The following is a 57,671-nucleotide window of genomic DNA, read 5'->3' as shown; positions in this document are numbered from 1 at the left end:
GAGGCGCGCGACCCCGAGCTGGCCGCGCTGCGCCAGCGCCTCCTGGTCTCCGTGGCGCTCTCGCTGCCCGTCGTCCTGCTCGCGATGGTCCCGGCCCTCCAGTTCGACAACTGGCAGTGGCTCTCGCTGACCCTCGCCTCCCCCGTCGTCGTCTGGGGCGCCCTCCCCTTCCACAGGGCCGCCTGGACCAACGCCCGGCACGGCGCCGCGACCATGGACACCCTGGTCTCGGTGGGTACCGGGGCCGCCTTCGCCTGGTCGCTGTGGGCCCTGTTCTTCGGCCACGCCGGAATGCCCGGCATGCGGCACGGCTTCGACTTCTCGGTCTCCCGTACGGACGGCTCCTCGGCGATCTACCTGGAGGTGGCGGCCGGAGTCGTCAGCTTCATCCTGCTCGGCCGCTACCTGGAGGCCCGCTCGAAGCGGAAGGCCGGCGCGGCCCTCAAGGCCCTCATGCGGCTCGGCGCCAAGGACGTGGCGGTCCTGCGCGGGGGGACCGAGGTACGGATCCCCGTGAGCGCGCTCGCGGTGGGCGACCGCTTCCTCGTCCGGCCCGGCGAGAAGATCGCCACCGACGGCACGGTCGTCGAGGGCAGCTCCGCCGTGGACGCCGCGATGCTGACCGGCGAATCGGTCCCGGTCGAGGTCACCGTGGGCGACACCGTCACCGGAGCCACGGTCAACACCTCGGGCCGCCTCGTCGTCGAGGCCACCCGCGTCGGCTCGGACACCCAGCTCGCCCGGATGGCCAAGCTGGTCGAGGAGGCGCAGAACGGCAAGGCCGAGGTCCAGCGCCTCGCCGACCGGATCTCCGGGGTCTTCGTACCGATCGTGCTCGTCCTGGCCCTGGGCACCTGGGCCACCTGGCTGCTGATCACCGACGACCCGACGGCCGCCTTCACCGCCGCCGTGGCCGTCCTGATCATCGCCTGCCCGTGCGCCCTGGGCCTGGCCACCCCGACCGCGCTGATGGTCGGCACCGGCCGGGGCGCGCAGCTCGGCATCCTGATCAAGGGCCCGGAGGTGCTGGAGTCCACCCGCCGCGTGGACACCGTCGTCCTGGACAAGACCGGCACCGTCACCACCGGCCGGATGACCCTGATCGCCGCCCACCCCGCCGAGGGCGTGGACCCTGCCCGACTGCTGCGCCTGGCCGGGTCCCTGGAGCACGCCTCCGAGCACCCGATCGCCCGGGCCATCGCGGCGGGCGCCGCGGAAGTCCCCGGCGGCCTGTCCGTCCCGGAGGGCTTCGAGAACCACGGCGGACTCGGCGTCCAGGGCGTGGTCGACGGACACGCCGTCCTGGTGGGCCGCGAGAAGCTGCTCGCCGACTGGTCGATCGCGCTGCCCGCCGCCCTCGCGGAGGTCAAGGCCGCCGCCGAGGCCGAGGGTTCCACCGCCGTCCTGGTCGCCTGGGACGGGGAGGCCCGCGGGGTGCTGACCGTGGCCGACGCGGTCAAGGAGACCAGCGCCGAGGCCGTGTCCCGGCTGCGGGCGCTGGGCCTGACCCCGGTGCTGCTGACCGGAGACAACCAGGCCGTCGCGGAAACGGTGGCCCGCGCGGTGGGCATCGACGAGGTCATCGCCGAAGTCCTCCCGCAGGACAAGGTGGACGTCGTACGCCGGCTCCAGGCCGAGGGCCGTACGGTCGCCATGGTCGGCGACGGGGTCAACGACGCGGCCGCGCTGGCCCAGGCCGACCTGGGCCTGGCCATGGGAACCGGCACCGACGCGGCGATCGAGGCGAGCGATCTGACCCTCGTACGGGGCGACTTGCGGGTCGCGGCGGACGCGATCCGGCTCTCGCGCCGGACCCTGGCCACCATCAAGGGCAACCTCTTCTGGGCCTTCGGCTACAACGTCGCGGCGCTGCCGCTGGCCGCCGCCGGACTGCTCAACCCGATGATCGCGGGGGCCGCGATGGCCTTCTCCTCGGTCTTCGTGGTCACCAACAGCCTGCGGCTGCGCTCCTTCCGCTAGTGATCACCCTTCACGTCTCACGCACACCCTCTTCACACGAGACGCAGATCACAGCGACCCCAACGTAACCATCGGGCGGCCCCGCGGGTCTAATGGGGCGATGCCGGAAACGTGTTGGGATGACTACACGTTGCCTCGGCACGCAGACACCCGGTCCGGGTCCCGTGGGGGGAATCCGTTCCGGGGTAAGGAAAGCGCCCCGACCTTCGACCCGTGGGGGGATCGATGGCGGGGCGCTTTTCCTGCATTGAGCGTTCTACGAGTCCTGCGGGTACTGCTGCGGCTCGACCCTCGGGTCAGCGGGACTCGACCGGAACGAAGTCGCGCAGGACCTCGCCGGTGTAGATCTGGCGCGGGCGGCCGATGCGGGAGCCGGGCTCCTTGATCATCTCGTGCCACTGGGCGATCCAGCCGGGCAGCCGGCCGATCGCGAAGAGCACGGTGAACATCTCGGTCGGGAAGCCCATGGCCCGGTAGATCAGGCCGGTGTAGAAGTCGACGTTCGGGTAGAGGTTGCGCTCGACGAAGTACTCGTCGGCCAGCGCGTGCTCTTCCAGCTTCAGGGCGATGTCGAGGAGCTCGTCGTCCTTGCCGAGCGCCGAGAGGACATCGTGCGCCGCCGCCTTGATGATCTTCGCCCGGGGGTCGAAGCTCTTGTAGACGCGGTGCCCGAAGCCCATCAGGCGGACGCCGTCTTCCTTGTTCTTCACCTTGCGGATGAAGGCGTCGACGTCGCCGCCGTCGTTCTTGATGCCTTCGAGCATCTCCAGAACCGACTGGTTGGCGCCACCGTGCAGCGGACCCCACAGGGCCGAGATGCCGGCGGAGATCGAGGCGAACATGTTCGCCTGCGAGGAGCCGACCAGGCGCACGGTGGAGGTCGAACAGTTCTGCTCGTGGTCCGCGTGCAGGATCAGCAGCTTGTCGAGCGCGGCGACCACGACCGGGTCCAGGTCGTACTCCTGGGCCGGCACCGAGAAGGTCATGCGCAGGAAGTTCTCGACGTAGCCGAGGTCGTTGCGCGGGTAGACCACCGGGTGGCCGACCGACTTCTTGTACGCGTACGCCGCGATCGTCGGGAGCTTGGCCAGCAGCCGGATCGTCGAGAGGTTGCGCTGCTTCTCGTCGAACGGGTTGTGGCTGTCCTGGTAGAACGTCGACAGCGCGCTGACCACGGAGGACAGCATCGCCATCGGGTGCGCGTCGCGCGGGAAGCCGTCGTAGAAGCGCTTGACGTCCTCGTGCAGCAGCGTGTGCTGGGTGATCTCGTTGCGGAACGACGCGAGCTGGTCGACGGTCGGCAGCTCCCCGTTGATCAGCAGGTAGGCGACCTCGATGAAGGTCGAGCGCTCCGCCAGCTGCTCGATCGGGTAACCGCGGTAGCGCAGGATTCCCTGCTCACCGTCGAGATAAGTAATGGCGGACTTATAGGCGGCGGTGTTTCCGTAGCCGCTGTCCAGGGTGACCAGCCCGGTCTGAGCCCTGAGCTTCGAGATGTCGAAGCCCTGGTCACCGACGGTGCTCTCGACCACCGGGTAGGTGTATTCACCGTCCGCGTACCGCAGTACTACAGAGTTGTCGCTCACGTCATCCCTCACCGACGTAGTGCCTCTTCTTCGAGGTGCCCTGACTGCCTCTACCTTCCCCCATTTGGCGCAGGTGAGTGCACTCGGGGTCGAGCTTTGGTGTTTTTGACGGCACTCAGTGCCGCCCAGCCTGCACATCCTGCCCCCTCCGCCACCTTGTAGGAACCCCAAATGATCGATCATCTAGGTGATGTTTCCCACCGGTATGCGGCCGGACAGCCTGGCCGCGACGGCCGTGTACCTCCTGCCTGCGGAAACCGTACGCACCGCCTGCCCCAGGGCTTTGCGTGACCCGACCAGGACGACCAGTTTCTTCGCCCGGGTGACGGCGGTGTACAGAAGGTTCCGTTGGAGCATCATCCAAGCGCCGGTCGTGACCGGGATCACCACGGCCGGATATTCACTCCCCTGGGAGCGGTGGATGGTGACGGCGTACGCGTGGGCCAGCTCGTCGAGCTCCGCGAACTCGTAGGCCACTTCCTCGTCTTCGTCCGTGCGCACCGTCAGCCGCTGTTCTTCCAGGTCAAGGCCGGTGACCACGCCGACCGTGCCGTTGAAGACCCCGTTGGCGCCCTTGTCGTAGTTGTTCCGGATCTGGGTGACCTTGTCGCCGACCCGGAAGACGCGGCCGCCGAACCGCTTCTCGGGCAGGCCCGGCCGGGCCGGGGTGATGGCCTGCTGGAGCAGCGCGTTGAGGTTTCCGGCGCCGGCCGGGCCGCGGTGCATGGGGGCGAGGACCTGGATGTCCCGCCTCGGGTCCAGGCCGAATCTGGCCGGAATACGACGTGCGGCGACGTCGACGGCCAGCTTTCCGGCCTCCTCGGTGTCCTCTTCGGGGAAGAGGAAGAAGTCGGGCAGGCCGTCGGTGATCGGCGGCAGGCCGGTGTTGATCCGGTGGGCGTTGGTGACCACGCCGGACTGCTGGGCCTGCCGGAAGATGGTGGTCAGCCGGACGGCCGGAACCGGCCCGCCCTCGGCGAGCAGATCGCGCAGCACCTCCCCCGCGCCGACCGAGGGCAACTGGTCCACGTCCCCGACCAGCAGCAGGTGTGCACCCGGTGCCACCGCCTTGACGAGCTTGTTCGCCAGGAGCAGGTCGAGCATCGAAGCCTCGTCCACGACGACCAGGTCCGCGTCGAGCGGCCGCTCCCGGTCGTACGCCGCGTCCCCGCCCGGTTTGAGCTCCAGGAGTCGGTGCACGGTGGAGGCTTCCGCCCCGGTGAGCTCGGCCAGCCGCTTCGCCGCCCGGCCGGTGGGGGCGGCGAGCACCACCTTGGCCTTCTTGGCCCGGGCCAGCTCCACGATCGAGCGGACGGTGAAGGACTTCCCGCAGCCCGGCCCGCCGGTGAGGACGGCGACCCGGCGGGTGAGGGCGAGGCGGACCGCGTCCCGCTGCGCGGGGGCCAGCGTGGCCCCGGTCCGCCCGGCGAGCCAGCCCAGGGCCTTGTCCCAGTCCACGTCCCGGAAGGCGGGCAGCCGGTCCTCCTCCGCCTGCAGGAGGCGGCGCACCTGCCCGGCCAGGGACAGCTCGGCGCGGTGGAACGGCACCAGGTACACGGCGGTGAGGGGGTCCGGGCCGCCCTGCGGGTCGGGCACGGATTCCCGTACGACCCCTTCCGGGTCGGCGGCGAGCTCGGCCAGGCAGTCGATGACCAGCCCGGTGTCCACCTGGAGCAGCTTGACCCCGTCGGCGATGAGCCGGTCCTCGGGCAGGAAGCAGTGCCCCTGGTCGGCGGACTGGGACAGGGCGTACTGGAGTCCGGCCTTGACCCGATCCGGACTGTCGTGCGGGATCCCGACGGCCTGGGCGATGCGGTCGGCGGTGAGGAAGCCGATGCCCCAGACGTCGGCGGCGAGCCGGTACGGCTGGTTGCGCACCACGGAGATGGAGGCGTCGGCGTACTTCTTGTAGATGCGCACCGCGATGGAGGTGGAGACGCCGACCCCCTGGAGGAAGACCATGACCTCCTTGATGGCCTTCTGCTCCTCCCAGGCCGCGCCGATCATCCTGGTGCGCTTGGGGCCGAGGCCGGGCACTTCGATCAGCCGTTTCGGCTGCTCCTCGATGACGTCGAGGGTGTCGAGGCCGAAGTGCTCCACGATCCGGTCGGCGATCTTCGGGCCGATGCCCTTGATCAGGCCGGAACCGAGGTAGCGCCGGATCCCCTGGATGGTCGCGGGCAGCAGCGTCGTGTAGTTCTCCACGGTGAACTGCCTGCCGTACTGGGGGTGCGAGCCCCAACGGCCCTCCATGCGCAGCGATTCACCCGGCTGGGCCCCGAGGAGGGAGCCGACGACCGTGAGCAGGTCACCGGCACCGCGCCCGGTGTCCACGCGGGCGATCGTGTATCCGCTCTCCTCGTTGGCGTAGGTGATGCGCTCCAGCACCCCCTCGACCACCGCCGGCGCCACGGCCGCGTTCGTCGTCATGGCCCGAAGCTACAGCCCGGGTGCGACAGGCCCGCCGGGCCTGTGGAAAAAAGGCGACCCCCCGGAAGCGGCCAACCAAAAGGGGGTCCCGCCTTCCGGCCGGACCCCCTCACGGTTACCCCTCCCTCATCGGACTTCCCGATCCCCCCGGATCCCCCCCGGAAGTCCCGACGCACCATACGACCCGCGACCCCTGCCCGTGGTTGCACGGGAATCCGGAACTTTGCCTTTCCATTACCCAAGAGGGCTCGGGACGCCATCCGAGGTGCCGCCGAATCGCCACAGAAGTAGCGTTTCAGGCATGAGCGAACCTTCTTTCCAGGACGACGTGCTGACCGAGCTCGGCGACGACCGGCTGACCGAGATCGCCGGCCTCCTCGGCACCGACACGAACGGCGCCCGTGACACGGTCGCCACCACGGTCGGAGCGATGACCGGCGACCTCCAGCAGAAGGCCGGCGCCGACGACGACGACGGCAACGAGGTCCGCCAGGCCTTCGCCGAGGTCACCCAGGCCCCTCTGGAGGGCGTGGCCACCCTCGGCGGCGGTCTGGGCGGCATGCTCAGCGGCGGGATGATGGCCGGAGTGCTCGCCAAGGTGAGCAGGCCCGTGGCCAATGCCGTCTCGAAGAAGACCGGCATCCCGGCGCCCACCGTCGCCCGGGTCATCGAGCTGCTGATCCCGGTCCTGCTGGCGGTCTTCGCCAAGCGCGCGGCCTCCAAGAACGGCGGCGGCGCGGCCCCGACGGCGGCCGGCGGCGAATCCCCCATCCCGTCCCCCGGAGCGGTACCGGGAGCGGCGGGCGCCCCCGCGGGTCAGGCCGGCGCGGCCCCGGCGGCCGGAGGCGGCCTCGGCGACCTGCTCGGCCAGATCCTCGGCGGCGGCAAGAAGTAGCGAGGTTCACCCGTTCGGACGAAGCGGACCCGGGCCGGGTTCCGGACCGCACCAGCGGTCCCGAACCCGGCCCGCGCGTCAGATCGCCGGGCGGTAGAAGAAGGTCTTGCGGCGCTCGATCCTGCCGTCGCGCACGAGGTACGTGTCGGCGAAGGCCTCGTCCAGGACCTTGCCGTCCTTGTCGGCGCCCTGGAACCGCCCCCAGCAGGCGGCCGCGGCCAGGCCGCCGGTCACCTGGCTGACCTCGTGCGCGCCCGAGGTGATGATCCGCTCGTGCTCGTAGAACCGGCGGATCCGGTCGAGCCCCTCCAGTGCCGGGTAGCCCGGCCGTTCGTACACGGCGTCCGGCGCGAAGACCTCGCCGAGCCGGTCCCACGAGCGGGTGTCGATCACCTGGAACAGCCGGGCCACCAGGGATTCGGCGGTCACCGGTGCGGGCGACGTCGTTGTCACGGCCTTGCTCCTTAAGGGTGTGGACGAAAGACGGAAGACGAAAGACGAAAGACGGAAGACGGAACGGTCACGGCCCGTCGGCGAGGGCCTTCTCCCAGGCCGCGGCCAGCCGCGAAACCCCTTCCCGGCGCTGCGCGCCGTCCAGGGAGGCGAAGGACAGCCGCAGGACCCGCGAGCCGTCCTCCTCTATGCAGAACGGCGTACCGGGCACGATGGCCACTCCCTGCGCCAGCGCGTGCGCGTACAGCGCGTCCGACCCGACCCGGGGATCGGTCAGCCGGCACCAGAAGAAGAGCCCGCCGCGCGGCCGTTCGAAGTCCAGCCAGGGCAGCCGCTCGCGCAGCAGCGTCTCCATGGCCTCGGCCCGGCCGCCGTACAGCGTGCGCAGGCCCGCCAGGTGGGCCGGCAGGAATTCCGGGTCCCCCAGCAGATCGGCGAGGAGGTACTGGCCGAAGGTGTTGGTCTGCAGGTCCCCGCACTGCTTGGCGGCGACCAGCTCCCCGAGCAGCTCGGCCGGGGCGACCAGACCGGCCACCCGCAGACCCGGGCAGACCGTCTTGGAGAGGCTCATGAGCCGGATCACCCGCCCGCTGTGGACGTCGGTGGACGTCAGCCGGCTCCCCTCGAAGGCCAGGTCCCCGTACGGGTCGTCCTCGACGACGAGGAAGCCGAACCGCTCGGCCAGAGCGGCCAGGTGGCGGCGCCGCTCCTCGGAGAGCACGGCTCCGGTGGGGTTGTGGAAGTGCGGTACGACGTAGACGAGTTTGGGCCGGGCCCCGGCGAGGAGGCGCTGCTCCAGGACGTCGGTGCGCATCCCCGCCGCGTCGCCGGGCACCGGCAGCAGCCGTGCTCCGGCCCGCCGGAAGACCTGTACGGCACCCAGGTAGCTCGGGTCGTCCAGGGCCACCTCGTCGCCCTCGTCGACGATGGTCTGTGCCACGAGGTCCAGGCCCTGCTGGCTGCCCGCGGTGACCATCACCCGGTCGGGGCCGACCGGGGCCCCGGTCGCGCTCGCCCGGGCCGCGATCACCTCGCGCATCGGCGCGATGCCGTCCGTGGGGGCGTACTGGAGCGCCCGTACGGCTCCCCCGCCCGCTCCGGCGAACAGCCGGTCGGTCGCCTCGGCGAGCCGGGCCACCGGGAAGCTGTCGGGGGCCGGGATCCCGCCGGCCATCGAGAGCACCCCGGGGGCGGCGGCCGCCGCCAGGATCCGGCTCACCGCGTCGGAGCGGCCCCAGCCGGTCCGGCGGGCGAGCAGGCTGCCGATGGCGCCGGGGGCCGGCGCCTGCGGTGTGGGGCTCACCTTGCGTCCACCTTCCGCGGCTGCGCGACGATCTGGGGCGGGAAGTCCTTGAGTCGCCACACCGGCGATTTCACGACCACCAGGACCGCGGTCAGGAAGAGCGCGGCGGTGACGAAGAGCGTTTCCCGCAGCCCGATGAGGTCGCCGAGCCAGCCGCCCAGCAGGGCGCCGAGCGGGAGCGTGCCCCAGGAGACGAAGCGGTACCCGGCGTTCATCCGGCCCAGGAGGTGGTCCGGGGTCATGGACTGCCGCAGGCTGATGATGTGGATGTTGGCGATGGTGCCGCCCGCGCCGATCAGGGCGAACGCGGCGACGAACAGGACCAGCGAGAGCGCCCCGCCGTTCGCCGGTGCGGCCGGGATGGCCACCGGGGCCAGGCAGCACAGCAGCAGCGCCGTCAGGATGGCCGGGCCGAGCCCGGTCTTGCGCTTGAGCCACTGCGCGAGCATCGAGCCGACCAGGGAGCCCACCGCGCCCGTGCCCAGCAGCAGGCCGATGCCGCCGGGCGAGATGCCGAGCGTGCGGGCCGCGTAGAGCACGAACACCGTCTGGAGGGACATCCAGCACAGGTTGTACAGCCCCGACTGGAGGGCGCAGGCCCGCAGGTGGGCGCTGTCCCAGATGATCCGGATGCCCTCGGCGATGCTGGTCCGGATCCCGGTCCGCTCCTGCTGGGGCTCCGGCTCCGGCTCGACGCGCCGTACGGCGAGCAGCGTGATCACGGAGACGAGGTACGAGATCCCGTTGATCAGCAGCGCGTAGGGGGCGGTGACCCAGCCGATGAGCAGACCCGCCAGTCCGGGCCCGCCGATCTGGGCCAGCGAACTGGTGCCCTGGAGCTTGCTGTTGCCCTCCACCAGGTGCTGCTTGCCGACCAGGGTCGGCAGGTAGGACTGGTAGGAGACGTCGAAGACCACCGTGAGGGTGCCCACGAGCAGCGCCGCGACGTACACGTGCTCGATGCGGAGCAGGTCGAGGACGGCCAGCAGCGGCACCGCGCTGACCAGCAGCGCACGCCCCACGTTGGCCATGATCATCAGGGGCCTGCGCCGCACCCGGTCGACCCAGACGCCGACCAGGAGGGTGACCATCAGGAACGGGGCGTAGGAGGCCGCGTTGACGAAGCCCACCTGGGAGGAGCTGGCGTCGAGCGTCAGCACCGCGGTGAGCGGCAGCGCCAGGGTCGTGACCTGGGCCCCGACCTGCGAGATCGCCTCCCCGGACCAGAACTTGAGGAACTCCGGGTCCCGCCAGAGCGTGGCGGGCGCGGCGGCGGCCGGAGCTCCGGCCGCCTCCTCCTCCACCGGCTCGGCGGCCCCGTTCCCGATGTCGGTCATTTCGCTTCCACTCCCTCTGCCGCCGGGTCGACGTGGAACGCGCAGCCGATCTGGGCGCCGCGCAGCATGCTCACGATGCCCACGGCCGGGTCGGTGACGCCGCGGGCCAGGGTGCCGGCGTAGCGTCCGTCGACCATCAGCGTCCCGTAGGCGACGGCCATGTCCTCGCAGGTCTCGCCGTCCTCGGAGAGGAACCGCTCGGTGGTCGGCAGCAGGCGGTGCTGGAGGACGTACGGGCCGTCGACGGCCTGGCGGAGCTTGGCGACCCATTCCTTCTGGTCGGTGGTCCAGCCGGGGGTGACGCCTACGCCGCCGTAGAGCAGGGTGGGCTTGAGGACCAGGTGGTCCTTGTTGGCGATGGCGTAGGGCAGCAGGTCGATCTTCTCGCCGCCGAAGGTGACCTTCTCGTCGCGGACGAAGCGGGTCCAGGGCAGGATCCGGTCGATCAGCTCGCGCTCGGCCTCGGTGAAGACGGCGCGGTTGCGCTCGTCGCTGAGCATCGCGAGGCTGCCCTTGTTGCCGTACAGCTCGCAGTCGAGCGGGGCGAACAGTTCGACCGTGCCGGCCTCGACGGCGTCGAGCAGCGGGTTGACGAGATCGTAGGTGCGGGGCTCGTCGGGCATTTCGCCGGGCAGGAACATCCGGTAGACCACGTCGACCTTGCGGCCCTCGTGGAGGACGTTTCCGTTCTCGTAGGCGAAGTCGCCCAGGTGGCAGACGACGGTCTCGAAGCCGAGTCGCTCGAATGCCGGTACGACGAACTCCATCCAGCACTTGGACTTCTCGAAGCCCTCGGGCCAGTCGGTGATCGCCAGCAGCGGCCGCTCGATGCCTTCGAGGGAGGGCGCCTGGCGGCGCAGCACGTCGGTGATGCGGGCGAGCGGGTCGGGGTAGACCAGGCCCTCGGCGGCCGCGAACTCGGCGAAGTCGGCGTCCTGGATCAGGGCGCGGGCGAACTCGCCCATCTGCCAGCCGCCCAGCGAGGAGCCGGTGTTGAGCTCCATGACGCGGAAGCCGCCGGTCTCGCGGTACAGGTCGGCGCGGGAGAGCGGGGCGAGCTCGTCCACGGAGCCGCGCAGGACCAGGTCGGCCTGGGTGGGGGACATCCCGACGGCGGTGGCGAAGGCGCGCAGGTCGCCGCCGAAGAGCCGGGCGGGCACCGCCTTGAGCAGGTCGAAGAGGCCGTTCAGGTCGTTCTCCAGGCCCGCGACGTCGGCCTCGCTGAGGAAGACGGGGCGGTTGAGCCCCTCGCCGCCGCCGGCTCCGTAGCGGAACCACTCCACGCCGCGGACGCCGGAGACGGTCTGGCGGCGCGCGGTGCGCTCGTGGTCGAAGAAGCGGCGGGTCACCGCGTTCTCGACGCGGGCGCCGAGCCGGTGCGCGGCGACTCCGGAGACCTCGGTACGGGAGAGCGCCTCGGCGCGGTCCAGGGCGCGGCGGGTGCCGGCCGGGGTCTCGCTGACCGCGACGAGGGCGGCGGAGCGGGGGGTCAGGCCGCGGGGCGGGAGCAGCAGCTCGTCGCCGGGCTCCACCAGGGCGACGGCCTCGGCCAGGTCCTGGACGTCCCCGGGGCCGGGCAGGACGACGCGGTCGACGGCGCCGTCGTAGGCCGGGTAGAGGAAGCGGACCTCGGCGCTCAGGGCGCGGGTCGGGGTGATGTCCGGGGTCTCCTCGAAGGCGATCCGGGCGGCGGCCAGCGGCAGGTCCACGCCGGTGGCGAGCTCGTTCAGGTGCGGGATGAGGTCGCCGCCGAGGCGGCCGTTGAGCTCGATCAGGCGGGGGCCGTCCGCGGAGACGCGCAGTTCGGTGTGGGTGACGCCGTAGTCGACTCCGGCGGCGCGGTGGGAGTCCTGGACCAGCCGGGTGACGGCCTCCGCCCACGGCTCGTGGCGCCAGTCGGTGACGAGGTGGCCGACCTCTTCGAAGTACGGGTGGGCGCCGAGGCGCTTGCGGGCCACGCAGACCGGGGTGGCCACGCCGTCCACGACGACGCTGTCCACGCTCAGTTCGGGGCCTTCGACGAACTCCTCGATCAGGACCGAGGCGGTGGTGCCGGCGCCGCGCAGCCGGCTGGTGGAGGCGAGCCGGAAGGCCCGGCGCAGGCCGTCGACGTCCCGGGCCATCATCACGCCGAAGCTGCCGCCGAGGGTGCGGGGCTTGACGACGACGGGGAAGCCGATGGTTTCGGCGGCGGCGACGGCCTCGTCCTCGGTGGTGGCGGGGATGTAGCGGACGGCGGCCATGCCGGCCGCTTCGAGGGCCTGGCGGGTGGCGTACTTGTCGCGGCAGATCTTGGCGGCGGCCGGGTCCATGGCCCGCATGCCGAGCTTCTTGGCCACCGAGGACACGGCGACGAGCGACCACTCGTCCCAGGTGACGATCGCGGCGTCGGCGACCTCGCCGCGCAGGTCGGCGACCGGGGCGTACAGCTTGGCGGCGTCCGTGGTGTCGGCGATCCGGTGGGTCTCCACGTAGCGGGCCTGCCAGGTGGGCGCCTCCGGCGCGACGAGCGTCACCTCGTAGTGCCGGGCGAGGGAAGCCAGGGCGTATTCCCGGTACTGCTGTATGCGGCTGCCCACGAGGATGACGCGGCGGGGTTCAGAGGTCATGACGACCACGGTGGATTCCTTTCCGGTACGGGGCGTGGAGCTGGTTCGCCCCGAAGAACAGGGGGTGCGAGGGGTGGTACGAGGGGTGCGGTGGGGGTCAGCCCGCGTCGGCGGGCGGGGCCCCGACCGGTACGCAGGTCAGCCGGAAGGAGTTCGCGGACTCGGTGATGGCCGCCTCGACCTCCCGGGTGGTGGCGCCGCGGAAGCGGAAGCGGGTCCCGACGTGCTCGTAGCCGCTGATCGCCGGGGCCGTGGAGCCGACCGGGGCGTGTTTGACGGCGTACGGGAGCCGGCCCGGCCCGGGTTCCCGTACCCAGCCGGCCGCTTCGACCCGGCAGGGGGCGGGGACCGGGAGCGGGAGCAGCAGGTAGCCGCCGACCTCGCCGGTCTTGAGCGGCGGCAGGACCGGGGTCAGGCCGAGCTGGATGTCCACGGCTGCGGCCATCAGGTCGATGCCGTGGACGTCGCGCCAGGTGAAGGGGATCTCCCCGCCGCCCACCCGTGCCCCGCACTCCAGGAAGACCAGCGCGGGTCCGCCGCCGGGCGCCGGGGTGACGAAGGCCTCCAGGTGGAAGACCCAGGGCTGGGAGCCGCCGAGGGCGGGTCCGACCGCGGTGGCGAAGGCCTCGACCGCGTCCAGCAGCGCGGGGTCGTCCTCCTCCACGGAGCCGAGCCAGGTGCCCTGGGTGAAGTCGGCGCAGGTGCCGCCCACGTAGCGGGAGACGGTCCAGCTGCCGAGCGAACCGCCTTCCCACAGGCCGTCGATGTGCAGGATCGGCCCGTCCACGTAGCTCTGCACGAGGTGCGGCTCGGCGGCCAGAGCGGCGGCCAGCCCGCCCGCCCGGCCGGGTGCACCGGTCAGCGCGGCCAGGTCGGCGGCGGAGTCGATCTGGACCACGCCACGGCTGGCGGTGCCGCGGTGCGGTTTGACCACCAGCGGCCAGCCGTGTAACTCGCCGAAGGCGAGCACGGCGGCCGCGTCGGGTGCGGGGGCGAAGGCGGGCACCGGCAGGCCGGCGGCCTCGGCGGTGCGGCACATGGTCAGCTTGTCGCGGAACACGGCCAGTTCGGCGGTGTGCTGGCCGGGGATCGCGAACTCCTCGCGGATCAGCGCGGCCGTGTCCAGGTCCCCCTCGTTGAGGGCGATGAGCCGCGCCGGGGTGCCGAAGCGGGCCACGAGTCCGGCGACGGCCGCGCGGACGGCGGGCAGGTCGTCGGTCAGCCCGACGGTGGTCACCGCGGCGGCGGCCTCCGGCAACGAGGCACGGCCGAGCTCGGTGCTCACGTAGGTGACGTGGGCGGAGCCGTGGTCGAGGTAGTCGGCGTAGTGCGCGTGGGTGTCCCGCCAGCGGTGCAGGACGATGATGTGCGGCCGGTCGGCGCTCATGCCGTCTCGCCCCCCTCGCCCGCGTCGGCGACGGCCGGGGAGGCCGCGAGCCAGGGCAGGGCGGCCGTCGCCATCGTGCGGACGCCGACGGACAGCGCGGGTCCGGCGACCGGCGCGAAGGTGGAGGAGTGGTTCTGCGGGAGCTCGTCCAGCTTGCCGGCCGCGAAGGCCTCGCCGAAGGCCTGCGGGTCGAGGCCGCCGTAGAACCAGTACACGGAGGGGACTTGGGCGGTGGTGGCGAGGATCCCGAAGTCCTCGCTGGCGGTGGTCGGGCCCATCGTCATGACGGCTCCGGCCCCGAAGTGCTCGCGGTGCGCGTCGGCGACCCGCTCGGCGGCCGCCGTGTCGTTGACGGTCATCGGCAGGTGGTAGACGGAGGTGATCTCCGGGTCGGCGGTCGCCCCCGCGGCGGCCGATTCGGCGCGGGCGAGCCGCTCGATGGCCGCGAGGACCTTCTCGCGGACCGGCGCGGAGCTGGTGCGCACGTTGATGCCGAGCTCGGCGGTGTCGGGTATGACCGCGGCGGTGGTGCCGGCGTGCAGCTTGCCCACGGTGACCACCACCGGTTCCTGGGCGGCGATCTCGCGGGAGACCACCGTCTGGAGCCGCAGCACGAGCGAGGCCGCCATCACCACGGGGTCCACGGCCGCCTCGGGCTTGGAGCCGTGGCCGCCGCGCCCGAAGAGCGTGACGGTGATGGAGTCGGTGGCGCCCATGACCGTGCCCGGCAGGGTCGCGATGAGGCCGACGGGTCCGGGGCCCACGTGCGAGCCGAGGATCACGTCGGGGCGCGGGAAGCGCTCGAAGAGGCCGTCCTCGACCATCTCGCGGGCTCCGTAGCCGCTCTCCTCCCCCGGCTGGAAGACGGCGACGACGGTGCCGCGCCAGGCCCCGCGGTTGCGGGCGAACAGGGCGCAGGACCCGATCAGCGCGGCCACGTGCAGGTCGTGGCCGCAGGCGTGCATCACCGGGACCTCGGTGCCCGATTCGTCGGTGGCCGTCTCGGTGCTCGCGTAGGGCAGCCCGGTGGCCTCCTTGACGGGCAGCGCGTCCATGTCGGCGCGCAGCATGGCCACCGGTCCCTCGCCGTTGCGCAGGACGGCGACCACGCCGGTGCGGCCGACGCCGGTGGTGATCTCCCAGCCGCCCTGGGCGGTGAGCCGCTCGGCGACGAGGGCCGCCGTCCGCTTCTCCTGGAAGGCGAGTTCGGGGTGGGCGTGCAGTTCGCGGTAGTCGGCCTCCAGGGCCGGCATCAGCGCGTCGAGGCCTTCGAGCAGTGCGGTCGTGTCGGTCATAGCGGTGACGTCCTTATCGGGCATGAGGGGTTACGGACGCGGGGTGTTCGCGCACACCCCAGGAGGCGGCCAGCGCCGCCGCGGCGGTCAGTGCGGGCCACCACGGCAGCCAGGCGTTGTGGCCGGCCGACCTCAGGAGCTCCGCGAGCATCGGGAACGTGCCGCCGAACAGGCTGATCGCGGCCGCGGTCGGCAGGCCGACGGCGACGGCGCGCACCGCCGGCGGGAAGAGCTGCCCCGCGAAGACGTTGCTCACCGCGAGCGGGAGGCCCAGCAGGAAGAGCAGGACCACGGTGACGACGGGGACCGGGACCCGTCCGGCGGTCATGGCCGCCAGCAGCGGCACGGTGCCCAGGGCGAGCCCGGCGAAGCCCAGGCGCAGCACCGGCAGGGCGCCGAACCGGTCGGCCGCCTTGCCGCCGCCGAGCATCGCCGCGAGCAGCGCCACCATGCCGAGGAGCAGTGCGGCGGAGGTCTCCTCCTTGGTGGCGGCGCCCGCGGCGGCCGCGTAGGACGGGAAGTCGACGGTGACGAAGTAGAAGGCGGTGGTGGCCCCGGAGGTGATGGCGAACACCACGGCCAGGCGCCGGAGGTGGGCCCGCAGCACGGGCCAGGGGCTCGGCGCCTTGGTCTTCGGTGCCGCCTTCCCCCCGGCCGCGGTGCCGGCGGTGGCCGCCTTCCCCGTGGCGGCCGTGAAGACCGCGCTCTCCGCCGCCCCGCGCCGGATCCACAGGGCGGTCAGGCCGAGCAGTCCGCCGAAGGCGAAGCCGTAGCGCCAGGCGCCGTCCTCGACCCCGCTCTCCCCGAACACCCCGAGCAGGACGTTCATGACGATGAAGGAGAGCGCGCTGCCCAGCACCACGCCCCCGTAGGAGACCGCGCTGTAGAAGTAGCGGCGCCCGGACGGCGCGGTCTCGGTGACGTACGCGGCCACGCTCGGGTTCTCCGCCCCGACCGACAGGCCCTGCACCAGCCGGGCCCCGACCACCAGGAGCGGAGCCGCCAGGCCGATGGAGGCGTAGCCCGGTACGACGGCCAGGAACAGGGAGCCCGCGGCGATCAGGCCGACGGTGAGGGTCAGTCCGTAGCGGCGGCCGCGGGTGTCGGTGAGCCGGCCGATGAGCACGCTGCCCAGCGGGCGGACCAGGAAGCCGAGTGCGAAGCCCAGGTAGGCGGCGATGAGTTTGGCGGTGGGCGAGGTGCCGGGGAACAGCGCCTCGGCGAAGTAGGGGGCGAGGATCCCGTAGATGGTCCAGTCGTAGGCCTCGACGACCGAGCCGACGGTGGCGGCGGCCAGTTCCCTGCGGGGGCGCCGGGCCGGTGCGGCGGCGGTGGCCGCCGCCGCACCGGTCGCCGGGAGGCCGCCCCGCACGTGGCGGTCAGCCTTGGTGCTGGTCATCTGTTACTCCGTAGACCCTGATCAGTGAGTTGTCCCGGCCGGGGAAGGGCACGGCGTGCAGCCGGACCCCGGTCGCCGGGAGGGCGTCCAGGCCGGTCAGGCCCGTGAGGGCGGGGAGGCCCGCGGCGGCGAGCGCCGCCGCCGCCGGGCCGTTGCCCTCGCGGCTGTCCGTGGCGACGAGGAGCGCGCCCTGCCCGGCGAGCAGCGCCACGGCGTCCTCGGTGAGGTACGGGCCGGCCGCGCGGCCGGTCTGCACGACGACGGCGTGCCCCGCGAGGTCGAAGGGCGCCAGCGCGAGCCGGTCGGCGACCGGCTGTCCGGCTCCGAGGAGCCGGACCAGGACCACGGGAAGGTCCACCAGGCCGGCCAGGCCCGGTGCGGCGCCGCCCGCGCCCGCCGGCCAGGCAGCCCGGGTCGCGGGGCCGGTCAGGTCCGTCGTGGTGCGGGCCGAGCCGGCGGAGCCGGGGGTCCCGGAGTCGGTGTTCCGGGACCCCTTGTGGGGCTCCTGGAGCAGCTCCCGGCGGGTGATCTTCGTACTGCCGACCATCAGCAGCCCGAGGTGGCGGACGATCAGTTCGCCCAGCTCCCCCTCGGCGATGTCGTCGCCGGGGATGTCCAGGCGGAACCCCTGCATCTGCAGGGCGCCTCCGTTGCTGAAGACGACCTCCGCGTCGAAGTCGACCCGCCACTGACGGCTGTTGTTCGTTCCCGTGGCCATGTTTTCCGTCCTCGCGTTCGTGGATCCACAGCTCGGTGGATCCGTGCTCTGCCGTGCCGAGCCGGCCGATCCGGCTCAGGCGCAGTCGATCAGAGCTTTCTCCAGAGCCGCTGCCATCTCGTGGATCTCCTCGCCGGTGATCACCAGTGGCGGGAGCAGCCGGAGCACGGCGCCGTGCCGGCCGCCGCTCTCCAGCAGCAGCCCGTGGTCCAGGCAGGCGCGCTTGATGCGCTTGGCCCGGGCCCCGTCGGCGGGTAGCGACCCGAGCCGGTCGGCCGGGCCCGCGGGGTCGACGATCTCGATGCCCCACATGAGGCCCCGGCCGCGGATCTGGCCGATCTCGGGGTGGCCGGCGGCCAGCCGGCCGAGCAGGGTGCCGATCAACTCGCCCTTGGCGGCGGCCTTTTCGATGAGCCCCTCGGACTCCGTGACCCGCATGGCGGCGAGTCCCGCGACCAGCGCGATCTGGTTGCCGCGGAAGGTGCCCGCGTGGGCTCCGGGCGCCCAGGCGTCGTACTTGCCGTGGTAGAGCAGCAGCGACAGCGGGAAGCCGCCGCCGGCCGCCTTGGACACGAGGACGGCGTCCGGCTCGATCCCGGACTCCTCGAAGGCCCACATGGTGCCGGTGCGTCCGAAGCCGGCCTGGATCTCGTCCAGGACCAGCGGGATGTCCAGCCGGGCGGTGATCTCCCGCAGCCCGCGCAGCCAGGCGGCCGGCGCCGGGATCACGCCGCCCTCGCCCTGCACCGCTTCGACGAAGATCGCGGCCGGTGTGGTGATGCCGCTCTCCGGGTCGGTGAGCAGCCGCTCGATGTAGGTCAGGCCGGCCTGGATGCCCGCCTCGCCGCCGATTCCGAAGGGGCAGCGGTAGTCGTAGGGGTAGGGCAGGTGGTGGACGTCCGGCATCAGGGAGGGCACGGACTCCTTGGCGCCCAGGTTGCCGGTGAGCGCGAGGGCGCCCGCCGTCATGCCGTGGTACGCGCCGTGGAAGGAGATCACCGTCCGGCGGCCGGTGGCGATCTTGAACAGCTTGATGGCGGCTTCGGTGGCGTCGGTGCCCGCCGGTCCGCAGAACTGCGTCTTGAAGGTGTCCGCCATGGTGCCCGGCAGCCGCGCGTACAGCGCCCTGAGGTACTCGTACTTGGCCGGGGTGGTCAGGTCCAGTGCCTGCTGGACCTGACCGGAGGCGAGGTACTCCCCCACCGCGGCCAGTACGCCGGGGTGGTTGTGCCCCAGGGCGAGGGTGCCCGCCGCGGCGAGGCAGTCCAGGTACTCGCGGCCGTGGCCGTCGCGGATCCGTGCGCCGTGGCCTTCGGCGAGGAGCTTGCCGAAGGCGCTGGCGTAGGTCCGGGCGCCCGATTCGCGCGCCTCGACGAAGGTGTACATCTCGTCCGGCGTGAGGGTGGTCACGTCGTCACTCCTCTTCAATTCCTCAGGCGTGAGCGGGCGTCCGCGACCATGACCTGGCCGAGGGCGATCCCTCCGTCATTGGTCGGGACGAGCCGGTGGACATAGGTGTCGAAACCGTCGGCGGTCAGCCCGGTCAGACAGTTGAGCAGCAGGAACTCGTTGAGGAACACGCCTCCGGACAGGGCGACCTGGTTGACCCCGGTCTCCTCCCGCAGGGCCTTGCAGCGCTCGCGCACCATCTCGACGACGGCCGTGTGGAACCGGCGGCTGATCCGGTCCACGGGCAGTCCGGCGGCGATGTCGGCGGCCATGGCCCGGATCACGGGCCGCGGGTCCACCTCGGTCAGCCCGTCCGCCCCGTAGGCCCCGAAGCGGTACGAGGCCTGCGGCTCCGGGGCGGCGTCGCGGTCGAGCAGCCCCTCCAGCTCGATCGGGCCCTGGGCCTCGTACTCGGCCTTGGCGCAGACCCCGGCGAGGGCGGCGGCTCCGTCGAAGAGCCGGCCCATGCTGGAGGTGGGCGGGGAGTTGATCCCGCGGGCGGCCATCGTGGCGAAGACCTGGCGGCGCTGCTCGTCGAGGGCGGCGAGGGCGGGGAAGCCCGCCAGGGCCCGGTCCCCGTCCCCGTCGAAGGCGTCCAGGGCGAGCGCGTACCCGGTGCGGATGGGTTCGCGTACGGCCTGGTCCCCGCCGATCAGCGGCAGGCCGCGCATCCGGCCGACCCGGCGGTAGGCGGCGAAGTCCCCGAGGAGGAACTCCCCGCCCCAGACCGTGCCGTCCTCGCCGTAGCCGAAGCCGTCGAAGATCACGCCGAGGGTCGTGCCGCTCACGTGGTTCTCCGCCATGCAGGAGGCCATGTGGGCGTGGTGGTGCTGGACTTCCACGGTCGGGAGCGCCGGGCCCGCGCCGTCGTCGTCCAGGGCGGCCCGGGTGGAGCGGAACTGCGGGTGCATGTCGTGCGCCGTGACCTCCGGCTTGAGCGCGTAGAGCTGCGCCAGGTGCCGGGCGGTGCGGTGGTGCGCGGCGAAGGTCTCGTCGTTCTTGAGGTCGCCGATGTGCTGGCTGAGGAAGACCTGGGAGCCGTTGGTGAGGGCGACGGTCGTCTTCAGTTCGGCGCCGAGGGCGACCACGGGGACCACCTCGCGGCCGACGTCCACCGGGTACGGGGCGTAGCCGCGGGCCCGGCGGATGAACTGGAGGAGCGGTTCGTCCAGTTCGGGGTGGTCGGAGAGGCGGACCACCGAGTCGTCGACGCGGATCTCGATGTCGCGGTCGTGGTAGAGGATCACGTCCGCGATCTCGAAGAGCTGCTCCAGTGCCTCTTCGTTGCGGTAGGCGATGGGGTAGCCGGAGATGTTGCCGCTGGTGGCGACGAGCGCTTCGAGGCCGGGCTCGTCCAGCAGCAGGTGGTGGTGGGGTGCCGAGGGCAGCATGATCCCCAGGTTGGGGTTGCGCGGCGCCACGGACTCCGGGAGGGAGCCCGCCCGCTTGCGGGCCAGCAGGATCGGCCGGGCCGGCGAGCGCAGGACGTCGATCTCCGCCTCGGAGAGCTCCACCAGGCCCTGCGCCGTGGTGAGGTCGCGGACCATCACCGCGAACGGCTTGGAGTCGCGGCGCTTGCGGCTGCGCAGCAGCGCCACGGCCTCGGCGTTGGTCGCGTCCACCACGAGGTGGAAGCCGCCGACGCTCTTCATGGCCGCGATCCCGCCGTCCGCGAGGACCCGGGCGGCCCGCAGGAGCGCCTCGTCCCCTTCGGCCGTGTTCCCCTCGCGGTCCTGGAGCAGCAGCCGGGGGCCGCAGTCCGGGCACGCGTTGGGCTGCGCGTGGTAGCGCCGGTCCATCGGGTCCTCGTACTCGTTCTTGCAGTCCGCGCACATGGTGAAGGTGGCCATGGTGGTCATCGGACGGTCGTACGGCAGGTCCTGGATGATGGAGTACCGGGGCCCGCAGTTGGTGCAGTTGATGAAGGGGTAGCGGTGCCGGCGGTCCTTCGGGTCGCGAAGTTCCGCCTGGCAGTCGCCACAGACGTGGGTGTCCGCCGGGAGCAGCGCGGACCGGGCTCCGGTGTGCTCGCTGTGCACGATGGTGAACGGGCCCGCGGGCACGGTGCCGCGGTCCAGTCCCCGGGTCGGCCGGACCTCGTCCACCCGGGCGAGCTCGGGGGCGCGGCCGCTGAGGCCCGCCGCGAACTCCTCCAGGACGGCCACCGGTCCGGACGCCTCCACCAGCACACCCTCGGGGTCGTTGCGAACCCAGCCGGCGAGGCCGAGTTCACGGGCCAGCTTGTAGACGAACGGCCGGTAGCCGACGCCCTGGACCACGCCGGTGACGCGGATGCGCCACTCCTCAACGGCGCTGTTGGTCCTGTCGGCCGTGTCGGCCGCGTCGGGCCGCTCCGTGACGGTCTGCTCGGTGCTCATGGCGGTTACCTCGGTCCCTTTCTCAGCAGAGCCGGGGGAGTTCGGCGCCGAGGAGCTCCTCGAGCTGGGTCTCGCGGCCGTCCTTGTCGCGCAGCAGCACCAGTGCCTCGGTGTCCTCGGAGATCTCGCCGATGGTGACCGCGTGCTTGCCGTAGGGCAGCGAGCGCAGGGCGGCCAGTACGTCGGCCTCCGCCTCCGGGGCCACGAAGACCGCGAGGCAGCCCTCGTTGGCGCAGTGCAGCGGGTTGATGCCGAGCATGTCGGCGGCCATCGCGGTCTCGTGCTGGATGGGCAGGTCGTCCTGGGCGACGCGGATCGTGCGGCCGAGCTTGTGGGCGTACTCGTGGAGCACGGCGGTCAGGCCGCCGCGGGTGACGTCGCGCATCGAGCGGACCGCGCCGGCCTCCACGGTCGACAGGACGGTGTCGACCAGGCCGTTGAGCGGCGCGCAGTCGCTGTCCACGCGCTGTTCGAAGCCGAGGCCCTCGCGGATGGAGAGCAGGTGCACCGTGTGGTTGCCGATGGGGCCGCTGAGGATCACCTTGTCGCCGGGGCGCACGTCGGTCATGGTGAGCGGCTCGCGCTCGAAGACCCCGACGCCCGCGGTGTTCAGGTAGATCTGGTCGGCCTCGCCCTTGCGGACCACCTTGGTGTCCCCGCCGACGATCTGCACGCCGGCCTCGCGGGCGGTGTCGCGGATCGACTCCAGGACCTGGACCAGCTTGGGGATGGGGAGCCCGGTCTCCAGGATCATCCCGAGGGTGAGGTACTTGGGCCGGGCGCCGGCCACGGCCAGGTCGTTGACGGTGCCGCAGACCGCGATCTTCCCGATGTCCCCGTTGCCGAAGAACGGCGGGTCGATCACGAAGGAGTCGGTGGTCATCGCGATGCGGTCGCCCTCGATCTTGAGGACCGCGCTGTCCTCCATGATGCCGACGTACACGTCGCCGAGGGTCGCCGCGATCAGCTGCACCAGGTCCTGGCTCAGCTTCGCGCCGGTTCCGTGGTCGAGGACGATGAATTCGGTGGGATCCACGCTCGTGGTCATGCCTGTTCCTTTCTGGAACGGGGAGGTGTGGGGAGGGGCGTGGTCACGGGGTCTTGATGTTCTTGCGGGGCAGCCCGCCCTCGGCGTCGAGGACCTTGATGACCTCGGCGGAGTCGCTCACCGTGGCGCAGTAGCCCTCCAGCCAGTCCAGGGCGCGCTGCTTGTCGTCCAGGCGGGCCGAGACGACGCAGTCGGACGGGACCCAGATGTTGTAGCCGCGGAAGAACGCGTCGGCGGCGGTGGTCTGGACGCATATCTGCGTCTGCATGCCGGTGATCAGCACGGTGTCCACGCCGAGGGCCTGGAGGCGGTCGTGCAGGTCGGTCTCGTAGAAGCCCGAGTCCTTGCTCTTCTCCATGACGACGTCCTCGGGGGCCAGGAAGGCCTCGATGATGTCGGCGCCGTGGGTGCCGCGCTGGACCGGGAGGTAGCCGTCGTAGCGCTCGGCGTTCGGGTCGTCCGGGTCGTTGACGAGCTGCAGGTGGAAGATGTGGTGGCCGCGGCTGCGCATCTCGTCGAGGAAGCCGGTGAAGTGGGGGGTCGCGGCCTCGACGGCGGCGACGCGCTCCGGGTTCTTCTCGACCAGTTCGTACTGGAGGTCGTTGGTCAGTACGGCGATCTTGGACATGGCTGTGCCCTTCGGTGGAGTGGGGTGGTCCCGGAGCCCGGCCGGCGCACGTCGACGTGCGCCCCGGCGGGCGGTGGGTCAGCTGAGAGCGGTGGTGGGGCGAGGGTGCGCACCGGCCGGTCGGCCGCGAAGGGCCGTGGCGCACGGGCGGATCGGCCCGGCGGCGGTGTACGGCGTGCTCGGTACGGCGTGCTCGGTACGGCGTGCTCGGTACGGCGTGCTCGGTACGGCGTGCTCGGTACGGCGTGCTCGCTGCGCGGGGGCCTGCGCGGCCGGTTCGGGCGGCGCGGCGGTCAGGAGGGGCGCGGGTGCGGGTGCGCGGGACGTACGTCAGGCGTGGTGCGCGTACGGCGTGCTACGCGTACGGCCTGCTGGTGGGGACGTCAGCCCGCGACCGCGACGCGGTCGGAGTCGACCTCGTGCAGCCAGGTGCCGGTGGCCTCGAAGTGGGCCGTGATGTCGGCGAGCCGGGCGTGCATGTAGAAGCCGGTGACGGGGCGGCCGTCGGCGCGGGCGTAGTCGGGCAGCCGGCCGTATTCGCGGAAGCCCAGGCGCTGCCAGAGCACGGAGGGGCCGTCGTCGCGGACTTCGAGGGTGATGACGTCGCAGCCCATCTCGCCGACCTTGCGCAGGGCCTCGGCCCAGCCTTCGAGCAGGAACTGCCCGCGGTAGTCGGGGGCCACGACGCAGCGGCGCATCTCGACGATGTGGCGCCGGGCGGGCAGCGGGGCCCGGGCGAGCGTCACCATGCCGACGATGCGGCCCTCGTCGGTGCGGACGTGGAGGAGGTCGACGGCGCCCTTGCGCAGGTCGGCCTCGAAGGCCCGCATCAGGGGCAGGCCCTTCTCCAGGCCCACCGGTTCGTAGAAGCCGAGGGTCATCTCCTTGACCGCGACGGCGTCCATCAGCTCGATCATTTCGCGCATGTCCTGTTCGGACAGCTCGCGAGGCCATGAATAGTGCATCGTCTTCCTTGGTGAGTAGACGGGTGGAGCAGCCGGACCCCGGACATCGCGGCGCGGCCCCGTGGGGGCTGTGCGGCACATCTGGAACGCAATGCCCGGGATCGCCGGACTGCGGGAGTGTCGGCCCATCAAGACGTCACCGGCAGGTGTGGGCCGGTCGGTCAGACCGAAGCGGTGGCCTTCGTCTGCAGGTTGGTCTGTACGGCGGCGGCCGGTGCGGCCTGGGTCAGCAGCGAGGCGTCGGCGCCGGCGCCGAGCACGGTGGCCGCGTAGACCTCGACGAAGTAGGACACGAACAGCGAGTTGATCTTGATGAGGTGATCGACGAAGCGCTCCTCGTCGGCCTCGTCCTTGATGACGCGCATGATGAGGTTCCAGACCATGTCGACGTGGTCGTCGTCCTCGTCGAGGGCCAGGTGGGCGCGGGCGCCCTTGGTGTTGGCGGCGCCGACGTGCTGCTCCATGATGTCGAGCCAGTCGGGCTGGGTCTTGCCCGCGATGTACTCCAGGTAGAACCCGCTGATCATCGCGGCCAGCGGACCCTCGGTGGCCATCGTGTAGTAGAAGTAGCCGTTGAGCAGCTCGGTGGCGAAGGTCGGACGGATCGCGTAGATCTCCTCGTCCGTCATGCCGACCTTGTGCAGGTCGCCGGCGAACATGCGGTCGTGGCGGCCCTCTTCCGCGCCGTACATGCCCCACTCCTTGCAGAGCTGCGGGTCGCGGGTGGCCCAGTAGTTGGCGATGAGCGGGTCGACGGCGCGCTTGAGGCCGATCCGGATCATCGTCTCGACGTTGTGCCGCTTGTACAGCTCGAGGTCGAACTTCTCCTTGTCCAGCATCCCGTCGGCGCCCGCGCTGCGCTCGTAGAAGTCCCGCTCGAACTTCAGCAGGAGTTCGTCGACGCGCTTGCGGAAATCAGGGCGCTGCAGGTTGGAGTACGTGTTGTACGACTTACTACGAGGCATCTCATCCCCAGCCGAGATCGTTGGCTACCTGACCCGGACCAGTGGCGCCGGCGAGGTTCGCCGCACCACTAGTCGACGGGGCGAGGAAGACGGTCACCGAGAAAGTTGCCGCAATGGCGATGAGGAAACTCGCTATACGTGGCATGCTTGCCTGCCCCTCAAGATGGCTTGCGGTCCGGATCAGCTTCGGCCTCATCCTGTCGCTCGTACTACATCCGGAGCCATCCCTTTCTGGGATCATGTTGCCGCTGGCGAAAACATGACAGGGGGATGAATTGAACACAATCAGACAAGTCCACCCTTTTCCCGTGCCCCGGCTCACCCCTGCCGGAGACCGTCTCTACCGGTTCTGTACACAGACACCGGGAACAACGTGCGATACGGCCTCCGCGGCCCTCGGCATGACCACCGAGGACACAGAGGCGGCCGCGGCCTCCCTGGAGTCCCTGGGACTGCTCGGCAAGTGCCCCGTGACCGAGATCTACACCCCGTACCCCGTGGACCACGCACGCATCAAGGTCCTCAACCCGGCGCAGCACAGCCTGAACGAGACCCAGACCTTCCTCGATCAACTACGGGGCGACTTAGACCTGTTGACCCTGACGACGGCACACCTGAAGGACGACACGGCACTGGAGTTGGTGCCGGGCGTGGGGGACGTGCGCAAACTCATCGCCGGCCTCGCGGTCGGCTGCCGCACCGAGGTCATGACCTCCCAGCCCGGCGGAGCCCGGGACACGGAGGTGCTCGAGGAGAGCATGGAACGCACCGAACGACTGCTGGAACGCGGCGTACGGATGCGGACCCTGTACCAGCACACGGCCCGGTTCAGCCCGGCCACCGCCTCCTTCGTCGGGCGGGTCGCACCGCTCGGCGCAGAGGTGTGCACGCTCGCGCACGGCTTTCCGCGCTGCATCATCTTCGACAAAGAAGTAGCGATCTTGCCGCTCTCGGACGGATCCCACGGTGCGGCAGTATCGAAAAACAGCCACCTTGTCTCATTTCTTGTGGAGGCATTCGAGCGGGCCTGGAGCGCGGCGGAGAAATTCACCTCGGACGACGACCGGCCCGCACGCGCAGCGATTACCTCCGATATTCAGCAGACGATCGTCTCGCTGCTCATTCAGGGTGAATCGGACAACCGAATAGCTCATGTCGTCGGTATATCGTTGCGCAATTGCCAGCGTCACATCGCAAACATCATGAAGAGCATCGGAGCCCGCAACCGGCTGCACGCCGGATATCTGCTGGGCAAGGAGCCTTTCAACGGCGTCTGAGCCCGCGGCCGCCCGCGCCGCGCAGGTGCGGCCCGGCGTCCGGGAGCCTGCCGCGTTCCCGCTAGCGACCGCCCGCGGCCGGAAGCGGAACCGATCCGGGGTCGGCCGCGGGCCCGGCCGCGGCCCCGGGCGCGGACGCCGCCGGCTCGGGCCCGGACGCCGCCGGCTCGGGCCCGGACGCCGCCGGCTCGGGCCCGGACGCCCCGGCGGGGCGGGGCTTCGACGGCACCAGCGAGGTCACCGCCACGCCGCCGACCAGCAGCACGGCCGCCACCCAGCGCAGCCCGCTCACGTCCTCCCCCAGCACCAGCGCCGCCGAGCTCATCCCGAAGACCGGCACCAGCAGCGAGAAGGGGGCCACCGAGGAGGCCGGATAGGTGCGCAGCAGGAACCCCCACGCCCCGAAGCCGAACACCGTGGTGATCCAGGCGAGGTACACGATGACCCCGACCCCGCTCCAGTCGAGCCCGCGCAGCGCCGCCAAGTCCCGCTCAGGGCCCTCCAGCAGGAGCGAGAGCCCGGCCAGCGGCAGCACCGGCACCACGCTCACCCACACCATGAAGTTCAGCGCGTCGGGCGGGGACGCCTTGCGGGTCAGCACGTTGGACACGCCCCAGCACGCGGCGGCCGCGATCACCATCGTGAAGCCCAGCACCGGCCCGGAGGCGCCCTCGTCCACGGCGGCCACGGCGATCCCCGCGAAGGCCACGGCCATGCCCGCGATCCGCAGCAGGCCCGGCCGCTCCTTCAGCACGACCGCCGCGAACACGGCCGTGAACACCGCCTGCGCCTGGAGGACCAGCGAGGACAGCCCCGCCGGCATCCCGTTGTCCATCCCGGAGAACAGCAGCCCGAACTTCGCGATGCCGAGGACCACGCCGACCGCGATCACCCACTTCCAGGCCACCTTGGGCCGCCCGACGAAGAACACCGCCGGCAGGGCCGCGACCAGGAAGCGCAGGGCGGACAGCAGCAGCGGAGGGAAGGATCCGAGCCCGAACTCGATGACGACGAAGTTGAAACCCCAGACCGCGGCCACGAGGACCGCGAGGGCAGTGTGCATGGGTCGCATGATCCGAGCATCGGCCCATCAACCGTTTAGCACCAGCACAGATGTCTTCAGGGTCGGATGTAGCAATGCTTCATCCAGCGACCCGCCGGGCCTAAGCTGACCGGCATGCTCGACCTCTCCAGGCTGCGCGCCCTGCACGCCGTCTCCGTCCACGGCTCGGTCGGCGCCGCCGCGGCCGCCCTCGGCTACACCCCCTCCGCCGTCTCCCAGCAGATCGCCAAGCTGGAGCGGGAGACCCGCACCACCCTGCTCGAACGCCACGGCCGCGGGGTCGCCCTCACCGAGGAGGCCAAGCTGCTGGCCGCGACGGCCCAGCAGCTGATGGACATCTCGGAGCAGGCCGAGACCGCGCTGGAGGAGTCCCGCGGCCAGCCCATCGGCCGGCTGCGGGTCGCCGCCTTCGCCTCGGCGGCCCGCGGCCTGCTCCCCGAGGTCCTCGCCGACCTGGCGCACCGTCACCCGGCCCTGGAGGTACGGCTCACCGAGATCAATCCGCACCTCTCGATGGACCTGGTCTCGCGCGGGGTCACCGACCTGGCCGTGACCCACGACTGGGACATCGCCCCGCTGCCCGCCCCCGAGGGCGTGGAGCAGGCGGTGATCGGGGACGACCGCTGCGACCTCCTCGTGCCCGCCGGGCACCCCTTCACCTCCCGCTCCGTCATCCGCCGCTCGGACCTGGGCGGCCAGCGCTGGGTCTGCCAGCCGCCCGGCCGGGTGTGTCACGACTGGCTGGTACGGACCCTGCGCACGGCCGGGTTCGAGCCCGACATCACGCACGTCGCCGAGGAGAACCACACCATCGTCGCGCTGGTCGCCGCCGGGCTCGGGGTGGCCGTCGTACCGCGGCTGGGCACCGGGACGCTGCCGCCCGGCGCGGTGGCCGTACCGCTGGAGCCGGGACCCGTACGCCGGGTGTACGCCCTGTGGCGGACCGGGGCGGCCCGCCGGCCGGCGATCACCGAGGCCGTACGGACCCTGCGCGAGCACTGGCCCCGGGTCGCCCCCCGTCCGGGGGACTCCGCGAGTGTCCGCCGCTCCGGGGACCCGGCCCCGCAGTAGGGTCCGGCGCGTGCCGAACCACGCCTCCCGCCGGACCCTGCTCACCGTGGCCGCCGTGGCCGCCGTCACCGCGGCGGGGGCCGCGTCCACCGCGGTGGGCACCGCCCCGAACCCCGGCGGCCCGGCCCCCGACGACCCCCGGCCGGGCGACCGCGCACCGGGACGCACCCCGGCCCCCCGGCTCCGGCCGCGCGAGACGATGGCGCGGATGAGCCTGGCCGAACTGGTCGGGCAGCTCTTCGTATCGCGGGCGTACGGGCATTCCGCGACCGAGCCCGACCCCGAGGACGCCGCGCTCAACCAGCGGCTGTTCGGGGTGCGCACCCCCGCCGAGCTGGTCGCCCGCTACCACCTCGGCGGGATCGTCTACTTCGGCTGGGCGCACAACACCCGCTCCCCGCGCCAACTCGCCGAGCTGTCGGCCGGGCTCCAGCGGGCGGCCGCCGGCTCGGGCGCGGGCGTCCCGCTGCTGCTCTCCATCGACCAGGAGCACGGCGCCGTGGCCCGCGTGGGCCGGCCCGCGACCCTGCTCCCGGGGGCCATGGCGCTGGGGGCCCTGGCCCTGGGGACCGGCGGGTCCACCGCCGAGGCCCGCCGGGCCGCGCGCATCGCGGGCGCCGAGCTGGCGGCCATGGGCATCCGGCACAACTACGCCCCGGTGGCCGACGTGAACGTCGACCCCGCCAATCCCGTCATCGGCGTACGGTCCTTCGGCGCCGACCCGCACGCCGTGGCGGCCCTGGTCGCCGCCCAGGTCCGCGGCTACCAGGGCGCCGGGGTGGCCGCCACCGCGAAGCACTTCCCCGGGCACGGGGACACCGGGACCGACAGCCACGTCGGGCTGCCGATGATGAAGCACACCCGGGCGCAGTGGGAGGAGCTGGACGAGCCGCCGTTCCGGGCGGCCGTGGAGGCGGGCGTGGACGTGGTGATGACGGCGCACATCGTCTTCCCCGCGCTCGACCCCTCGGGCGATCCGGCGACCCTCTCCCGGCCGATCGTCACCGGGATCCTGCGCGAACGCCTGGGCTTTCGCGGGGTGGTGGTCACCGACGCCCTCGACATGGCCGGGGTCCGCCAGAAGTACGGGGACGACCGGGTCCCGGTGCTGGCCCTGAAGGCGGGCTGCGACCAGCTGCTGAACCCGCCGGACCTGGGGCTGGCCGTCCGCAGCGTGCTGGCGGCCGTGGAGTCCGGGGAGCTGACGCGGGCCCGGATCGAGGAGTCGGTGCTGCGGATCCTGGAACTGAAGTCCCGCCGGGCCCTGTTCGGCGCGGCCGCGCAGCCGGCGACGGAGGCGGCCGGGGCGGCCCGGGCGAGGGACGCGGTGGACGCCGTGGTCGGCATCCCGGCGCACCTGGCGGCCGCCGGGGAGATCGCGGACCGTACGACGACGCTGCTGGCCAATCCGGTGAAGCTGCTGCCGCTGGATCCGTCGGCCCGGCCGCTGCTCCTGGTCACCGGCACCGACCCGGTCTCCCCCACGGGTACGACGGGGCCCCCTACCGCGGTACTGGCCCGGGAGCTGTCCGCGCTGGGCTGCCGGGCGACGGCCCTGCCGCCCGGCCGCGCGGTGGCGGCCGCCCCCGGCAACGCGGCCGTGCTGGTGTGCACGTACAACGTCCCCGAGGGCGAGAGCCCGCAGCGCGAGCTGGTCACCCGGCTGCAGGCCACCGGGGTGCCGGTGGTCCTGGTGGCGATCCGCAACCCCTACGACCCGGCCCGGCTGCCGGCCTGCGCGGCCGAACTGGCCACGTACACCTGGACGGACCTGGAGCTGCGGGCGGCGGCCCGGGTGGTCACCGGGACCGTACGCCCCACGGGGCGCCTGCCGGTCCCGGTGCCGGGCCGCTACCCGCTGGGCCACGGGCTGGCGTACGGGTAGTCCCCGTACCCCCTCCCGCGGCCGAGCGGGTCGTCCTGTGGAGCTGTGGAGCTACCGGCGCAGCATCGGCTCGCGCTCGATGTCGCGCTGGTCGAGCTGCGCGTCCGGCGCGGCCAGCGGCGCGGCCTTCGCCGCACCGGTGGGCGCGGTGGCCGGGGCCACTCCGGCCCACTGCAGGATCTTCTCGGTGGCCAGTGCCTTCTCGGCCTCCATGAGCTTGGAGACGTTGGCCCCGTGGTTGGCGCCCGGAGCGGTCATCACGTAGCTGTCGCGGGCCCCGTAGCCCAGGCGGAACGGTTCTGCACCCCAGGGGTCGTTCTGCCCGTTGACGAAGAGCATCTGGTGCGCGTTGTTCTTCACCCAGGTGTCGATGTCCCGCATGGCCGCCGGTTGGAAGGTCATCGGGATGTCGCGGGGCACGAAGTTGCGCGGCGGCTGGTAGCCGTAGCGGCTCAGGTCACCGAGGTGGGGCTGCTTGATGTCGGGGGAACCGAGCTGGGTGCCCGCCTGGTAGTAGTACGGGGTGTAGGTCTGCAGGCCCTGGTCGGCGTAGGCCGAGAACCCGGAGATCGCGTCGATCGTGTCCCAGATCTCCTGGTCGCTCGCGGTGGCGGCGGCCGGGATGGCGGCGCAGTCGGCGAGCAGGCTGTACTGCCAGAAGGCCCACACGTAGTCGAGCACGACGGCCTCGTAGGCCTTGTCGAGGTTGCCGACGGTGGTGAAGGTCCAGCCGTTCTCGGCGGCGGCGGCCGCGTACTTGGCCTCCAGCGGGACGCGGCGCACGAGCGCCTCGCGCTGCACGGCGTTCAGCCTGTCGCGGCACTCCTTGGTGCCGACCGTGGCGAAGAACCGGTCGTAGGCCGAGTCCTCCTTGTTCACCACGTCGTTGGGGGCGACGTACGCGACGACGCCGTCCATGTCGCGGGGGTAGAAGCGCTCGAAGTAGGTGGCCGTCATGCCGCCCTTGCTGCCGCCCGTGGACAGCCAGTTCTTCTTGTAGACCTTCTTCAGGGCGGTGAAGATCCGGTGCTGGTCACTGGCGGCCTGCCAGATGTCCAGGTTGGCCCAGTTGGCCGGGTCGGGCCGGGAGGGAGTGAAGAACCGGTACTCCATCGACACCTGGTTGCCGTCGATTATGGTCGTCGGCTCGCTGCGGCGCGGGTTGGTGTTGACGTTGTAGCCGGAGGTGAAGAACACCGTGGGCCGGCTGACGTCCTTGTGCAGCAGGGTCAGGCGCTGCTTGAAGGTGCCCTTCCACGGGGCGCGGTGGTCGACCGGCTGCTCGTAGTTCAGTACGAAGAAGCGGTAGCCGGGGTACGGCTTCTCCTCGATCAGGCTCATCCCCGGGATCGCGAGGATCCGGTCCTTGATGTCTTCCGTGGCGGCAGTGGCATCCATTGCGGTGGCATCCGTTGCGGCGGACGGTTCCGCGGCGGTGGCCGCTTGCGCCGTGGTGCCGGCCGCACCCATGGTGCCGATCAGCACCACGAGCGACAGCAGCCATCCGAGCTTCTTGCGCATTCACACTCCCCATTGGGTTCACGTCGGTCGCCGTGAACCTAGCCGGGAGAACATGGGGCTGAACAGACCTAGTTGGGCCGCTCCATCAGCAAAGGATCCAGCCGGAGGCGACGGATCCGGACCCGACGCTGCCCTTGACGTACACACAGCGGTTGATCGCGTGGGCGGTGACGGGTCCGGCGTAGCGGGTGAACTGACCCGCGTCGCGCACCGGGTAGCCGCCGCGCGGCTGGATGCTCACCGACATCGCCCGCCGCCGGCCGGGCTCCCGGGCGACCGCCACCGCGCAGGCCCGGTCGCGGGTCTTGTACACGCGCACCTCCCCCGTGGAGAACGGCAGCGTCCGCACCAGGTTCCCCGCGCACCCGCCGGTCGCCGCCTGCGCCGGCTGCGCCGCCATCAGTCCGGCCGCGCCCAGCCACAGCGTCACCGTGACCACCACGGTACGGGCGGCCCGTCGCCCGTTGCGGTTCCGCGCCTTCAACACCCTGTCCCCCATCGGTCGTACGTACAACGTGCGCACGTTCGTACGACGCCCGACCCCCTCGAATGGTTGCGTGGAACGAGGAATCAGCCCGTGGGGCCCGCCGGGCCGGTCGGTGCGCCGGGGTCCGCCCCGCACGCCGCCGCGTGGTCGAAGACCGACTCCCGCGGCCGGACCAGGGTGGCCACGGCGATCGACTGGAGGTGGGTTGTGCGCACGGCGGGCAGGTTGGCCTCGCCGAAGATCCCGCCCGTCGCTCCCGTGCCGCCGTTGTACGGGATCCCCGGCAGGCAGCCGATGTGCGAGTCGTTGACCTTCAGCATGCCGCCGTTGACAACCTCCTCGCAGAACCGCTCGACGACCCGCTCGTCCCGGGTCCACAGGGAGTTGCGCAGGCCGTAGCGGTTGGAGTTGAGGAAGCCGATGGCCTCCTCCAGCCGGACCGGCTCCTCGGGTACGACCACGCACAACAGCGGGAAGAAGGTCTCCTCGCGAAAGGCGCGCAGCCGGGCGGCCCGGGCCAGCCCGTCCACCCGGACGACCGCCGGGCGGATGAACGGCCCCGCCGCCGCCGGCTCGTCGTCGACGTCCACGAACTCCCCGCCGCACAGCAGCTCCCCGCCGGCCGCCAGCACCTCCCCGAGCACCTCGGTGAACTCCGCCCGCTTGACCACCGGGCTCAGCACCGTGCGCGGATCCTCCGGCGGCCCGGGCCGGATCTCCCGCACCTGCTCCACGAGCTCCTTCAGCAGCCGGTCGGCCACCTCCGGGTGGACGATGGCGAACTTCGGGGTCATGCAGATCTGCCCGGAGCCGTAGTACCGCTCGCACAGGGCCCGCGCGGCGAGATCGGCCTCGGCGTCGTGCCACACCAGCACCCCGTCGTTGCCCGACAGTTCGAGTACGGGCTTCTTCCCCGCGGCCACGCACTCCCGCTCCAGCTTGAGGCCCTGCTCGGACCCGCCGAAGAAGACCAGGTCGTCGCAGTCGGGGCTGTCCAGCCACTGGCGCACCACGGCGCGGGCGTGCGTACAGACCACGTTCAGGGTGCCGGGCGGGGCGCCGAGCCGCTCCAGGAGGGGGGCCACGATCTCCCGGTAGACGAAGCTGACGCCCAGCGGGGCGGTGGGCGGCGCGTTGACGACCAGGCTGTTGCCCGCGGCGAGCGCCAGTACCCCGTAGAAGGAGTTGGAGGTCGGTGCGTTGCGCGGCGGGCTCAGGCACACGACCCCGTCCGGCTTGCGCACCATCCGGGTCCGCCGGCCGGCCGTGGTCCGCTCGGGCTCCCGCAGCCGCCCGGCGAAGTCGGCGACGGAGTCCGGGTGGAAGGAGGCCGCGACGGAGTCCAGCTCCCAGGCGGCCAGCCGTACGGGGTGGCCTTCGGCGACCAGCAGGCCGGTCAGCTCCTCGCGCCGCTCGACGACGGCCCGGTGGATTCCGCGCAGCAGCTCCATCCGGTCCGCGAGCGGGACCGCCGCCCATCCCGGCTGGGCCGCGCGGGCGGCGGCCAGGGCGCGCAGTCCCTGCTCGGGGGCGGACATGGCGACGCGGCCGGCCAGCAGCCGGTCGTCGTACGGCAGGTCCTCGCCGCGCTCCAGCCGGGCCTTGAGCCCGAGCACCTCGTACGGCTCGCGCAGGAGTTGACCCACCCGGGGCCAGTAGATCCAACGGGTTCCGGGCTCCTCGGCGCCGTTGACCCATACCTCGTAAGAGTGCATCCACAACTTCCTAGCGGGATAACGGGAGTTCGTGATCACGCAGGAGATTACGCTAGGTGAGCGAGAGAACTCGCACCGTAGCCGTGGAAGGCACTTGAAATGACGAACGACCTGCTCGACCGCAAGCTGGACCGCGCCTTCGCCCACCTCGACGTCAACGAGGACCAGGTGATCGACGAGCACGACATCATCGGGCTCGGTTCCCGCCTGCTGTCGGCCCTCGGCGAGCCGGCGACCTCGCCCAAGGCGACCCAGGTGATGGGCGGGCTGGTCGACTTCTGGCAGGAGCTCTTCACCGAGCTGGACATGGACCGGGACGGGAAGGTCACGCCCGAGGAGTACAAGCAGGGCATGAGGCGCCTGTTCCAGGACGACCGCGCCGCGTACGACAAGTCGTTCCGGCCGATGGCGCACGCGATGCTCCTGGTCGCCGACAAGGACGACGACGGCCGGATCAGCCCCGAGGAGTTCCAGAAGGCCCAGACGGCCTTCGACACGAAGCTCGGCCGCGAGGACACGGAGGCGCTCTTCGCCCGGATCGACGCGGACCACGACGGGTTCCTGTCGGTGGACGAACTCCTCGGCGCGGTGCGGGAGTACTACACCGGCACCGAGGAGGACGCCCCCGGCAACCTGCTCTTCGGGGAGCTCTAGGCCCGCGCTACGCCGCGGCGGCCGGCTCGTCCTCGCCCGCGAAGGTGCGCCACAGCTCGGCGTACCGGCCGCCGTGGGCCAGCAGTTCGGCGTGGGTGCCGTCCTCCGCCACCCGGCCGCGGTCCATGACCACGACCCGGTCGGCGCGCGCGGCGGTGGTCAGCCGGTGCGCCACGACCAGGGTGGTGCGCTTGCCCGCGAGCCGGTCGGTGGCCTGGTTGACCAGGGCCTCGGTGGCCAGGTCGAGGGCGGCGGTGGCCTCGTCGAGGAGCAGCACGTCGGGGTCGACGAGCTCGGCGCGGGCCAGTGCGATCAGCTGCCGCTGGCCCGCCGAGAGGTTGCGGCCGCGCTCGGTGACGGTGTGCAGGTAGCCGCCGTCCAGCGTGGCGATCATGGCGTGGGCGCCGACCGCGCGGGCGGCGGCCTCCACCTGGGCGTCGCTCGCCCCGGGCCGCCCGTACGCGATGGCGTCGCGGACCGTCCCCGGGAAGAGGTACGGCTCCTGGGGGACGACGCCGAGGCGGTGCCGGTAGCCCGTCAGGTCCAGCTCGCGCAGGTCCACCCCGTCGGCGGTGACCCGGCCGGAGGTCGGATCGTAGAACCGGGCCACCATCTTGACCAGCGTGGACTTCCCGGCTCCGGTCTCGCCGACGAAGGCGACGGTCTGCCCGGCGGGGATGCGCAGGCTGATCCCGGTGAGCGCCTGCTCCTTCTCCCCGCGCTCCTCGGCCGTGCCGTACGAGAAGTGCACCCCCTCGAAGGCGATCTCGCCGCGCAGCTCGGGGACCGGGCGGGGGTCGGCCGGGCGGGGGGTGCTGGTGGGCTCGCGCAGCAGGCCCTGGATCCGGCCCAGGGACACGGTGGCCTGCTGGTAGCCGTCGAAGACCTGCGAGAGCTGCTGGACGGGGGCGAAGAACAGGTCGATGTAGAGCAGGTACGCGACCAGCGCGCCGGTGGTGAGCGTGCCGGCCTCCACCCGGCCCGCGCCGACGATCAGCACGGCGGCCGCGGCCCCGGAGGACAGCAGCTGGACGAAGGGGAAGTAGACGGATATCAGCCACTGGCCGCGGACCCGGGCCTCGCGGTACGAGTCGCTGCGCTCGGCGAACCGGACGGCGCCGGCCCGCTGGCGGCGGAAGGCCTGGACGATGCGCAGTCCGGCCACGGACTCCTGGAGGTCGGCGTTGACCAGTCCGACCCGGTCGCGGGCGAGCTCGTAGGCGGCCACGGACTTCCGGCGGAAGAAGACGGTGCCGATGATCAGCACGGGCAGCGTGGCGAAGACGATCAGCGCCAGCTCCACGTCCAGGACCAGCAGGGCGACCAGGATGCCGAAGAAGGTGAGGACGGAGACGACGGCGGTGACGAGCCCGGTCTGCAGGAAGCTGGACAGGGCGTCCACGTCGGTGGTCATCCGGGTCATGATCTTGCCGGTCAGCTCGCGCTCGTAGAAGTCGAGGCCGAGGCGCTGGAGCTGGGCGAAGATCTTGACGCGCAGGGCGTAGAGCACGCGCTCGCCGGTGCGGCCGGTCATCCGGGTCTCGGCGAACTGCGCGGCCCACTGGGCCAGGACGACGCCGAGCGCGAGGAAGGACGCCACCCAGACGGCGCCGAGGGCGGCCGCTTCGACGCCCTGGTCGATGCCGTGCCGGATCAGGATGGGCAGGAGCAGTCCGGAGCCCGCGTCGAGGGCGACGAGGCCGAGGGATATCGCGAGCGGGGCCCAGAAGCCGCGCAGCAGGCGGCCCAGGTTGTAGCTGTCCTCGGCGGACGCGGCGCGGGTCTCGTCCACGTCGGGGGTGTCGTCGGCGGGCGGCAGCGCGGCCACCTGCGCGAGCAGTTCGGGGGTGGCGGACATCCCGGCGGGGGCGGTGGTCTTCTCGTCCGCCTCCTCCTGGCGCTGCCAGAGCTCGGGGGTGACCCCGCCGGCCACCCGGCGCTTGGCGTTGACGGGCTCGGAGTCGATCTCGGCCTCGAGCTCGATGTCCCGCTCGATGTCGCGCTCGAACTCCTCCATCACGGGCGCCTCGGGCGTCCGCGGGGAGCCCGCGCCCAGCGCGTCCGGGTCGGTGAGCAGCCGCCGGTAGAGGGCGGAGCGGCGCTCCAGCTCCTCGTGCGTACCCACGTCGGAGAGCCGCCCGTGGTCCAGTACGGCGATCCGGTCGGCGAGCGCGAGCGTGGAGCGGCGGTGGGCGATGAGCAGCGTGGTGCGGCCGGCCATGACCGCGCGCAGCGCCTCGTGGATCTCGTGCTCGACGCGGGCGTCGACGGCGGAGGTGGCGTCGTCGAGGAGCAGCAGCCGGGGGTCGGTGAGGATGGCGCGGGCGAGCGCGATGCGCTGGCGCTGGCCGCCGGAGAGGGTCAGGCCCTGCTCGCCGACCTTGGTGTCGTACCCGGCGGGCAGCGCCTCGATGAACCCTTCGGCCTGGGCGGCCCGGGCGGCGGCCCGGATCTGCTCGTCGGTGGCGCCGGGGTGCCCGTAGGCGATGTTGGCGCGGATGGTGTCGGAGAAGAGGAAGGAGTCCTCGGGCACGAGCCCGATGGCATCGCGCAGGGAGTCGTAGGTCAGCTCGCGCACGTCGTGGCCGCCGACGCGGACGGCGCCGCGGTCGGCGTCGTAGAAGCGCGGCAGCAGCAGCGACACCGTGGACTTCCCGCTGCCCGAGGAACCGACGAGGGCGACGGTCTCCCCCTCGGCGATCGACAGGCTGAACCCGTCGAGCACGGGCCGCTCGGGGTCGTACCCGAACCGCACGTCGTCGAACTCGACGGTGGCGGGCGCGTCCGCGGGAAGCTCCTGCGTCCCCTCCCGGATCACCGGCTCGGTGTCGATGAGCTCGAAGACCCGCTCCACGCCGGCGCGGGCCTGCTGGCCGACGGTGAGCACCATGGCGAGCATGCGGACGGGGCCGACGAGCTGGGCGAGGTAGGTGGAGAAGGCGACGAACGTACCGAGGGTGACCTGCCCCCTGGTGGCCATCCAGCCGCCGAGGGCCAGCATGGCGACCTGGCCGAGGGCCGGTACGGCCTGCAGCGCGGGGGTGTAGCGGGAGTTCAGCCGGATGCCGCGCATCCGCCCGGCGAACAGCCGGCGGCCGGCGTCGCGGAGCTTGCCGGTCTCCTGCTCCTCCTGGCCGAAGCCCTTGACGACGCGGACGCCGGTGACGGCTCCGTCGACGACGGTGGCGACGGCGGCGGCCTGGCTCTGGGCGTACCAGGTGGCGGGGAAGAGCTTCTTGCGGCTGCGCTTGGCGATGAACCAGAGGGCGGGGGCCATGAGCAGCGCGACGACCGTCAGCAGCGGCGAGAGCCACAGCATGATCCCGAGGGATATCCCGAAGAGCAGGAAGTTGCCGATGGTCATGGGCAGCATGAAGAGCAGCCCTTGGATCAGCTGGAGGTCGGTGGTCGCCCGCCCGACGACCTGCCCGGTGGACAGCTCGTCCTGGCGGCGGCCGTCGAGCCGGGCGATGGTGTCGTACATGTCGGTGCGCAGGTCGTGCTGCACGTCGAGGGCGAGCCGCCCGCCGTAGTACCTGCGGATGTAGGTCAGCACGTACACGAGGACCGCGGCGGCTATGAGCATCCCGGCCCAGGGGCCCATGGGCTTGCTCTGGTCGCCGATGACGTCGTCGAGGATGACCTTGGTGACGAGCGGCACGAGCGCCATGACGGCCATGCCGCCGAGCGAGGACCCGAGCGCCAGCAGCACGTTGGCCTTGTACCGCCAGGTGTAGGCGGCGAGCCGCCTCCCCCACCCCTGTTTGCTTCCAGCCGCCGTTCCCGCCGTCGCCGTAGCCACGTACTGCCTCCCCGTTCGTCCTGCCCTGCCGGAAGCGCCAACGCTCCGACCGGCGGATTTCATCCCGCCGCAACAATTCGAACTGGGTTGCGCGGGTTCCGCGCGCGGGATTGCTCCTACGGGGCTTCGAACTCGTACCGAGGTCAGCGCGTAGGCGACGGCGACGGCGACGGCATCGGGAGCTGCTTCACCACGGGGGCCCGCTTCAGCGGCTTGTTCTCGCAGCCGAGGGCTTCGGTGACGCGGCGGGCCATGAGATAGGTGAAGGCGGTCTGCCGGTCCCGGTCCGCCTGGGTCATGTCCGTCCGAGGGACGCGGATTCCGAAGGAGCCCTCCACCGACAGCAGGGCCCTGTCGGACAGGCCCCGCAGGTCGCCGGGCATGTCGCAGCGCACGCGCAGCAGCGACCCGATGTCGTCGGCCGTGCCGACGGCCCCGCTCACCTCGAAGGGAGCGCTGCCCTTCGGGATCTGCTCCCGGTTCTCCTGGGGCTGCCAGCGGACCTGCAGTTGCACGCGGCCGCCGTCCTTCCCCTGCGCGGGGACGTACCCGCACATGAGCCACGGCGACGACGGCAACGCCCGCAAGTCCGTCTTGAGGCTGTCCACCAGGTGCTCGGTGGTGGCGTTGATCCGCGTGTCGAAGTCACGGGACCCGGTGATCTCCCTCAGGAGATCCCTCTCGCCCGACGGATCGGCGATCGCGCAGGGGTCGGCAGCTCGGGGCCCGGGTTCCTCTACGGAACACCCGGCCGCAGCCACCAAGCAGACGAGGGCGAGCACTGACCGCTTGGCTGCGGCCGCGATGGCGGTCATGCGGGCGTCCTCCGTGCTGTTTTCACAGGTGCGTGTTGACGATGTGCTGGTGATCGGTACCAACCTAACCCGGCCCGCGCACCCCTCAGACGTGGGTGGGTGCGAACATCCTCAGCTTGGCCGGGAGGACCAGGAGCGAAGGGCCCGGGGTCTTCAGGGACGCGGCCAGGTCCTCGCGGAGGGATTCCGGGCTGGTCGTGCTCGCCGGGATGTCGAAGGAGGCCGCCAGGGCCACGAAGTCGGGGCGGGTCAGGGTCGTGCCCGTCTCGCAGCCGTACTCGCGCAGGATGCCGTAGCCGCCGTCGTCCACGATCAGCCAGGTGACGTCCAGGTCGTGCTGGCGGGCGGTGGCCAGGTCGGCGATCGAGTACATCGCGCCGCCGTCGCCGGAGACCGCGAGGACCGGGGTGTCCGGCTCCGCGACGGCCGCGCCGAGGGCAGCCGGGAAGGCGTAGCCGAGGCCGCCCGCGCCCTGCGCCGAGTGCATGGTGTTGGGGTGCTTGGCGTCGAAGGCCGACCAGGCCCAGTAGGACAGGATCGTCATGTCCCAGAAGGACGGGGAGCGGGGCGGGAGAGCCTGTCGGATCGAGGTCAGGAGCTGCTGCTCCAGGGTCAGGTCCTGCTCGCCCAGGCGGGCGGCGATGTCGGCGAGGAGCAGGCTGACGCGCTCGGGGGCCTGCGGGTCCGGGCGTTCGGCGACCGTTTCGAGGAGCGCCTGCAGGGCGAGGCGGGCGTCCGCGTGGATGCCGAGGCCCGCGTGGTTGGACTCCAGTTTGCCGAGGTCCGCCTCGATCTGGACGACCCGGCCCTCCGGGAAGAACGTGTGGTAGTTCGAGGACAGTTCGCCCAGGCCCGAGCCGACCACCAGCAGGACGTCAGCGTCCTCCAGGAAGTCCGTCATGTGGCGGTCCTCCAGCCAGGACTGGAGGGAGAGCGGGTGGGTCCAGGGGAAGGCGCCCTTGCCGCCGAAGGTGGTGACGACGGGGGCGTTCAGGCGTTCCGCGAGCTGCTTCAGCTTGCCCGCGGCGTCCGAGCGGATCACCCCGCCGCCCGCGATGATCACCGGACGCTCGGCGTTCTCCAGCCAGTGCGCGGCCAGCGCGGTGAGCTCCGGGCGCGGGGCCGGCTCGTGCGGGGTCGCGTCCATGCCGGTGACCTGCGGGATGACGGTTTCCGCGCGCAGTACGTCTTCGGGGATCTCCACCCACACCGGCCCGTGCGGGGCCGTCAGCGCCGATTCCCAGGCCTCCGCGACCACCGACGGGATCTGGGAGGGGGTACGGGCGGTGTGGACGGACTTGACCACGTCCCGGAAGGACGCCGACTGGTCGCGCAGCTCGTGCAGGTGACCGCGCCGGCCGCCGCCCAGGCCGGGGGTCGGGACCTGCGAGGAGATCGCCAGGACGGGGGCGGAGGCCGCCGCCGCCTCGGCCAGCGCCGGGAGCGCCATGAGCGCGCCCGGGCCGGTGGACAGGAGGAGGGGGGCCGCTTCGCCGGTCACCCGGCCGTACGCGTCGGCGGCGAACCCGGCGTTGTTCTCCGTACGGAGTCCGACGAGGCGCAGGTCCGAGCGGCCGACCGCGTCGAAGAGGCCGAGCGCGTGCTGGCCGGGCAGCCCGAAGACGGTGGTCGCGCCGAGCGAGCGCAGCGTCTCCACGACCAGGTCTCCGCCCGTGCGCCCCGGCGGCGGCGCGAGCGCGGCCGCCGTCTGGGCTTCGGTGGGACGGAGTACCAGGTCGTGGTCGTGCGTCACGTGCGCTTACTCGCCCTTCGGGTTCGCCCTCGCCTGCGCGCTGCGCCTACTTGACGCCGCGTGCCGCAGAGATCTGGCGGCTCATGATCGTGGTCAGTTCGTACGCGGTGTGCGAGGCCGCGACCGAAGTGATCTCCGCGTGATCGTACGCCGGGGCGACCTCGACGACGTCCGCCGAGACCAGGTTGCAGGAGGAGAGACCGCGGATGATCTCCAGCAGCTCGCGGGAGGTCATGCCGCCCGCCTCCGGGGTGCCCGTACCGGGCGCGTGCGCGGGGTCCAGCACGTCGATGTCGATGGAGATGTACAGCGGACGGTCGCCGATGCGCTGGCGCAGCTGGTCCGCGACCTCGTCGGCGCCGCGGCGGTAGACGTCGGCCGAGGTGACGATGCCGAAGCCCATCTTGGCGTCGTCGTCCAGGTCCTGCTTGCCGTACAGCGGGCCGCGCGTGCCGACGTGGGACAGGGCCTCGGTGTCGAGGATGCCCTCCTCGACGGCGCGGCGGAACGGGGTGCCGTGCGTGTACTCGGCGCCGAAGTACGTGTCCCAGGTGTCCAGGTGGGCGTCGAAGTGGAGCAGGGCCACCGGGCCGTGCTTCTTCGCCACCGAGCGGAGCAGGGGCAGCGCGATGGTGTGGTCGCCGCCGAGGGTCATCAGGCGGGAGCCGTTGCCGATCAGCTCGTCGGCGGCGGCCTCGATCGTGTCGACGGCCTCGTTGATGTTGAAGGGGTTCGCGGCGATGTCGCCGGCGTCGGCGACCTGCGCGAGCGCGAACGGCGAGGCGTCCTGCGCCGGGTTGTACGGGCGCAGCAGCCGGGAGGCCTCACGGATGGCGTTGCCGCCGAAGCGGGCGCCGGGGCGGTACGAGACTCCGGAGTCGAACGGCACGCCGACGACGGCCACGTCGGCCTTGCCGCCGACCTCGTCGAGGCGGGGCAGCCGGGCGAAGGTCGCGGGGCCCGCGTAGCGCGGGATGCGGGAGGAGTCGACGGGGCCGCGCGGCTGCGTGCTCATGGGGGGCCTTCCGGGGAGGTGTGCGGTGCGGTCCTTCGAGCGTAAACGGACACCTCGGGCCGACGAAGTGTACGTTTCATCCATCAGGCTCCCCCGATGTGTACGGAGTATCCACTCATGGAAGCCCCTCCCACCCCACCGGTCGCGCTCGGCCGGCTGCTCGCCGACCACGAGCTGGGGCTGCGCCACCTGGCCGGCCCCGCCGAGGCCGAACTGCACGGGGTCCACGCCTCCGAGATGGCGGACCCGTCCCCGTACCTGCTGGGCGGCGAACTCCTCCTGACGGCGGGCGCGGGCCTCACCGGGGCGGGCCTCGCCGGGGCGGGCCTCGCCGGGGCGGAGGCCGGCCCCGGCCCGGACCAGCCCGACGCCGGGCCCTACGTCGCCGGGCTGGTCCGGGCCGGAGTCGGGGCCGTCGGCTTCGGGGTGACCCCGGTGTACACGACCGTGCCGCGGTCCCTCGTCGAGGCCTGCGAGCGGTACGGGCTACCCCTGGTCGAGGTGCCGCCCGGGACCCCGTTCACCGCGGTCGGCCGGGGCGTCTGGCGCCTGATGGCCCGGGCCCGGACCGCCGAACTCCGCCGGGTGACCGAGGCCCAGCAGTCCCTGGCGGCAGCCGCCGCCCGACCCGACCCGGTCCCGGCGGTCCTACGCCGACTGGCGACGACCCTGGGCGGCTGGGCCGGTCTCCTCCCCACCCCGGGCCCGGACACCCCTTCGGCCACCGGGGCCGGGCCCGAGCTTGCACCCACCGGGGCAGGCGCGCCGGAAGGCCAGGACGCCCGCCCGGAGCAGGACCTCGGCGCGGGCGGCGCCGGAACCGCCCGCGCCACCCCCAGTCCCTCCGCCGGAACGGCGCCCGGTCCCTCCGCCGGAACGGCGCCCGCCCCCGAGGCGCTCGACGTGCTCACCGAACTCGCCCGACGGGTCGCGCCCGGCTCCGCGGTCACCGCCACGGCGGCCCACGGCGGGCTCCACCTCAGCGTCCACGCCCTCGGCGCCGGGCGGGCCCTCGCCCTCGCGACGCCGACGCGGGCGCCCGGGGACCACACCATCGCCTCGGTCGCGGCCGTCCTGCTGACCCTGCTCACCGCACACCGCCCGGCCGGGGCGGAGGCCGCCCTGACCCGGCTGCTGCTCGGCGGGGACCCGGCCGCGGCACTGGGCGCCGGGCCCTGGTACGCCGTCCACGCCCGCGGCACCGGGGACCCGCGGGCCCTGGCGGCCGCGCTGGGCACCGTACTGCTGGACCCGCGCGGGGACTCCGCACCCGGAGACCCCCTGCGCGAGGACTCCCCACGCGCAGGCTCCGCACACGCAGGCTCCGTACGCCTGCTCACCGACCGCGAGCCCACCCCCCAGCCCGGCTGGCGGCTCGGGGTGAGCGCCGCGGCCGAGCCCGGAGGCCTGCCCGGCGCCGACGCGCAGGCCGGGCGGGCCCTGGAGCGTGCCGAGGCGGCCCGTACCCCGCTGGCCCGGCACCGGGACCCCGGCCTCGCCGGCCTGGTCGGCGCGGCCGAGGCCCGGGCGCACGCCGAGGCCCTGCTCGCCCCGCTCTCCCCCGCGCTCCGGGAGACCCTGCGCGCCTGGCTGGCCCACCACGGCAGCTGGGACCGCAGCGCGGCCGCCCTCGGCATCCACCGCAACACCGTCCGCCAGCGCATCACCCGCACCGCCGACCTACTGAACGGGGCCGACCTGGACGACCCGGACATCCGGATGGAGCTGTGGTTCGCGCTGCGCCACACCGACGGCGCGGACGCCCCGTAGGCCGCGTCGCGGCGCGCTACGAGCGGGGTGACGCTGAGGACATGACCCGCCCGGACACCCCCTCGGAACCTTCGGAATCCCGCCGATGGGCACCGCGCCCGCCCCAGCACCCACCTCAGGGCGCACCTGCCGCACCCCAGCAGCCGTACCCGGCCCCATACCCGTACCCGTACCCACCGCCGCCGCGGAGGCGCCGCCGCTGGCCGTGGGTGCTGCTCGCCCTGTTCCTGCTGCTGCTCGGCGGCTGCACCGCGCTCTTCGCCGTCTTCGTCAGCGAGGTGTCCGAGGAGGCCGCACGGCCCGCCCGGATCGCGTACGCGGCCACCGGCACCGCCTCCGGCGTGGCCATCACCTACTCGACCTGGCGCGACGGGACCCTGTCCACCAGCCAGGCCGGCGACCGGACCCTGCCCTGGACGAAGGAGATCACCACGAAGGGCTTCGTGAAGGGCGGCTCCCTCGTCGTCACCCTCGGCCCCGACGGCGGCACCGCCACCTGCTCGGTGACCGTCGACGACTCCGCGCCGATCACGGCGACGGCCACCGGCCCCTTCGCCTCCGCCGTCTGCAACGGCTTCTGAAGGGCTTTCCCACGACCTCCGGCGGACGTGCCCCACCTCACTCTGGACAGCACGACCAACTCGCCGGTAACTTAATCTGAGCAAGCGCTTAGATTGGGCGGCTGACTGCCGCGACGAAGGGAGTCGGCCGTGCGCCGTACGGTGTTCAACGAGGACCACGAGTCGTTCCGCGAGACCATCCGCGCCTTCATCGAGGCCGAGGTCGTCCCGGTCTACGACGAATGGTTCGCGGCCGGCCAGGCACCTCGCGAGTTCTACTACAAGCTCGGCGAGCTGGGCATCTTCGGGATCAACGTCCCCGAGGAGTTCGGCGGCGCGGGCCTGGACACCCACAAGTTCGAGGCCGTCCTCTACGAAGAGACCTCCCGCGCGGGCGTCAACTTCGGCGGCTCCGGCGTGCACGTGCTGCTCGCCCTCCCCTACATCAAGATGCTGGCGGGCGACGAGCAGAAGAAGCGCTTCCTGCCGAAGTTCGTCTCCGGCGAGGAGATGTGGGCCCTGGCGATGACCGAGCCGGGCACCGGCTCCGACGTCGCGGGCATGAAGACCACCGCCAAGCTCTCCGAGGACGGCACGCACTACGTCCTCAACGGCTCCAAGACCTTCATCACCGGCGGCGTGCACGCCGACCGCGTGATCGTCTGCGCCCGCACCTCCGCCCCCCGCGAGGACGACCGCCGCTTCGGCATCTCCCTCTTCGCCGTGGACACCAAGTCCGAGGGCTACTCCATCGGCCGCAAGCTCGACAAGCTCGGCCTGCGCACCTCCGACACCGCCGAGCTGGCGTTCGTCGACGTGAAGGTCCCGGTCGAGGACCTGCTCGGCGAGGAGAACAAGGGCTTCTACTACCTCGGCGCCAACCTGCCGTCCGAGCGCTGGGGCATCGCCTTCGGCGCGTACGCGCAGTCCAAGGCCGCAGTCCGCTTCGCCCAGCAGTACGTGACGGACCGCACCGTCTTCGGCAAGCCGGTCGCGCACTTCCAGAACACCAAGTTCGAACTGGCCGCCTGCCAGGCCGAGGTGGACGCCGCCGAGGCCGTCGCCGACCGCGCCCTGGAGGCCCTGGACGCCGGTGAGCTCACCGCCGCCGAAGCCGCTTCCGCGAAGCTGTTCTGCACCGAGGTCGCGCACCGCGTCATCGACAAGTGCCTCCAGCTGCACGGCGGCTACGGCTACATGAACGAGTACCCGATCGCCCGCCTGTACGCCGACAACCGCGTGAACCGCATCTACGGCGGCACCAGCGAGGTCATGAAGTCCATCATCGCCAAGTCGATGGGCCTGTAAGGCACCTAGCCTTCACTCCATGAACGAGGCACTGACGACGCTCCTCGATCTGCTCGACCTCGAGCAGATCGAGGAGAACATCTTCCGCGGTACCAGTCGTCCTTCGCTGGTACCGCGGGTCTTCGGCGGCCAGGTCGCGGCCCAGGCGCTGGTAGCCGCGGGCCGGACCGTCCCCGCGGACCGCACCGCGCACTCACTGCACTCGTACTTCCTGCGCGCCGGGGACCCGGGCGCCCCCATCGTGTACTCGGTCGACCGGATCCGCGACGGACGCTCCTTCACCACGCGCCGCGTCGTCGCCGTCCAGCACGGGCAGCCGATCTTCCACCTCTCCGCGTCCTTCCAGACGTACGAGGAGGGCCTCGACCACCAGGCCGCGATGCCCGACGCCCCCGATCCGGAGACCCTCCCGACGGCCGCCGAATCGCTCCCGCTCTACCGGGAGGTCTTCCGCGACCCGGGCACGGCGGAACGCCTCATCGAGGCGCGCGGCGCGGTGGACCTGCGGTACGCGACGGTCCCGCCCTGGGGCAGCGTCGGCGAACCGGTCGAACCGCGCTCGCAGGTGTGGTTCCGTACCGCCGGCAAGCTGGAGAGCGACGACGCGCTCCTGCACACCTGCCTGGCCACCTACGTCTCCGACATGACCCTGCTCGACTCGGTGCTGCTCGCGCACGGGAAGGGCGGCTGGGCGGTCGGGGACGTCGTCGGCGCCTCGCTGGACCACGCGATGTGGTTCCACCGGCCGTTCCGCGCCGACGAATGGCTCCTGTACGACCAGGAGTCGCCCTCGGCGGCCGCCGGCCGGGGCCTGGGCCAGGCCCGGATCTGGACCCAGGACGGCAGGCTCGCCGTGACGGTCATCCAGGAGGGCGTGGTGCGCGTCCCGCGCGCGTAGTACGGCCGTCCGACGTAACGTCACACCATGTCCAGCAGCGATGCGATGGTGAACGGAATCGGCGGCCCGGGCGGGAGCCCGGACGGGGACGAGAGCGTCGGAACGGTCATCGTCGCCGTCGTCACGAACCTCGGCATCGCCGCGGCCAAGGCCCTGGGCGGGATCGTCAGCGGATCGAGCGCGATGCTCTCCGAGGCGGCGCACTCGGTGGCCGACACGGTGACCGAGGTACTGCTCCTGACCTCGCTCAAGCGGAGCGCGAAGCCGGCCGACGAGGCGCACCCGCTGGGCTACGGACCGGAGCGGTACATCTGGGCACTCCTCGCGTCGATCGCCACCTTCGTCGGCGGCGCGGTGTTCGCCGTCTACGACGGCATCCACACCCTGGTCCACGGCGAGGAGCCGGGCGACCCCACGCTCTCCTACATCATCCTGGGCGTCGCCGCCCTCCTTGAGGGCTACTCGCTCCTGGTCGCCTGGCGGCAGGTCAGGGGCGAGGCGACACGGTTGCGGGCGCCGCTGGGACTGTACGTGAAGCACACCCCGGACACGGCGGTGAAGGCCGTCCTCCTGGAGAACGTGGCCGCGCTGATCGGGCTCGCACTGGCCGCGGGCGGACTGCTGGGGGCGCAGCTCACGGGGTCGGGCGCGTACGACGGCGTGGCCTCCCTCCTCATCGGGCTGCTGCTGGTCTGGGTGGCGTGGGAGCTGGGGCGCTCGAACGCGCAGTACCTGATCGGGCGTCCGCTGCCCGAAGGGATGCGGGCGGAGGTCCGGGAGGAGCTGCTGTCGGTGCTGCACATCGAGGGCGTGCTGGAGCTGACCACGCTGGTGCAGGGGCCGTCCGAGGTGCTGATCGCCGCGAAGATCGACTTCCACGATCTGGCGTCCGCCGCACAGGTGGAGGCGGCGTGTGAGCTCGCGGAGGCGCAGCTCCGGGACCGCTTCCCGGCGATCCGCCGCGTCTACTTGGACCCGACTCCTACTCCTTCCTAACGCACCCCTCGCACGGTGCGGCCCTGGCGGGCCTTACCGGCTTCGCGCCGCTGCGCCGGACTCCGTCCGGCGGTGGCCGGGCGGGGTGCTCGCCACCGCCGTCCCGGCGTTTGGCCCGGTGGGCGGGTGCGGGTGGGGCGGCCCTGCGGGGCGAAGTCCCCTACCCGCCCTTCCACCGTTCCCCGGGCTCCGCCCGGACCCGCGCCTCAAACGCCGGCGAGGCTGAGAGGGCCCCCGGGCCAGCCCGGACCCGGTCCTCAAACGCCGGACGGCTGAAAAGAACACCCCCGGCCGGGGTCGGGAGGCGGCCCGGGGCGGGGACGGGGGCGGGGTGGGGTGTCGGCCGGGACGTAAAGCGTGATTTGTGGCGCAGAAGAAGCCCGCGCCCTGTCGAACGTAAAGCACAGGGCGCCTAAATCATGCAGTCCAGGCCGACACCCCACCCCGCCCCCGGCACCGGCCCCACCCGCAGCAAGCGCCGCCCGGCAACACCCCAGCCCCGCCGGCGTTCGAGGCGCAGGGGCCCGGGGACCGGTCCCCGGCAACGGCGCCGCACCCCGACCCCCGGAGGGTTATCGCAGGCCCGCCGCCGCGAGCAGATACGCGACCATCGGGTCGTAGAAGCGGGGGTCGCGGACGTGGTCGTCCAGGGGGACCGCCACCTGGAGCGTGCCTTCGGCCTCGGCCAGGAAGAGCGCCGGGTCGTTGCAGTCGGCGTAGCCCACCGCGTCCAGCCCGCGCTGCGCCGCGCAGCCCGCCCAGCCGTGGTCGGCGACGACCAGGTCGGGCTGGGGGCGGCCCTGGGCGGCCAAGCCGTCCAGGATCGCCGCCATCGGCTCCGGGGAGTGGGTGTGCCACAGCGTCGCGCCCCGCTCCAGGACCGCGACGTCCGCGAACTGCCACACCGAGCCCTCGTCGGCGACCAGCCCCGGCGGGATCACCACGATCTCGCAGCCCGCCGCCCGCAGCGCCTCGGCCGTGGCCCGGTGGACGTCCAGCAGCCCGCCCGGGTGCCCCGTGGCCAGCAGCACGCTCTGCCGGTCCAGCGCGGCCTTGTGCAGCCGCGCGGCCATCCGGTCCAGGGCGGACACGGTGAGTTCGGGGTCGATGGTGTCCTGGCCGAAGCGGTGGGTCGCCTCGTCGACGACCCCGCAGCGCTCCGCCATCACCGCGAGCACGTCCTGCTCGTCCGTCCAGCGATCGCCCAGCTCCAGGCCCAGCCAGTAGTGGCGGTCGCCGTTGGCGAGCTTGCGGTAGTGGGAGAGGTTGTTGTCGCGCGGGGTGGCGACGTCCCCCGCGATCCGCGTGCGGACCAGGTGGTCGACGAGTTCGGCTCGGCTGGGGACAGGCGTCTCTATCGGCTTCGGCATGCGGCCCATTCTGCCGCCGCCCGCCCGGAGCCGTCCCTTCCATCCCGCCCCCCGGACACCCCGGCCGCGCCGCGTCATCCCGACAGCGCCCCGAAGGCCCCGTTCGCCAGCCGACGCAGCAGCGACTCCGTCGCGTCCCGGCCGAGCGCGGCCAGGTGCGGGGTGGAGTTGAGCAGGCCGAAGACCGCGTGCACGGAGACGCGCACCTCCGCCTCGCCCACCTCGGGGTGCAGCTCCCGTACGACGTCGACCCACAGCTCGACGTACTTGCGCTGGAGCTGCCGCACGAGCTTGCGGTCGGCCTCGCGCAGCCGGTCCAGCTCACGGTCGTGGAGGGTGATCAGCGCCCGGTCGTCGAGCGCGAAGTCGATGTGGCCGTCGATGAGGGAGGCCAGTACGCCGTACGGGTCGCCGGCCGCCTCCTCCACCCGTCGGCGGCCGCCCGTGAGCAGCCGCTCGCTGATGCCGACGAGCAGCTCGGCGAGCATCGCGTCCTTGCCCGCGAAATGCCGGTACAGGCCGGGGCCGCTGATGCCCACCGCGGCCCCTATCTCGTCCACGCCCACGCCGTGGAAACCGCGCTCGGCGAAGAGGCGCGCAGCCTCGCCGAGGATCTGTTCGCGCCTGGTGGGGGCGGCCGCTCTGGTGCTCATGGGAATCCATTCTAGACAGGGCCGTTAGCGGTCGTTAACCTAAGTCCCACATGCGTTAACGCTCATTAACAAGAGCGCACCGAGCAAGGGAGCTCGACCGATGCAGCAGGCACCAGTGCTGACGAGCGCCGCCGACCCGGCGTCCGACGCCTGGCGGGCCAACGAGGCCGCCCACCGCGAGCTCTCCGAGGGCCTGCGGGCCCGGCTGGAGGCGGCGCGGCTCGGCGGCGGCGAGAAGGCGCGCGCCCGCCACACCGCCCGCGGGAAGCTGCTGCCGCGCGACCGCGTGGACGCCCTCCTCGACCCCGGATCCCCCTTCCTGGAGCTGGCCCCGCTGGCCGCCGAGGGCATGTACGGGGGCGCGGCCCCGGCCGCCGGGGTGATCGCCGGCATCGGCCGGGTCAGCGGCCGCGAGTGCGTCATCGTCGCGAACGACGCCACCGTCAAGGGCGGCACGTACTACCCGATGACCGTGAAGAAGCACCTGCGCGCCCAGGAGGTGGCTCTGGAGAATCGTCTCCCCTGCCTCTACCTGGTCGACTCGGGCGGCGCCTTCCTCCCCATGCAGGACGAGGTCTTCCCCGACCGGGACCACTTCGGCCGCATCTTCTACAACCAGGCCCGCATGTCGGGGGCCGGCATCCCGCAGATCGCCGCCGTCCTCGGCTCCTGCACGGCGGGCGGCGCGTACGTCCCCGCCATGAGCGACGAGGCCGTCATCGTCCGCGGCCAGGGCACGATCTTCCTCGGCGGTCCGCCCCTGGTGAAGGCCGCCACCGGCGAGGTGGTCACGGCCGAGGAGCTGGGCGGCGGCGAGGTGCACTCCCGGGTCTCCGGGGTCACCGACCACCTCGCGGAGGACGACGCGCACGCGCTGCGGATCGTACGGAACATCGTGGCCACCCTGCCCGAGCGCCAGGCCCTGCCCTGGTCGGTCGAGGCTCCGCAGGAGCCCAAGGTGGACCCGTACGGGCTGTACGGCGCGGTGCCGGTCGACTCCCGCACCCCCTACGACGCCCGCGAGATCATCGCCCGGATCGTGGACGGCTCCCGCTTCCAGGAGTTCAAGGCGGAGTACGGGCAGACCCTGGTCACCGGCTTCGCCCGGATCCACGGGCACCCGGTCGGCATCGTCGCCAACAACGGCATCCTGTTCTCCGAATCGGCCCAGAAGGGCGCGCACTTCATCGAGCTGTGCGACCAGCGCGGCATCCCGCTGCTCTTCCTCCAGAACATCTCCGGCTTCATGGTCGGCCGCGACTACGAGGCGGGCGGCATCGCCAAGCACGGCGCCAAGATGGTGACGGCCGTGGCCTGCACCCGGGTCCCGAAGCTCACGGTGGTGGTCGGCGGCTCGTACGGCGCGGGCAACTACTCGATGTGCGGCCGGGCGTACAGCCCCCGCTTCCTGTGGATGTGGCCCAACGCCAAGATCTCCGTGATGGGCGGCGAGCAGGCGGCCTCCGTCCTGGCGACGGTCAAGCGCGACCAGATCGAGGGCGCGGGCCAGGACTGGCCGGCCGAGGACGAGGAGGCCTTCAAGGCCCCGGTCCGGGCGCAGTACGAGGAGCAGGGCAACGCGTACTACGCCACGGCGCGGCTGTGGGACGACGGGGTCATCGACCCGATGGAGACCCGGCAGGTGCTGGGGCTGGCCCTGACCGCATGCGCGAACGCTCCCCTGGGCGACTCGGGCTTCGGCATCTTCCGTATGTGACGTGAGGACCTCACTGATGTTCAGCACTGTTCTGGTCGCCAACCGGGGCGAGATCGCGGTCCGCGTCATCCGCACCCTGCGGGAGCTCGGCATCCGTTCCGTGGCCGTCTTCAGCGACGCCGACGCGGACGCCCGGCACGTGCGGGAGGCCGACACGGCCGTCCGCATCGGCCCGGCGGCGGCCGCCGAGAGCTACCTGTCGGTGGAGCGGCTGCTCGACGCGGCGCGCCGCACGGGCGCCGAAGCCGTCCACCCCGGCTACGGGTTCCTCGCGGAGAACGCCGCCTTCGCGGCCGCCTGCGCGGACGCGGGCCTGGCCTTCATCGGGCCGCCGGCCTCGGCGATCTCCCTGATGGGCGACAAGATCCGCGCCAAGGAGACCGTCAAGGCCGCGGGCGTGCCCGTGGTCCCCGGCTCCTCGGGCAGCGGACTGTCCGACGCCGAACTGGTCTCCGCCGCCGAGAAGATCGGCATGCCGGTCCTGCTGAAGCCCTCGGCGGGCGGCGGCGGCAAGGGCATGCGGCTCGTACGGGACTCCGCGCTGCTCGGCGAGGAGATCGCGGCGGCCCGGCGCGAGGCGAAGTCCTCCTTCGGCGACGACACCCTGCTCGTGGAGCGCTGGGTGGACCGGCCCCGGCACATCGAGATCCAGGTGCTGGCGGACGCGCACGGGAACGTGGTCCACCTCGGGGAGCGCGAGTGCTCGCTCCAGCGGCGCCACCAGAAGGTGATCGAGGAGGCCCCGTCGGTCCTGCTCACGCCGGAGCTGCGGGCCTCGATGGGCGCGGCGGCGGTGGAGGCGGCGCGGTCCTGCGGGTACGTCGGGGCGGGGACGGTGGAGTTCATCGTCCCGGGCCACGACCCCGCCTCGTACTACTTCATGGAGATGAACACCCGGCTCCAGGTGGAGCACCCGGTGACCGAGCTGATCACCGGACTGGACCTGGTGGAGCAGCAGCTCCGGGTCGCGGCGGGCGCGGAGCTGGGCTTCGGCCAGTCGGAGGTCCGGCTGACCGGGCACGCGATCGAGGCCCGCGTCTGCGCGGAGGACCCGGCGCGGGGCTTCCTGCCGTCCGGCGGCATGGTGCTGGCGCTGTCGGAGCCGTCCGGCGGCTCCGTCCGTACGGACTCCGGGCTGGCGGCGGGGGTCGACACCGGATCCACGTACGACCCGATGCTGTCGAAGGTCATCGCCTACGGGCCCGACCGGGCGGCTGCCCTGCGGGTGCTGCGGGGCGCCCTCGCGGACACCGTGATCCTGGGCGTGCAGACCAACACGGGCTTTTTGCGCCGCCTGTTGGCCCACCCGGACGTGGTGTCCGGCGACCTGGACACCGGACTGGTCGAGCGGGACCTGTCCCAGCTCCTCCCCGAGGGGGTGCCCGCGGAGGTGTACGCGGCCGCCGCACTGCTCTCCTCCCCCCACCCCGCCCCTTCCCGGAACCCCGCCGGGGGCTCCCAGGACAGCCGGACCGGCGGCTCGGCCGCCTGGGTCGACCCGTTCGACTCCGCCAACGGCTGGCGCCTCGGCGGCACCCCCGCCTGGACGGTCCACCACTTCCGCCTCCCGGGCCAGGACCCGGTAACGGTCCGCACCCGCCCCGCCGGAACGGGCCCGGACACGGAGCTGCTGCTGGACGGCGGCGCCGAGCCACATCCAGCCCCGTCGGCGTTTGAGCGGGGTCTGGGGCAGAGCCCCAGCGCCCCGGCCCGGGGCCGGATCGTCGAGCTCACCCCCGACCACCTCACGGTCGAACTCGACGGCGTCACGCACCGCTTCGCCTACGCCCCCTCCCCGGAGGGGACCTGGCTAGGCCGCGACGGCGACTCCTGGCACGTCCAGGCCCACGACCCGGTAGAGGCGAACCTCCGCGGCGCCGGACGCGGCGGCGCCGACACCCTCGCGGCCCCGATGCCCGGCACCGTCACGGTGGTCAAGGTGACCGTCGGCGAGAAGGTGGCCGCCGGTCAGAGCCTGCTCGTCGTCGAGGCCATGAAGATGGAGCACGTCATCTCCGCCCCGCACGCCGGCACCGTCACCGAACTCGACGTCACCCCCGGCAGCACCGTCGCCATGGACCAGGTCCTGGCCGTGGTCACCCCGGACGAAGAGGTGACGGGCGAATGAACGGGCTTCCGATGAGCTTCGCGGACCAGGGCCTCCCGGCCCGGATCCGGATCCACGAGGTGGGCGCCCGCGACGGGCTGCAGAACGAGAAGTCGACCGTTCCGACCCATGTGAAGGCCGAGTTCGTCCACCGGCTGGCCGCCGCCGGCCTCACCACCATCGAGGCCACCAGCTTCGTGCACCCCAAGTGGGTCCCCCAGCTGGCCGACGCCGAGGAGCTGTTCCCCCTCCTCGCCGACGTGCGGGCCGCGCTGCCGGTCCTCGTCCCCAACGAGCGCGGCCTCGACCGCGCGCTCGCGCTCGGGGCCACCCGGATCGCGGTGTTCGGTTCCGCCACCGAGACCTTCGCCTCCCGCAACCTCAACCGCACCGTCGCCGAGTCCCTCGCGATGTTCGAGCCCGTCGTGGCCCGCGCCAAGGACCACGGGGCCCACGTCCGCGGCTACCTCTCCATGTGCTTCGGCGACCCCTGGGAGGGCCCGGTCCCGGTCCACCAGGTGGTCGGCGTCGCCAAGGCCCTCCTGGACCTCGGCTGTGACGAGCTGAGCCTCGGCGACACCATCGGCGTCGCCACGCCGGGGCACGTGCGGACCCTCCTCGCGGCGCTCAACGAGGAGGGCGTGGGCACCGACCGGATCGGCGTGCACTTCCACGACACCTACGGCCAGGCCCTGTCCAACACCCTCGCCGCGCTCCAGCACGGCGTGACCACCGTCGACTCCTCCGCGGGCGGCCTCGGCGGATGCCCGTACGCCAAGAGCGCCACCGGCAATCTCGCGACCGAGGACCTCGTCTGGATGCTCGACGGCCTCGGCATCGAGACCGGGGTCGATCTGGCCGCCCTCACCGCCACGAGCATGTGGATGGCCGAGCAGTTGGGGCGCACCAGCCCCTCCCGTACCGTCCGCGCCCTCTCCCACAAGGAGTAACGAAGACCATGGCCCTCGACCACCGGCTCACCCCCGAACACGAGGAACTCCGCCGCACCGTAGAGGCGTTCGCGCACGATGTGGTGGCACCCAAGATCGGCGACCTGTACGAGCGCCACGAGTTCCCGTACGAGATCGTCCGCGAGATGGGCCGCATGGGCCTGTTCGGCCTGCCCTTCCCGGAGGAGTACGGCGGCATGGGCGGCGACTACCTCGCCCTCGGCATCGCCCTGGAGGAGCTGGCCCGCGTCGACTCCTCGGTCGCCATCACCCTGGAGGCCGGCGTCTCGCTCGGCGCGATGCCGCTCTACCTCTTCGGTACCGAGGAGCAGAAGCAGCAGTGGCTGCCGAAGATGTGCTCCGGCGAGATCCTCGGCGCCTTCGGCCTGACCGAGCCGGGCGCGGGCTCCGACGCGGGCGGCACCCGTACGACCGCCGTCCGGGACGGCGACGAGTGGGTGATCAACGGCTCCAAGTGCTTCATCACCAACTCCGGTACGGACATCACCGGGCTGGTCACCGTCACCGCCGTGACGGCCCGCAAGGCGGACGGCCGCCCGGAGATCTCCTCGATCATCGTCCCGTCCGGCACCCCCGGCTTCACGGTGGCCGCGCCCTACTCCAAGGTCGGCTGGAACTCCTCGGACACCCGTGAGCTGTCCTTCGACGGCGTACGGGTCCCCCTCGCCAACCTGGTCGGCGAAGAGGGCCGCGGCTACGCCCAGTTCCTGCGGATCCTCGACGAGGGCCGCGTGGCCATCTCGGCGCTCGCGACGGGCCTGGCGCAGGGCTGCGTGGACGAGTCGGTGAAGTACGCCAAGGAGCGGCACGCCTTCGGCAAGGCGATCGGCGACAACCAGGTCATCCAGTTCAAGCTGGCGGACATGGAGATGCGCGCCCACATGGCCCGGATCGGCTGGCGCGACGCGGCCTCCCGGCTCGTGGCCGGGGAGCCGTTCAAGAAGGAGGCGGCCATCGCGAAGCTGTACTCCTCGACGGTGGCGGTCGACAACGCCCGCGACGCCACGCAGATCCACGGCGGCTACGGGTTCATGAACGAGTACCCGGTGGCCCGTATGTGGCGTGACTCGAAGATCCTGGAGATCGGCGAGGGCACGAGCGAGGTGCAGCGCATGCTGATCGCCCGTGAGCTGGGAGTTTCCGCCTGACGGCAGTCGGTGGTGCGGTACGGGGCCCTCCGCGAGGAGGGCCCCTTGTTGTTTCCAGCCAAGGTTAGGCTAACCTTCCTACCGAACGTCCGAGCCTCCCAGTACGTACGAAAGTGGACATCCCCATGCCCAAGTCCCGCTCCTCCCTCCTCACCCGTCGCGGTCTCATCGCGGCAGGCGGCGCCCTCGGCCTCGTGGCCGCGCTCACCGCTTGCGGTGGCAGCGACTCCGCCAAGGACGGGTCGGGCGACAAGGGCACGGGCACCGCCTCGGGCGCGTGGAGCTTCAAGGACGACATGGGCAAGGACGTCACCGCCGCGTCCACGCCGAAGAACATCGTCGCCTTCACCGGCACCGCGGCCGCGCTGTACGACTACGGGGTCGGCGTCACGGGCGTGTTCGGCCCGACGAAGACCGCCGACGGCAAGGCCGACGTGCAGGCCGGCTCGATGGACATCTCCAAGGTCGAGATCATCGGCAACGTCTACGACGAGTTCAACGTCGAGAAGTACGCGGCCCTCCAGCCCGACCTCCTGGTGACCAACACCTGGGAGAAGGACAGCTACTGGTACCTGCCCGAGGCCTCCAAGGACAAGATCCTGAAGCTGGCCCCGGCCGCCGCGATCGGCGTGGGCGGCGACGTCACCATGGACAACGCACTGGCCCGCACCGCGGAGCTCGCCGGCTCCCTGGGTGCCGACCTGAACGCCAAGAAGACCGTCGACGCCAAGGCCCGCTTCGAGGCCGCCTCCGCGAAGCTCCGCGAGGCCACCAAGGCGAACCCCGGCATCAAGGTGCTCGTCGGTTCCGGCGCCGCCGACCTGTTCTACGTCTCCACCCCGGCCACCTCCGCCGACCTGAAGTACTTCCAGTCGCTCGGCGTCGAGTTCGTCACCCCGGACAAGGTCGAGGGCGGCTTCTACGAGAGCCTCAGCTGGGAGAACGCCGGCAAGTACAAGGCCGACGTGGTCCTCCTCGACAACCGCACCGGCACCCTCCAGCCGGAGGAGCTGAAGGCGAAGCCGACCTGGGCCGAGATGCCCGCCGTCAAGGCCGGTCAGATCACCCCCCGCGTGACCGAGCCGATCTACTCCTACGAGAAGTGCGCGCAGATCGTCGAAGAGCTCACCAAGGCCATCCAGAACGCCAAGAAGGTCGGCTGACCCCGAGCCGTCCGGCCCCGGCGCCTCACCCAGGCGCCGGGGCCTTCTGCTTCGCCCGTCCGTAACGCAACGCACCGCACGCACCGCACGCACCGCACCCAGGGGGGACCCGCCACATGACCGCCAACGCCAACGCCAACGCCACCGCCGGCGACACCGAACCCGGGGCGGCGCCCGAGGCCGAGATCCCCCACTTCCGGTTCTTCGACCTCGAGGTGCTCCGCACGCGCCGCCTCGGCCACTCCTTCCTGCGGATCACCTTCGGCGGCGCGTCCCTGACGGACTTCCGCTCGGGCGGCTACGACCAGAGCCTCTCCCTCTTCCTGCCGCCCGCCGGCCGGGAGCACACGGTGCTGCCGTCCACGGGCGAGGACACCTGGTTCGCGGACTGGCGCGGGATGCCGGACGAGGAGCGCCCGGTGATGCGCTCGTACACGGTCCGCGAACAGCGCCGGACCGCCGACGGCGTGGACGAGGTCGACATCGACTTCGTCCTGCACGGCACCTCCTCCCCCGCCTCCTCGTGGGCGGGGCGCGCGGTGACCGGCCGCCGGATCATGGCCATCGGCCCGGCCGTCGCGGAGAACAAGTCCGTACGCTTCCAGCCGCCGGCCGCCACCGACGCGTTCCTCCTGTACGCGGACGAGACCGCCCTGCCCGCGGCCGCGGCGATCCTGGACCGGCTCCCCGAGGGCACCCCGGTCAGGGCCTGGTTCGAGGTCCCGCACGAGGACGACCGGCTGTACCTCCAGGCGCCCGCCGACGCGGACATCACCTGGGTCGTACGGGAGACGGGCGCCGGCCGGGAACGCACCGACCGGGTGCTGGAGGCGCTCCGGGCGGCCGGACGGCCCGCCGCCGGAGCCCCGTACGCCTGGATCGCGGGCGAGTCCGCGACGATCCGCGCGGTCCGCAGGCACGTCGTCCAGGACTGCGGCGTCGACCGGCGCGCGGTGCGCTTCACCGGCTACTGGCGGCTCGGCGCGAGCGAGGAGCAGCTCCTCGCGGAGGCCTACGCGGGCCGGGCCCCGGACGAGGACCCGACGGCGGAGCTGTAGGCCCCGCCCCGGCCCCTCACGAGGGCGACGGCCGCCATCTCCCACTCCGGCAGGGAGAACCAGCCGACC

43 protein-coding genes (1 of these 43 only partly in view) are annotated in these 57,671 nt (G+C 72.3%); 17 read left to right on the top strand and 26 right to left on the bottom strand.

Features of this window, described 5'->3' with window-relative positions:
* On the top strand, positions 1-1,980 hold the 3' portion of the coding sequence (locus AC6CKD_RS12770; protein WP_498327250.1) for a heavy metal translocating P-type ATPase. 306 nt of this gene lie to the left of the window's left edge; only the last 1,980 of its 2,286 coding nucleotides appear in the window; its start codon lies beyond the left edge, outside the window; its stop codon occupies positions 1,978-1,980.
* 296 nt (positions 1,981-2,276) lie between these two features.
* On the opposite strand, the gene AC6CKD_RS12765 is transcribed toward AC6CKD_RS12770, so the two are convergent.
* Positions 2,277-3,566 carry a citrate synthase gene (locus tag AC6CKD_RS12765; protein ID WP_243335006.1) on the bottom strand — a complete coding sequence of 430 codons (1,290 nt, stop codon included), beginning with the start codon at positions 3,564-3,566 and terminating at the stop codon, positions 2,277-2,279.
* Between the two features lie 183 nt (positions 3,567-3,749).
* Positions 3,750-5,996 carry an SF1B family DNA helicase RecD2 gene (recD2, locus tag AC6CKD_RS12760; protein ID WP_498327248.1) on the bottom strand — a complete coding sequence of 749 codons (2,247 nt, stop codon included), beginning with the start codon at positions 5,994-5,996 and terminating at the stop codon, positions 3,750-3,752.
* 301 nt (positions 5,997-6,297) lie between these two features.
* Between recD2 and AC6CKD_RS12755 the strand changes: the two genes are divergently transcribed.
* Positions 6,298-6,891: a DUF937 domain-containing protein gene (locus tag AC6CKD_RS12755; protein ID WP_498327246.1), complete on the top strand. Its 594-nt coding sequence runs from the start codon at positions 6,298-6,300 to the stop codon at positions 6,889-6,891.
* Between the two features lie 78 nt (positions 6,892-6,969).
* Here AC6CKD_RS12755 and AC6CKD_RS12750 read toward each other — a convergent pair whose 3' ends face one another.
* From AC6CKD_RS12750 to AC6CKD_RS12685, 14 genes are all read right to left on the bottom strand, one after another.
* Positions 6,970-7,344, bottom strand: coding sequence for a nuclear transport factor 2 family protein (locus tag AC6CKD_RS12750; RefSeq protein ID WP_498327244.1), 375 nt, complete (start codon positions 7,342-7,344; stop codon positions 6,970-6,972).
* A gap of 67 nt (positions 7,345-7,411) precedes the next feature.
* Entirely contained in the window at positions 7,412-8,647 is a 1,236-nt protein-coding gene (locus AC6CKD_RS12745; RefSeq protein WP_498327243.1) for an aminotransferase-like domain-containing protein, read from the bottom strand.
* Entirely contained in the window at positions 8,644-9,984 is a 1,341-nt protein-coding gene (locus tag AC6CKD_RS12740; protein ID WP_498327242.1) for an MFS transporter, read from the bottom strand. The genes AC6CKD_RS12745 and AC6CKD_RS12740 overlap by 4 nt, the downstream gene beginning before the upstream one ends.
* On the bottom strand, positions 9,981-12,593 hold the full coding sequence (locus AC6CKD_RS12735) for an ATP-grasp domain-containing protein (protein ID WP_498327241.1): 2,613 nt from the start codon (positions 12,591-12,593) through the stop codon (positions 9,981-9,983). Before AC6CKD_RS12735 ends, AC6CKD_RS12740 begins: the two co-directional genes overlap by 4 nt.
* Before the next feature lie 97 nt (positions 12,594-12,690).
* Positions 12,691-13,980 (bottom strand): ATP-grasp domain-containing protein, encoded by a 1,290-nt coding sequence (locus tag AC6CKD_RS12730; RefSeq protein ID WP_498327240.1) that lies wholly within the window; start codon positions 13,978-13,980, stop codon positions 12,691-12,693.
* Positions 13,977-15,275 (bottom strand): amidohydrolase, encoded by a 1,299-nt coding sequence (locus AC6CKD_RS12725; protein WP_498327239.1) that lies wholly within the window; start codon positions 15,273-15,275, stop codon positions 13,977-13,979. Before AC6CKD_RS12725 ends, AC6CKD_RS12730 begins: the two co-directional genes overlap by 4 nt.
* Positions 15,276-15,288: 13 nt before the next feature.
* Entirely contained in the window at positions 15,289-16,674 is a 1,386-nt protein-coding gene (locus AC6CKD_RS12720) for an MFS transporter (protein WP_498327238.1), read from the bottom strand.
* A complete protein-coding gene (locus AC6CKD_RS12715) occupies positions 16,655-17,392 on the bottom strand; it encodes a hypothetical protein (RefSeq protein WP_498327237.1) in 738 nt (245 codons plus the stop codon). The genes AC6CKD_RS12720 and AC6CKD_RS12715 overlap by 20 nt, the downstream gene beginning before the upstream one ends.
* 75 nt (positions 17,393-17,467) lie before the next feature.
* Entirely contained in the window at positions 17,468-18,802 is a 1,335-nt protein-coding gene (locus AC6CKD_RS12710) for a diaminobutyrate--2-oxoglutarate transaminase family protein (RefSeq protein ID WP_498327236.1), read from the bottom strand.
* Positions 18,803-18,816: 14 nt separating this feature from the next.
* Positions 18,817-21,219, bottom strand: coding sequence for a carbamoyltransferase HypF (gene hypF / locus AC6CKD_RS12705; RefSeq protein ID WP_498327235.1), 2,403 nt, complete (start codon positions 21,217-21,219; stop codon positions 18,817-18,819).
* 22 nt (positions 21,220-21,241) lie between these two features.
* Positions 21,242-22,267 carry a hydrogenase expression/formation protein HypE gene (gene hypE / locus AC6CKD_RS12700; RefSeq protein ID WP_266908658.1) on the bottom strand — a complete coding sequence of 342 codons (1,026 nt, stop codon included), beginning with the start codon at positions 22,265-22,267 and terminating at the stop codon, positions 21,242-21,244.
* 43 nt (positions 22,268-22,310) lie between these two features.
* Positions 22,311-22,895: a cysteine hydrolase family protein gene (locus AC6CKD_RS12695; protein WP_498327234.1), complete on the bottom strand. Its 585-nt coding sequence runs from the start codon at positions 22,893-22,895 to the stop codon at positions 22,311-22,313.
* A gap of 383 nt (positions 22,896-23,278) precedes the next feature.
* Positions 23,279-23,860, bottom strand: coding sequence for a GNAT family N-acetyltransferase (locus AC6CKD_RS12690; RefSeq protein WP_498327233.1), 582 nt, complete (start codon positions 23,858-23,860; stop codon positions 23,279-23,281).
* Between the two features lie 161 nt (positions 23,861-24,021).
* Complete coding sequence (locus tag AC6CKD_RS12685) at positions 24,022-24,825, bottom strand: hypothetical protein (RefSeq protein ID WP_498327232.1); 804 nt, start codon at positions 24,823-24,825, stop codon at positions 24,022-24,024.
* Between the two features lie 401 nt (positions 24,826-25,226).
* Between AC6CKD_RS12685 and AC6CKD_RS12680 the strand changes: the two genes are divergently transcribed.
* The gene (locus tag AC6CKD_RS12680) at positions 25,227-26,102 is read left to right on the top strand and encodes a helix-turn-helix transcriptional regulator (protein ID WP_498327231.1); all 876 of its coding nucleotides are present in this window, start codon (positions 25,227-25,229) and stop codon (positions 26,100-26,102) included.
* Between the two features lie 61 nt (positions 26,103-26,163).
* On the opposite strand, the gene AC6CKD_RS12675 is transcribed toward AC6CKD_RS12680, so the two are convergent.
* Entirely contained in the window at positions 26,164-27,174 is a 1,011-nt protein-coding gene (locus AC6CKD_RS12675) for an EamA family transporter (RefSeq protein ID WP_498327230.1), read from the bottom strand.
* A gap of 105 nt (positions 27,175-27,279) precedes the next feature.
* Between AC6CKD_RS12675 and AC6CKD_RS12670 the strand changes: the two genes are divergently transcribed.
* Positions 27,280-28,236 (top strand): LysR family transcriptional regulator, encoded by a 957-nt coding sequence (locus AC6CKD_RS12670; protein WP_498327229.1) that lies wholly within the window; start codon positions 27,280-27,282, stop codon positions 28,234-28,236.
* A 10-nt stretch (positions 28,237-28,246) separates the two neighbouring features.
* Positions 28,247-30,121 (top strand): glycoside hydrolase family 3 protein, encoded by a 1,875-nt coding sequence (locus AC6CKD_RS12665; RefSeq protein ID WP_498327228.1) that lies wholly within the window; start codon positions 28,247-28,249, stop codon positions 30,119-30,121.
* Positions 30,122-30,172: 51 nt separating this feature from the next.
* Here AC6CKD_RS12665 and AC6CKD_RS12660 read toward each other — a convergent pair whose 3' ends face one another.
* The 3 genes from AC6CKD_RS12660 to AC6CKD_RS12650 form a co-directional block, all read right to left on the bottom strand.
* Positions 30,173-31,642: a S28 family serine protease gene (locus tag AC6CKD_RS12660; RefSeq protein WP_498327227.1), complete on the bottom strand. Its 1,470-nt coding sequence runs from the start codon at positions 31,640-31,642 to the stop codon at positions 30,173-30,175.
* 85 nt (positions 31,643-31,727) lie between these two features.
* The gene (locus AC6CKD_RS12655; RefSeq protein ID WP_498327226.1) at positions 31,728-32,141 is read right to left on the bottom strand and encodes a hypothetical protein; all 414 of its coding nucleotides are present in this window, start codon (positions 32,139-32,141) and stop codon (positions 31,728-31,730) included.
* Positions 32,142-32,212: 71 nt separating this feature from the next.
* Complete coding sequence (locus AC6CKD_RS12650; protein WP_498327225.1) at positions 32,213-33,844, bottom strand: aldehyde dehydrogenase family protein; 1,632 nt, start codon at positions 33,842-33,844, stop codon at positions 32,213-32,215.
* A gap of 99 nt (positions 33,845-33,943) precedes the next feature.
* Between AC6CKD_RS12650 and AC6CKD_RS12645 the strand changes: the two genes are divergently transcribed.
* A complete protein-coding gene (locus AC6CKD_RS12645) occupies positions 33,944-34,498 on the top strand; it encodes an EF-hand domain-containing protein (protein WP_498327223.1) in 555 nt (184 codons plus the stop codon).
* 7 nt (positions 34,499-34,505) lie between these two features.
* Here AC6CKD_RS12645 and AC6CKD_RS12640 read toward each other — a convergent pair whose 3' ends face one another.
* From AC6CKD_RS12640 to speB, 4 genes are all read right to left on the bottom strand, one after another.
* On the bottom strand, positions 34,506-38,363 hold the full coding sequence (locus AC6CKD_RS12640) for an ABC transporter ATP-binding protein (protein WP_498327222.1): 3,858 nt from the start codon (positions 38,361-38,363) through the stop codon (positions 34,506-34,508).
* Between the two features lie 80 nt (positions 38,364-38,443).
* The gene (locus AC6CKD_RS12635) at positions 38,444-39,115 is read right to left on the bottom strand and encodes a hypothetical protein (RefSeq protein ID WP_498327221.1); all 672 of its coding nucleotides are present in this window, start codon (positions 39,113-39,115) and stop codon (positions 38,444-38,446) included.
* Positions 39,116-39,200: 85 nt separating this feature from the next.
* The gene (locus AC6CKD_RS12630; RefSeq protein ID WP_498327220.1) at positions 39,201-40,868 is read right to left on the bottom strand and encodes a thiamine pyrophosphate-binding protein; all 1,668 of its coding nucleotides are present in this window, start codon (positions 40,866-40,868) and stop codon (positions 39,201-39,203) included.
* Between the two features lie 46 nt (positions 40,869-40,914).
* Entirely contained in the window at positions 40,915-41,883 is a 969-nt protein-coding gene (speB, locus tag AC6CKD_RS12625; protein ID WP_498327218.1) for an agmatinase, read from the bottom strand.
* Between the two features lie 117 nt (positions 41,884-42,000).
* Here speB and AC6CKD_RS12620 point away from each other — a divergent pair, with 117 nt between their 5' ends.
* The 5 genes from AC6CKD_RS12620 (at position 42,001) to AC6CKD_RS12600 (ending at position 47,415) form a co-directional block, all read left to right on the top strand.
* The gene (locus AC6CKD_RS12620) at positions 42,001-43,653 is read left to right on the top strand and encodes a helix-turn-helix domain-containing protein (RefSeq protein WP_498327217.1); all 1,653 of its coding nucleotides are present in this window, start codon (positions 42,001-42,003) and stop codon (positions 43,651-43,653) included.
* Between the two features lie 209 nt (positions 43,654-43,862).
* A complete protein-coding gene (locus AC6CKD_RS12615) occupies positions 43,863-44,234 on the top strand; it encodes a hypothetical protein (RefSeq protein WP_498327216.1) in 372 nt (123 codons plus the stop codon).
* 129 nt (positions 44,235-44,363) lie between these two features.
* Positions 44,364-45,521, top strand: coding sequence for an acyl-CoA dehydrogenase family protein (locus AC6CKD_RS12610; protein WP_498327215.1), 1,158 nt, complete (start codon positions 44,364-44,366; stop codon positions 45,519-45,521).
* Positions 45,522-45,540: 19 nt separating this feature from the next.
* A complete protein-coding gene (locus AC6CKD_RS12605; RefSeq protein WP_498327214.1) occupies positions 45,541-46,419 on the top strand; it encodes an acyl-CoA thioesterase in 879 nt (292 codons plus the stop codon).
* Between the two features lie 27 nt (positions 46,420-46,446).
* On the top strand, positions 46,447-47,415 hold the full coding sequence (locus tag AC6CKD_RS12600) for a cation diffusion facilitator family transporter (protein ID WP_498327213.1): 969 nt from the start codon (positions 46,447-46,449) through the stop codon (positions 47,413-47,415).
* A gap of 572 nt (positions 47,416-47,987) precedes the next feature.
* On the opposite strand, the gene AC6CKD_RS12595 is transcribed toward AC6CKD_RS12600, so the two are convergent.
* Both AC6CKD_RS12595 and AC6CKD_RS12590 read right to left on the bottom strand, forming a co-directional pair.
* A complete protein-coding gene (locus tag AC6CKD_RS12595) occupies positions 47,988-48,794 on the bottom strand; it encodes a phosphatase (RefSeq protein WP_498327212.1) in 807 nt (268 codons plus the stop codon).
* Positions 48,795-48,859: 65 nt separating this feature from the next.
* Positions 48,860-49,438 (bottom strand): SACE_7040 family transcriptional regulator, encoded by a 579-nt coding sequence (locus AC6CKD_RS12590; protein ID WP_478691285.1) that lies wholly within the window; start codon positions 49,436-49,438, stop codon positions 48,860-48,862.
* A gap of 100 nt (positions 49,439-49,538) precedes the next feature.
* Between AC6CKD_RS12590 and AC6CKD_RS12585 the strand changes: the two genes are divergently transcribed.
* The 6 genes from AC6CKD_RS12585 (at position 49,539) to AC6CKD_RS12560 (ending at position 57,602) form a co-directional block, all read left to right on the top strand.
* Positions 49,539-51,155: a carboxyl transferase domain-containing protein gene (locus tag AC6CKD_RS12585; protein ID WP_498327211.1), complete on the top strand. Its 1,617-nt coding sequence runs from the start codon at positions 49,539-49,541 to the stop codon at positions 51,153-51,155.
* A gap of 16 nt (positions 51,156-51,171) precedes the next feature.
* On the top strand, positions 51,172-53,283 hold the full coding sequence (locus AC6CKD_RS12580) for an acetyl/propionyl/methylcrotonyl-CoA carboxylase subunit alpha (RefSeq protein WP_498327210.1): 2,112 nt from the start codon (positions 51,172-51,174) through the stop codon (positions 53,281-53,283).
* Positions 53,280-54,212: a hydroxymethylglutaryl-CoA lyase gene (locus tag AC6CKD_RS12575; RefSeq protein WP_498327209.1), complete on the top strand. Its 933-nt coding sequence runs from the start codon at positions 53,280-53,282 to the stop codon at positions 54,210-54,212. The genes AC6CKD_RS12580 and AC6CKD_RS12575 overlap by 4 nt, the downstream gene beginning before the upstream one ends.
* A gap of 8 nt (positions 54,213-54,220) precedes the next feature.
* Positions 54,221-55,381, top strand: coding sequence for an acyl-CoA dehydrogenase family protein (locus tag AC6CKD_RS12570; protein WP_498327208.1), 1,161 nt, complete (start codon positions 54,221-54,223; stop codon positions 55,379-55,381).
* Between the two features lie 125 nt (positions 55,382-55,506).
* Positions 55,507-56,544 carry an ABC transporter substrate-binding protein gene (locus tag AC6CKD_RS12565; RefSeq protein WP_498327207.1) on the top strand — a complete coding sequence of 346 codons (1,038 nt, stop codon included), beginning with the start codon at positions 55,507-55,509 and terminating at the stop codon, positions 56,542-56,544.
* Positions 56,545-56,660: 116 nt separating this feature from the next.
* Positions 56,661-57,602, top strand: coding sequence for a siderophore-interacting protein (locus AC6CKD_RS12560; RefSeq protein WP_498327206.1), 942 nt, complete (start codon positions 56,661-56,663; stop codon positions 57,600-57,602).
* Positions 57,603-57,671: the final 69 nt, after the last annotated feature.

The organism is Streptomyces sp. GQ60 (assembly GCF_059758875.1).
This window is presented reverse-complemented; position numbering and strand designations above follow the sequence as displayed.

What these genes read in the sequence shown, in the direction of transcription:
- AC6CKD_RS12620 (WP_498327217.1), top strand. Translation starts at nt 42,001, where the DNA reads ATGGAAGCCCCTCCCACCCCACCGGTCGCGCTCGGCCGGCTGCTCGCC.
- AC6CKD_RS12635 (WP_498327221.1), bottom strand. Translation starts at nt 39,115, where the DNA reads ATGACCGCCATCGCGGCCGCAGCCAAGCGGTCAGTGCTCGCCCTCGTC.
- AC6CKD_RS12580 (WP_498327210.1), top strand. Translation starts at nt 51,172, where the DNA reads ATGTTCAGCACTGTTCTGGTCGCCAACCGGGGCGAGATCGCGGTCCGC.
- AC6CKD_RS12725 (WP_498327239.1), bottom strand. Translation starts at nt 15,275, where the DNA reads ATGACCGACACGACCGCACTGCTCGAAGGCCTCGACGCGCTGATGCCG.
- hypF (WP_498327235.1), bottom strand. Translation starts at nt 21,219, where the DNA reads ATGAGCACCGAGCAGACCGTCACGGAGCGGCCCGACGCGGCCGACACG.
- AC6CKD_RS12650 (WP_498327225.1), bottom strand. Translation starts at nt 33,844, where the DNA reads ATGCACTCTTACGAGGTATGGGTCAACGGCGCCGAGGAGCCCGGAACC.
- AC6CKD_RS12560 (WP_498327206.1), top strand. Translation starts at nt 56,661, where the DNA reads ATGACCGCCAACGCCAACGCCAACGCCACCGCCGGCGACACCGAACCC.
- hypE (WP_266908658.1), bottom strand. Translation starts at nt 22,267, where the DNA reads ATGACCACGAGCGTGGATCCCACCGAATTCATCGTCCTCGACCACGGA.
- AC6CKD_RS12755 (WP_498327246.1), top strand. Translation starts at nt 6,298, where the DNA reads ATGAGCGAACCTTCTTTCCAGGACGACGTGCTGACCGAGCTCGGCGAC.
- AC6CKD_RS12605 (WP_498327214.1), top strand. Translation starts at nt 45,541, where the DNA reads ATGAACGAGGCACTGACGACGCTCCTCGATCTGCTCGACCTCGAGCAG.
- AC6CKD_RS12660 (WP_498327227.1), bottom strand. Translation starts at nt 31,642, where the DNA reads ATGCGCAAGAAGCTCGGATGGCTGCTGTCGCTCGTGGTGCTGATCGGC.
- AC6CKD_RS12575 (WP_498327209.1), top strand. Translation starts at nt 53,280, where the DNA reads ATGAACGGGCTTCCGATGAGCTTCGCGGACCAGGGCCTCCCGGCCCGG.
- AC6CKD_RS12590 (WP_478691285.1), bottom strand. Translation starts at nt 49,438, where the DNA reads ATGAGCACCAGAGCGGCCGCCCCCACCAGGCGCGAACAGATCCTCGGC.
- AC6CKD_RS12720 (WP_498327238.1), bottom strand. Translation starts at nt 16,674, where the DNA reads ATGACCAGCACCAAGGCTGACCGCCACGTGCGGGGCGGCCTCCCGGCG.
- AC6CKD_RS12680 (WP_498327231.1), top strand. Translation starts at nt 25,227, where the DNA reads ATGACCACCGAGGACACAGAGGCGGCCGCGGCCTCCCTGGAGTCCCTG.
- speB (WP_498327218.1), bottom strand. Translation starts at nt 41,883, where the DNA reads ATGAGCACGCAGCCGCGCGGCCCCGTCGACTCCTCCCGCATCCCGCGC.
- AC6CKD_RS12690 (WP_498327233.1), bottom strand. Translation starts at nt 23,860, where the DNA reads ATGCACTATTCATGGCCTCGCGAGCTGTCCGAACAGGACATGCGCGAA.
- AC6CKD_RS12670 (WP_498327229.1), top strand. Translation starts at nt 27,280, where the DNA reads ATGCTCGACCTCTCCAGGCTGCGCGCCCTGCACGCCGTCTCCGTCCAC.
- AC6CKD_RS12655 (WP_498327226.1), bottom strand. Translation starts at nt 32,141, where the DNA reads ATGGGGGACAGGGTGTTGAAGGCGCGGAACCGCAACGGGCGACGGGCC.
- AC6CKD_RS12740 (WP_498327242.1), bottom strand. Translation starts at nt 9,984, where the DNA reads ATGACCGACATCGGGAACGGGGCCGCCGAGCCGGTGGAGGAGGAGGCG.
- AC6CKD_RS12675 (WP_498327230.1), bottom strand. Translation starts at nt 27,174, where the DNA reads ATGCGACCCATGCACACTGCCCTCGCGGTCCTCGTGGCCGCGGTCTGG.
- AC6CKD_RS12595 (WP_498327212.1), bottom strand. Translation starts at nt 48,794, where the DNA reads ATGGGCCGCATGCCGAAGCCGATAGAGACGCCTGTCCCCAGCCGAGCC.
- AC6CKD_RS12685 (WP_498327232.1), bottom strand. Translation starts at nt 24,825, where the DNA reads ATGCCTCGTAGTAAGTCGTACAACACGTACTCCAACCTGCAGCGCCCT.
- AC6CKD_RS12645 (WP_498327223.1), top strand. Translation starts at nt 33,944, where the DNA reads ATGACGAACGACCTGCTCGACCGCAAGCTGGACCGCGCCTTCGCCCAC.
- AC6CKD_RS12565 (WP_498327207.1), top strand. Translation starts at nt 55,507, where the DNA reads ATGCCCAAGTCCCGCTCCTCCCTCCTCACCCGTCGCGGTCTCATCGCG.
- recD2 (WP_498327248.1), bottom strand. Translation starts at nt 5,996, where the DNA reads ATGACGACGAACGCGGCCGTGGCGCCGGCGGTGGTCGAGGGGGTGCTG.
- AC6CKD_RS12585 (WP_498327211.1), top strand. Translation starts at nt 49,539, where the DNA reads ATGCAGCAGGCACCAGTGCTGACGAGCGCCGCCGACCCGGCGTCCGAC.
- AC6CKD_RS12570 (WP_498327208.1), top strand. Translation starts at nt 54,221, where the DNA reads ATGGCCCTCGACCACCGGCTCACCCCCGAACACGAGGAACTCCGCCGC.
- AC6CKD_RS12715 (WP_498327237.1), bottom strand. Translation starts at nt 17,392, where the DNA reads ATGGCCACGGGAACGAACAACAGCCGTCAGTGGCGGGTCGACTTCGAC.
- AC6CKD_RS12730 (WP_498327240.1), bottom strand. Translation starts at nt 13,980, where the DNA reads ATGAGCGCCGACCGGCCGCACATCATCGTCCTGCACCGCTGGCGGGAC.
- AC6CKD_RS12600 (WP_498327213.1), top strand. Translation starts at nt 46,447, where the DNA reads ATGTCCAGCAGCGATGCGATGGTGAACGGAATCGGCGGCCCGGGCGGG.
- AC6CKD_RS12735 (WP_498327241.1), bottom strand. Translation starts at nt 12,593, where the DNA reads ATGACCTCTGAACCCCGCCGCGTCATCCTCGTGGGCAGCCGCATACAG.
- AC6CKD_RS12695 (WP_498327234.1), bottom strand. Translation starts at nt 22,895, where the DNA reads ATGTCCAAGATCGCCGTACTGACCAACGACCTCCAGTACGAACTGGTC.
- AC6CKD_RS12640 (WP_498327222.1), bottom strand. Translation starts at nt 38,363, where the DNA reads ATGAAATCCGCCGGTCGGAGCGTTGGCGCTTCCGGCAGGGCAGGACGA.